The organism is Moraxella sp. FZFQ2102, assembly GCF_024137865.1.
Lineage (GTDB): Bacteria > Pseudomonadota > Gammaproteobacteria > Pseudomonadales > Moraxellaceae > Moraxella.
Genome location: NZ_CP099960.1, coordinates 2,076,171 through 2,133,841 on the forward strand (window position 1 = coordinate 2,076,171; position 57,671 = coordinate 2,133,841).

Below are 57,671 nucleotides of genomic sequence, written 5' to 3' on the forward strand. Positions count from 1 at the left end.
CGTGTATTTACAGGGGCTAAAAGCTCAGCGCGAGCAAGCGACCCGATATCAGCTGGTCGGCGGTGAGCGTCCGCGAGCATCGCGTGATTTTTTGCTTTTGGTGGGTGATCCTAAGCAGGCGATTTATCGCTTTCGTGGTGGTGATGTTGCCAATTACAACTGGCTAAAATCTTATGGCAAAACCCAAAATGAACCACCGATTCTGGATCAATCTTTGGTGCTAGACATCAATCGCCGCTCAAGTGAGCCACTGATCAATGCGCTGAACCGATGGTTTGTTGATACAGGATCTACCGATTGGTCAAACCATGCCAATTTGGGTCAAAGCATTCGCTATCATCAGATCCAAGCATTTAATAAAACTTCAAAATTATCTTGGAAAAAAAATACGGATAATAACGCGCATTTACCGAATAAAAACTTAACAATCATCCATGCAGATGCAAAAGATGAGATTGTCACCAAGATGTGTCAGCATATCAATACGCTATTGGCAGACGGTCATCGACTTGGTGATCGCGTGTTGCAGCCAAGCGATATTGCGATATTGGCAAAAACGCATGATGCTTTAGAAGCGGTAAAACATGAGCTTGGCGCGTTAAATATCCCTGCGATCAGTGCGCGTGCGCAAAATGTGTTCATGACTGATGCAGGTGAAGATCTGTACGCGCTACTTTCTGCCGTGCTCAATAGCCGTTCGGCAGGGTGCGTGGGCAGATTTTTGATCAGTCGTATCGTGGGCATGACATTAGATCAAGCGACGGCTTTGATGGCAGGCGAGCAGGTGGTGCTTGATGGGTTTGGTACGCTTAACAAGGCAGCTTTATTGGCTTATTTGCAACAAGTTCATGAAAAATGGCTAAACGATGGTGTGGCAAGTGCGCTGAATTTTGCGTTATCTGATACGCCATTTACGAGTAGTGGTGGCTTGTGGTTGGTGGCAGCGCGCCTAGGTGAGCGTTATTTAGCAGACCTTTGGCAATTGGCAGAAATCGTCAGTGCACAAGGTCAGCTGCATGAGTTGCAGCTATTGAGTTGGTATGAAGCACAGCTTAACGCACCAGCGGATGAAGATAATACACAGCGCGTCCTACCTAGCGAAACAGGTGTGAATCTGATGACGATACACAAGTCTAAGGGTCTGGAATTCGCGGTTGTTTATGTTTTGGAATTGAACAAAGCAAGATCAAGCCGAGCAAATGATCAGAAATTTTACGCTTATAACCGTGATGATTTGACGCGTGCCATTTCTGTTGTGCCGTACAAGCAAGAATCATCAAGTTATTATAAAGAATTAGATGATGAAGAAGCGATGGCTGAGCTGCGCCGATTGGGTTATGTGGCATTAACGCGCGCATCCGAGCAAGTATTTTTGGTGGCAGCCACCACAGCCAGCAAGCGCAATATCGCTGATGCACCCTTATATCAGTGGCTTGATTGTTTTGATGGTAGCTTAACAATTCCTGAGCGTATGGCAGATCTGATTGATGTGATTGATTTGGATGAGATTGCCTTAAATAGTACGCAATTAGTATCTACAGCGATCGAAGAGACTCAGCCAATTGCCTATAAAGATTGGAGTAAGGTAATGGCGACCAAGCTTTTTTATGGTGCGAAAAAAACCAGTTTTACTGCGATGATCGGTCAGTTGGATGCCAATTCTAAAGCCATTTTGACTGAGATGCCAGACCATGATGAACTGGTTGCGATGACTGATTTGCATGGAGATTTACTTAACAATACACCGAGTAATCAGACGCAGATCATAACACCTATGCAGGATGATATTCGCACGCGATTTATCAAAGGCAGTGCAGCGGGGGATTTTTTACACCAAGTACTAGAGCGAATCGAAATAGGTAGAATTGGCAATCAAGTCGATGAGCTTGCACGCCGATTATCCATGCCGCTTAAGTACCGCAGCGACTTTATAGACAATGATGATAACGAGCATCAAGCCTTGGTTCGATGGCTAAATGATATCGTTCATGCGCCATTTGGTGCGTCAGGTGTCAGCCTTGCGAGCATCGCACCTGCTAATCAAGTGCGAGAATTGGGCTTTACCTTAGGTCTGTCACCCAATTTCAGTATCGAAAAACTTAACAAAGTATTCGAGAAATACAGCGATCAACCACTGGTGCTAAAGGTTGATAAGGCAGATATTTGGTATCGCTATTTGCGTGGCGAGATTGACTTGGTGTATGAATATCAAGGCAAGTTTTATATCGTCGATTATAAGTCCAATTATCTGGGCGCGCAGATGAGTGACTATCAGCCTGCATCACTACAGGCAGCGATGACGCAAGCGGGCTATTGGCTACAGGCAGTAATTTATCAAGTGGCGTTGCATCGCTTATTGAAAGTAAAACTTAATAATTATACAGGTAATGAAGCCCAATATCTGGGCGCGGTGGAATATTTGTTTTTGCGCGGTGTGTATGCAGATGATACGCAGTGTGGGCGCATGGTTTGGCAGCCACCGCTTGAGCTTATTTTGGCGGTTGATGCATTATTTGGTTAAGTTTTTATCATTATCAGGCGATTAATAATTAAAATTTTTTTAAAGAGTAATTCATTGTGAATTTATCAGAAAGTATCAGCCGTTATGTGGTGCGTCGTATCCATCAGCATGATCATTGGTATGACCAAAAATCCATGCTTGCTGTACCACTGAATTTACAAAAATCAGATGAAGCAAATTTTTATCTTTTGCATGGCACACTGCTGCAATTATTATTAGCAGGGCATACGGTGCTTACTCTGCCGACAGATATGCAGGATGTGGGGTTGCCAACATGGCAGCTGTTGTGCTTTGAGCCGATATTTGAGCGGCTGCAGAGATATTTTGATGATGGGTTTGATTTTGTAGCTTTGCTAAATGAATTTGCACAAGCTTTGGCAGATGGTGCCGATGTGCAGCATTGGCTTGGTGAGCAGCGTACTCGGTTTTTGATGCTGCTTGGCGCACAGCAAAGATCATTGTCACGCACGCAGATGATGGCGGTGATTGATGAGATTGTGTGGCTATTGCGTGCTTATTATACCATGCGCGTGCTTTGTGCGGATGATGTATTGGCATGGGCTGCGCGATTATCGAGTGTATTTTTTGCCAATTTACACGATGTCAAATCATTGGACAAAAGCGCACCCTTGCAGCCGATTTGTTATTGGATCGGGCGATCATCGGTGTATTTTTGGCTCAATCGTGCTTATCGTGCAGAAGCAGGGCTGATGTATCATATTGGGCGGATTAGGGCTGCGCAAGTGCCACCTTTCACAGCTGATAATTTAGATAAATTAAATGAAAAGCAAAGAGATGCTGTGAAATTGGTCGCCAATCAAGCTTTTGCCTTGATCACTGGCGGACCAGGTACGGGTAAGACCTATACGGTGGCGCAGATTGTTTTGGCGCTGCTAAAAACCGATCCAGATGTGCTGTCATCATTGGCATTGGCAGCGCCTACAGGTAAGGCGGCGCAGCGTATGAGTGAGTCGCTACAAAAAGCGCTCGGTGCTGATGTGCAGATGCTGCTGCCTGAACCGAAGACCATTCATCGCCTGCTGGGCATTGGTGCGACGGGTGTGCCGCGTTACCACGCTGATCATCCGCTGCCGTATCGGATGCTGATTATTGATGAGGCATCCATGCTTGGCGCGGAGCTTGCGTGCCGGCTGATGGCAGCGGTGGCGACGGGTGCGCGCGTGATTTTATTGGGGGATGCCAATCAGCTTGCGGCGGTGGATGCAGGGGCGGTGCTTGCCGATTTATGCCGTATGTCATCATTGGCTGATCTACATTGTAAGCTTGAGCAATCACAGCGTTTTACCGACACTTCAGGTGTGGGTAAGCTTGCCAAACTGATCAAAGGTGATCAACAGGATAAATTTAGCCAATTACAACAGTTGATTGACACTGAACAAACACTTGAATTTGTATCACTTGATGATAATCATACTCAAGAGCGGTGCTATCAATATTTAAGTGAAGCTTATCAGTCGTATTTTAAAAAAACCCAATCATTGTATGGTAATTTACCAAAAATAGATCAATCAGCACACGAAGAAGTAGCACAATTATTCAAAACACTGAATGAATATCGCATTTTGTGCGCGTCGCACATTGGTGCTTATGGTGATCATGCGATCAATGCATTTTTATCAAAAATGCATCGCAAGTATTTGGGGGGTAAACCATCAAATTCACCGTGGTATCAAGGGCGTGTAGTGATGGTGGTTGAGAACCGTTATGATTTAGAATTATTTAATGGTGATATTGGTATTTGTCTGCATACCGAGCAAGGTTTGATGGTGTTTTTTGAAGGTGAAACAATAAAAATGCTGTCGGCGGAGCTGTTGTCTGAAGCGATGGTTGTCACCGCCTATGCCATCACGGTGCATAAATCACAAGGTTCGGAATGGGAGACGGTGGCGATCGTGTTCGATGAAAGCAGCCAAAGACTACTGTCAAAAGAGCTGATTTATACGGCGGTGACGCGTGCCAAAGCGCGTGTGCAGATTTTTAGCACGCAAAAGGCGATCACGACTGCATTAATCACGCCAACTGTACGACAAACAGGACTTGGTATCATTGAGACCTTACAGAGATAAACTTTACAATGATGGCAAAACCAAGTAGAATCGCAGGTTTTTATTTGTATTATCCACAATATTGGATGCTTTAAATTGATTAAATTAGCTAAACATTTGTGATCAGATTTTTGTTTGCGTTATATAATTTCCACTATAAAAATCGGCAAAAATGGTACAAATACAGTGCAAATTTGGCGAGTAAAATTGTACGAGACGCAAGTAATCACAAACAAACACAAGTAAAAATAGATAAAGATTTGCAATTAAACGCTTGAAAAACAAAGAGAATTTTATAAATGACTGATTTTATTGGTAATAAGAGAATTAGCCTTGCACCGATGATTGATTGGACGACTTCTGATTTTCGTACTTTTGCACGGCTGTTCAATCCGAACATTCATCTATATACCGAGATGATCAGTACCAGTGCGATTTTAAAGGGTAATGCCGATCATGTGCTGAAATTTCACGGCAGCGAGCATCCTGTGGTGCTGCAGCTAGGCGGTTCTGATCCTGATGAGATGGCGCAAGCGGTGCAAATCGCCGATACCAAGGGTTATGATGAGTACAACATCAATGTTGGCTGTCCGTCCGATCGCGTGCAGCACAATAAAATCGGTGCGTGCCTGATGGCAGAGCCGCAGACGGTGGCGGCGATGGTCAAGGCGATGCAGGTGGTGACCGATAAGCCTGTGACTGTCAAGCATCGCATTGGCATTGATCATTTTGACAGTTATGAATTTATGCGCGATTTTGTCGAGACGGTAGCGGCGGCTGGCTGTACGCATTTTATCGCTCATGCGCGTATTGCGTGGCTGCAGGGTCTATCACCTAAGCAAAACCGCGAAATTCCACCACTGCGCTACGAAGACATTTATAGGCTTAAGCAGGATTTTCCCGATCTTAACATCGAGATCAATGGCGGAATTGATAACATGGATGCCATCCGTGAGCATCTGCATCATGTCGATGGTGTGATGATTGGGCGCGCTTTTTATCACAATCCTTATCTGATGGCAGAATGCAATGCACTGTGGGATTTGCCACTGCCAAGCCGTCGCGATATTTTTACAGAATTGCTAAATTATCTTAAAATGCGAGCTGATGAAGGCACAAATCTTGCGACCTTGACACGGCATTATTTGGGCTTGTTCCAAGGCTTAAGCGGTGCGCGTGCGTGGCGACAGGCGTTGAGTGGTAAACCATCATTAACGCTTGAAGAGATTCGCCAAGCAGGCGAGCAAGTGCTTGAGCAAAACAGAATGTAAGTTGGCAGGCTATATTATAAGGCTTGGGCTGGTTAAATGTGATTATTCAAGCCTAATCCAAAATCAGTAGCAGTAGCACCAAGCTGTTATTAATACTGTGCAATAGCATCGGCGCAAATACTGAACCTGTCCGCACGCGTGCATAACATAGACCTAATGCTACGGCGAACATTACGCCTGTATCTATTAGATTATATTGAAAATGCAATAGTGAAAATACACCACTACTGATTAGACTGGTTAAAATAGTGATATGGTTAGTATTATCGGTAAAGTGCGAAAAAATATCTTCACCAAGCCGCCAAAATAAACCGCGACAAATCAGCTCTTCATAAATAGGCGCGCAGACCATCACCATTAAGGCAAATAGCCACATCGGTGTATCATGCCCCATCATCTGCGCTGCGTCTGCTGATGGCGTGGGCGATAGTGCGGTCGTCGCCAAATTGGCAAGCAGGCTTGCGATAAAGACAATCAGCAAAAACACCCACAGACACCGCCAAAACACGCGTCCATCCATTGGCAGTAGCGCAAGATAGCTTTGCCACAGTTTGCGCGCTTGTGCAGTACTTACGCTGTCTTTGCGAATACGAAAATATTGCCAAAAAACAATCAGCCACACCAAGCATACCGCCGTCAGCACTACCGACATCACAAGCAAAGTATTATCGCTGATGGCATGATATGGTGTAAAATCAGCCAGCGTCTGCAAGAGCAGCAGCCAGCCATTTTGTAAGGCGAACATCGTCGCGACCACCATCGCTATCAAGGCAGCGGCGATTGACGGCGGATATTTGGGCGGTGCTTGGCTTGATGGTATCGCTGAATGGCTCATCGCATCATGTTTCACTGATTTGGCGGGCAATGGTGTGCAAAATCACTTGTGCGGTCGCGTGAGGATGCTCCAGTGGAAACATATGCGAGCCTTCGACATATTGCACATTTAAGCCAAATCTCTGTGCCGCATCGCGATACGAGCCGATGGCGGTAAAATGACTGTCTTTGCCTGCGATGATGCTAAGCGGACGGCGTGGCACGATGGATTTATACCAATATAAAGATGGAATGGTGCGAAAAATCGCCACTTCCACCGCCTTTGGAATAGCAAGCGTTACTTTGCCATCGGCGGTTTTTATAAATCCATATTTAATATAATTATCAAAACAAGCTTCATCAAAAGGACGAAATAAGCCTTTATTTCTCAAGGCTTGATGGGCTTGTTCGTGATTGTCAAAAGTATCTTTGCGGTATTTGGACTTGGATGCTGGTGATAATTTATCAATCAGATGATGGCGAAATTTTTCTACACGACCGATTTGTCGATCAGTGAGTTTTGCCAAATGCCATGTTAAGCTATTTTTGCCTGTTAAAAGCGATGGATCAAGCAGTATCGCTTGGCTGATTGGCTTGGGATTGGCAAGCAGCGTCTGCATCGTCGTCATCGCACCCACCGAATGCCCGACGGCAACCACATTTGCCACGCCATGCTTATGACAAGCGTCATCAATGCTGTCGCCAACTTGCCGCGTCAGGCTCTGCCAATGATCATCCACAGGATAACGGCTGTCCGTACCCAATAAATCAATGCTTTCGATGGTGAAAATCGACGCCAATTCATCCAAAATCGGCTGATAAGTCGGTGTCGGCACACCATTGGCATGGACAAAATGCAGCACAGGCTTGCCTGTCAGTGCTGATTTGGGTAAGCGTGATAATGCTGTGATTTGGGAGCAGCTAAGATTTTCCATGAATATACTCTTTATTATACGATCTGCCAACTTTTAAATAATACTTATATCAAACCCATTGGTCGTGCTATTTGTACAGCTTCTTGTACAACTTCGCGCATTTTCCTAATCTGTTTTCAAATTTGTTTGACTATAATAATGATGGCTTATAAAATTTGGCTAAGAACTGCTTAGCATAGCGAATTTTTGCACGATTTACCAGTAAAAATTATACACCGATTGGCCCAATAAAAAGTGCAAAAATGATACCAAAGTTACGCATTGATAACGCAAATTTATCGCCGTCGTGTGCTATAATCTGTGCAGTTTTTTAATCTGCTTAAAATCTGACCAATTGGGGCAAAAGCCAAGGCAATTGGCAGGCATTTCCACCAAAAAATTAAGGATTGACAATGAGTTACTTCGGCACTGACGGCATTCGTGGGCAGTTTGGCACTTTCCCAATTACCCCTGATTTTCTATTGCGCTTAGGCTTTGGCGCGGGGCGTGTGTTGGTTGAGATAAATCCGAACAAGCGTCCAAGCGTATTGATCGGCAAAGATACGCGACTGTCGGGCTATGTGATCGAAGCGGCACTGCAGGCGGGCTTTAACGCGGCAGGTGTGGATGTTTATATGCTTGGCCCATTGCCGACACCTGCGATCGCACACCTTGTCAAGAGCTTCCATGCGGACATGGGCGTGGTGATTTCCGCCAGTCATAATCCGTATCAGGACAATGGCGTGAAATTCTTCTCGCACGAAGGCAAAAAAATCTCAGACGAAATCCAAGACGCGATCAATGTCGAGCTTGATGCATTGGTTGGTGATACCGATGCGCGATTGGCGCGATTGGCAGGCATTAAGGCGGATAGTATCGGCAAGAATCATCGTGTCGCCGATGCCAAAGGTCGCTATATCGAATACTGCAAAGGTAGTTTTCCTTATCATTATAATTTATCACATATTAAAATTGTCGTCGATTGTGCCAATGGCGCAGGTCACAGCGTCGCGCCACGCGTGCTAAAAGAGTTGGGCGCGAAAGTCATCGCCATTCATAACGACCCAAACGGCATCAATATCAACGATAACTGTGGCTCAACCCATCCTGAAGTGCTACAAGCGGCGGTGCGTGAGCATGGTGCGGATGTTGGTATCGCACTAGACGGTGATGGCGATCGCATCATCATGACCGATGAGCATGGCAATATCGTTGATGGCGATAGTATCTTGTATGTCCTTGCTAAGCACTTACAGCCTGAAGGCGTGGTCGGTACGCTGATGAGTAATGTCGCGCTAGAGTTGGCATTGGGCGAGATGGGTATTAAGTTCCACCGTGCTAAAGTCGGCGACCGCTATGTAATGCAAGATCTAGAGATGAATGGCTGGACAATTGGCGGTGAGCCATCAGGTCATATCCTATGTCTAGATAAGAGCCGCACAGGTGATGCGATCGTGGCGGGTCTGCAAGTGCTGTCTTGCATGGCAGAGACGGGCAAAAAGCTCAGTGAGCTGACCCAAGGCTACACGCCATTTCCACAGACGCTGATCAATGTGCGCCTAACGCAAATGAGCGACCCATATGCCAATGCTGAACTAAAAGCAATTTTTGATCAAGCGGAAACCGAGCTTGCTGGTAAAGGTCGCTTGCTGATTCGCAAATCAGGCACTGAACCTGTGATCCGCGTGATGGTCGAGCATCAAGATTCGAGCGTATGTCAGCAGATGGCAGGGCAATTGGCTGAGCAGGTGAAGCGAATTTTGGCTTAACTTGTTAAGATAAGTCTATGAGCGATAAGAAAAATGCCGACTGATGAGTTGGCATTTTTTGTGCTTGATGATGTATAAAATCCATACATAAATTAAGGATTTATTGTATAATAAAATGACAAACAACCAACCAAAATAACCGACCATAAAAGGGGAGTGATGATGGATTTAACCGACCAACGACAATCTTATGAGAAGCACACTTTACCTGATACAGGGCTGCCAGTGACGCCATTTGAGCTGTTTCGCACATGGTTTGATGATGCAGTAGCGGCGCAGCTGCCTGAGCCATATGCCATGAGCCTTGCTACTTGTGGCGCAGATCAGCGTCCGAGCGTGCGCATCGTGCTGATGCGTGAGTTGACCGAACGCGGCGTGGTTTTTTATACCAACTATGACAGCGACAAGGGGCAGGACATCGCGGATAATCCCAATGCTGAAATGCTGTTTTTTTGGCAGGGATTAGAGCGTCAAGTGCGCCTATCAGGTCGTATTGAGAAGGTGAGTGCAGAAAAGTCAGCGGCTTATTTTGCCAAGCGACCACGCGAAAGTCAGCTGGGTGCGTGGGTGAGCGAGCCACAAAGTGGTGTGGTCGATAGCCGCCAAACCATGGAAGATAAATATCAGCTGCTAGACCATATGCATGGCGATGTCGTGCCTTATCCAGCATTTTGGGGTGGGTATGAGCTTGTCATTGACCGCGCGGAATTTTGGCAAGGGCGTGTTGGTCGTATGCACGATCGCATGGTCTATACCACTGATGGTGATACATGGCAAGTGGTCAGATTGTTGCCGTGATTATTCACATCGGATAACTTGACCTATTAGTATGATCGCACAATATGTTCACCGTCAATGGTACGGTGAATTGGATGGTATTTATCGCATAAAATTGATTCAAATCATGGTTGATTAGCGGTTTTTATCGTGGTACTATACTAATAGGATTTATTAAGTGATTTGAAACTTTCGCTGATGGTCATGGCTGTGATGGCATAGACTTTGGCGTACTGATGTTTTTTTATTTTTTTAACTAGGAGAGAGTATGGCTACGAACACCACCACCAAAACTTCAACAGCAAGCACAGATGCTGAAGCAAAAAAATCATCAGTGATCAAGGCTGACACCGTAAGTACGCAGACGACCAAAGCTGAAGCAGTGACTAAGCCAAAAACCACCAAGGCAGCTACCAAAACAACCAGCGCGCGTAGCAAAAAAGCCGCAGCAAAAGCAGTGATGCCAAATACCGTCAGTCAAGTCGAAGAGCTGATCGAGCACGCCACCCCAGAAGAGTTGGTGGAACTGGGTCAAACGCTGAGCGAATATCTGCCAGTGGCACAAGTTGCAAGCCAAGTGCGCACCGATAAATCGCGCGATACGCAGCTGTCGGACAACTGGCGTGAAGGTGGCTATCCGTACAAATATCGCCTAAGCCGCAAAAATTATGAAGCGCAAAAATACAAGCTACAGATCGAACTACTAAAATTACAACACCACATCAAAGCCACTGGTCAAAAATTGGTCATCATCTTTGAAGGTCGTGATGCAGCAGGTAAGGGCGGTACGATCAAGCGCTTTATGGAGCATCTCAATCCGCGTGGTGCGCGTGTCGTTGCACTGGAGAAACCCACCGATCAAGAACGCGGTCAATGGTATTTCCAACGCTATGTGCAGCATTTACCAACAGCAGGCGAGATTGTGCTGTTTGACCGTTCGTGGTACAACCGTGCAGTTGTTGAGCGTGTGATGGGCTTTTGTACCGATGAAGAATATCGCATCTTTATGCACCAAGTGCCTGAGTTTGAGAAGCATTTGGTCGAGTCGGGCATTCATTTGGTGAAATTCTGGTTCTCAGTCACGCGTGAAGAGCAAAAAGCACGCTTTGCCAGCCGTGAGAACGACCCATTAAAACAGTGGAAGCTATCACCAGTGGATAAAGCGTCTCTGAACAAATGGGATGATTATACTTTGGCGAAAGAAGCGATGTTCTTTAACACCGACACCGCTGAAGCGCCTTGGATTGTGATCAAATCAGACTGCAAAAAACGTGCGCGTCTGAACGCCATGCGTTATGTGCTGAACAAGCTGAACTATGAAAACAAGGATTCAGCACAAATCGGCAATATCGATCCATTGATCGTCGGCCGTGCCGGTGCGCTGTATGAGATGGATGAGCACACAAATCTGACCGTCGTCTCAACCAAGCCAAAACCAGCAGCAAAACGCGCTGCGGTAAAAACACCAGTCTTGCCAAAGAAATAAGCGTTTGTAATTGATGTAAACAACAAAAAACCGCAGTGTGATACTGCGGTTTTTTGTTTGGATTGTGAAAGATGGAATTTAACTTAAAAAAGCCATGCCGTCAGTATGATTTACCAATCACAACTTACAAGCCCCACCAGCGCAGCCATCGTCCAAGTCGCCTTGGGCATCATCTGCGCCATCACGGGTGTTGTGGTAATACAAGGTTTTGACACCAAATTTATAAGCGGTCAATAGGTCTTGAATCAAGACTTTCATTGGCACTTTATTGCCTTCAAATTTGGCAGGGTCATAGTTAGTGTTCGCTGAGATAGACTGGTCAATGAACTTTTGCATGATACCCACAAGGCGTAGATAGCCGTTATTGTCAGGGATATTCCACAGTAGCTCATATTGAGATGCCAAGCGTTCAATCTCAGGCACGACTTGTTTTAAGATGCCGTCTTTACTTGCTTTGACTGACACCAAACCGCGAGGTGGCTCAATACCATTGGTTGCATTGGCAATCTGCGAGCTGGTCTCGGATGGCATCAAGGCTGACAGGGTAGAGTTTCTAAGGCCATGGGTCATGATGTCACTACGCAAACCTTCCCAGTCTAGATGTAGTGGTTCGGCACAGATGCTATCAAGATCTTTTTTGTAAGTATCAATTGGCAAGATACCTTTGCTATAAGTTGTCTCATGGAACCATGGGCAAGCACCTTGCTCTTTGGCAAGTTTGTTTGATGCTTTTAATAGGTAATATTGCAACGCTTCAAAGGTGCGATGAGTCAGACCTAATGCCGCTGCATCCGAATAGCGAGTACCATTTTTGGCAAGATAGTAGGCATAGTTGATGACGCCTACGCCAAGAGTGCGACGGTTCATGCTGCCTTTTTTGGCGGCGATGACTGGATAATCTTGATAATCAAGCAGGGCGTCTAATGCACGCACAATCAGCTCGGCAGGTTCTTCGATGTCGGATAGATTCTCAATTTTGCCAAGGTTAATCGCCGACAGTGTGCATAGAGCGATTTCGCCTTTTTCATCATTGATGTTGTCAAGCGGTGCGGTTGGTAGAGCGATTTCCATGCACAGATTTGACTGGCGAATCGGTGCAATGCTTGAGTCAAATGGGCTGTGCGTATTGCAGTGATCAACATTTTGGATATAGATACGACCAGTGCTGGCGCGCTCTTGTAGCATGAGACTAAACAAATCTCTGGCACCGACTTTACGCTTGCGGATGCTGTCATCAGCTTCATACAGTGTATAGAGTCGCTCAAATTCGTCTTGATCAGCGAAGAAAGCTTCATACAGCCCTGGCACATCTGATGGTGAGAATAGGGTGATTTCTGTACCTTTGATTAAGCGAGTGTACATGGTTTTATTCAGTTGTACGCCATAATCCATGTGACGAACACGGTTGTCTTCAACACCACGGTTGTTCTTCAGCACAAGTAAGCTTTCGACTTCTAAGTGCCATAGCGGATAAAACAGGGTGGCTGCTCCGCCACGCACGCCACCTTGCGAGCAGGATTTGACCGCTGCTTGGAACATTTTGAAAAACGGAATACAGCCAGTATGCTGTGCTTCGCCACCACGGATAGGACTGCCGAGCGCACGGATGGCACCGGCATTGATACCGATACCAGCACGCTGTGAGACATAGCGGACGATGGCTGATGTGGTGGCGTTGATGCTGTCAAGATTATCCCCGCATTCAATCAGTACGCATGAGCTGAACTGGCGAGTCGGCGTACGCACACCTGCCATGATGGGTGTTGGTAGCGAGATATAAAAATTAGAAGTCGCATCATAAAAACGCTTGATATAGTCCAGTCGCTCCGCCTTATCATAAGCGGCAAATAGGCACATCCCGACCAAGATGTACAAAAACTGCGGACTTTCAAATACTTGCTTGGTCACGCGGTCTTGTACCAAATACTTGCCCATCATCTGCTCAACGGCAGCATAGGCAAGGTTCATATCACGGCTATGGTCGATATAGTCGTTTAGCTCATTAAACTCATCAATACTATAATCGGCCAAGATGTGCTTGTCATATTTACCATGTTCGGTCAATTTTTGGACATGAGCATATAGATGCGGTGGCTCAAACTCACCATAGGCAATCTTACGCAAATGGAAAATTGCCAAACGAGCCGCCAAATATTGATAATCAGGCGTCTCGGCACTGATTAGGTCTGCTGCTGCTTTGATGATGGTTTCGTGAATATCACGAGTGCGAATGCCATCATAAAATTGGATATGAGATTTTAGCTCAACTTGAGAAACGGATACATTGTCCAAACCTTCTGCTGCCCAGTTGATCACCCGATGAATTTTTTCAAGGTCAATAAGCTCTAAGCGTCCATCTCGCTTGGTCACTTTGATTTTGTCAATATGTGTCATAGCAAATTCCGCCTATCTATTGTCATTCAACTTGGGGTTTGATCTAAAAAATCTTTGATTTTGATGAGATTTTCGCAATGTTTATATCGATCACTACATATAGTATTTATACTATATGTAGTGATCGGATTTAATAATGGCACAATATAGACTAAAAATTTTTAAATTTCAAGACTTGAAAATCGTACTTTTCTATGATTTTTCATTTTATGACTGGTTGAGCTAATAATATCAAGGTGTTAGCAAATGATATTTTTTCAAAGTTTTTTGTAACTGAATCTCTAATGGTTTTGTTGTTTTATGCTACATAAATTTTCTATTAAATGGATTGTATGTTTTGGTCAAAATTCATACAGATTGTTGTATGATAATGAAATATGTGTATCAATAAAAAGGGCAAATTGCCATCACAATTTTCCCTAGTATAGTTTAATAAAACTAATTAAATTTACCAGTTTTTTATACTTTAACAAACTTTGCCGTCTTAAAAGATGGCGTCTTTTGAGATGGACGACGATCTTGGCGTTCTTGACGGCGTTCGTATTCTTCATGCTTTTTGCGACGCACTTCGCGAGATTTGAGCGGCTTTTTATGGATACGCGCTTGTTTTTCTTTGGCGGCGGTATTTAGACCTGTGCCTTGACGCTGGCGCAGACCGACAGATTCGACCAATTTGCCGATTTCTTTGGCATCAAGTTCGATAAAGCGACCAGTGCGCAGCTCTTTTGGTAGAATCATCGTGCCATAACGGGTGCGAATCAAGCGAGAGACCTTCAGGGTTTGGCTTTCGAACATACGACGCACTTCACGTTTGCGACCTTCTTTGATGGTGACATGATACCATTTATTGACACCTGTACCGCCGCCTTCTTTGATGTCGTCAAATTTGGCAAAGCCATCTTCAAGCTCGACACCTGCGGTCAGTGTGCTGGCGATTTGTGGGGTGACTTCGCCTAGGACGCGCACGGCATATTCACGCACGACTTGGCTGGATGGATGCATCAAGCGGTGAGCCAGCTCACCATCATTGGTGAATAACAGCAGTCCTGATGAGTTGATATCTAGGCGACCAACCATCACCCAGCGATCGCCGGTGAGCTTTGGCAGGCGGTCAAACACCGTTGGACGACCTTCAGGATCGCTGACAGAGCAGATTTCCCCTTCAGGCTTATAATAGGCAAGTACACGGCGGCGTTTTTCTCGCTCGGCTTTTAGGCGGACAGGGCGACCATCGACACGGATTTCATCGGTCAAGCTGGCTCGATCACCCAGTGTAGCAACTTTACCATTGATGGAGATGCGGCCGGCTTTGATGATTTCTTCAAGACCGCGGCGAGAGCCAAGACCGATGCGAGCTAGGAGTTTTTGTAGCTTTTCGCCGACAGGTTTGCCGTCGATGCTGTCTGTGATGTCGGGGGTGAATTGTTCAGTCATGATAAATTTCCTGATAAGTGGATAATAACATTTCGCAATGTGAAAAGGATTAATTATATCGGATTTGGGTAGATGGTGCAAAGACTTTTGAGTGTGGATTTGTAATTTAAAGGGATTTTTAATTACAAACCCCATGTGCCAAGACTTTGCCCAAAATCACCCAATAAGCGCCTGCCAAATCATCTCAACACCTGCCTTTGCGCCCATAGGCAAGCTGATGCCACCACGAGTGGGTAGGGCATTATCTCGTGGATTGATGCGAATCAGATTGGGGGCGAAACGCTCACCAAAACGCCGTACGGTCGGTATCGCAGTCCCTGCACCCATTTCGATAACTACAGGATTTTGATACTTGCTAAGAAATGCTTGTAGGCGAGATTCTTGCTCATCGCTACGCGCACCAATCCAGTGCCAATCGCCAAACATCAAGATATTGGGTCGAGCAAGGCTGCCACAATGTGGACAACTTGGCAACTCGCTAAGCCACAGGCATTTGTCATTGTCAATCACAGGCGTGATATCGGCAGTCCAAATCTCATCACAGCAAGGCTGAGTGCATTGCAGATGGTGAATGGAGCCGTGGCATTCATAGATTCGCTCAGGGTCAAATCCTGCCTTGGCAAACTGCCCATCGACATTACTGGTAAAGACAAAGTAAGGCAAATCAAGGTGTTCGGCGATTTTTAGCAGATAGTCAAACCCTGCGTGCGGCACAGTTTTGCGGTACAAAGCCAAGCGATGACCATAAAATCCCCAAGCCAAGCGTGGATTTTCAGCGAAGGCTTGCGGATTGGCAATACTGGTAAAATCTATCTGCTGTCTGCCAAGCTCAGGATAGGTCTGCCACATACCGCTATTGCCCCGAAAATCAGGCAATCCAGAATCGACACCCATGCCTGCCCCTGCGGTGATGAGTAGGCAGTCGGCAGAGTGTAGCAAAGTTTTAATTTGGTGCATGGTTGTCCTTATTGATCACAAATATCCATAGTAATTAAATACAAAGCTTAGCAGTTTTTTTGTGTAATAAGCTGAATTATAAGTAAAAATCAACAGGTAGACAAGCTTTGGGCGGATTGTCATCTTGCACACTTGCACGGCTTATCAATTTGTTTAGGTATGCCGAGCGGTGATTGCTTATTGTGCTGTATGCTTAGCACCTTAGCGATTTACGCCAGTTGAAAAAGATTGGGGCTGTACTAGATAAACCCCTAAACCCCACACCATTTTCTTAACAATCTTAATTGATTGGATGGTGTGCCATAGTTAAATCTAAACTCGCATTCTTTGATAAATAAATGAAAATGCTTTTTGTCAATACCGTTATATTTTCTTAGAATGCGTTTGGATTGCGACCAAAAGTTTTCAATGCCGTTAATATGATTATGATTGTTTGCAAATTCTTTGGAATGATTAATTCTAAAGTGTTTAAAATCACTCACATCTAAAGCATTATAACTTCAATAGCTATCTGTATAAACCACGCTATCAGGTTTGATTTTACTGGCAATAATAGGCATTAATGTCTTAGCTTTGGTATCTTTAACACAGGCAGTATAAACCTTACCATTGCGTTTTAAAAGACCAAATACGGCAACTTTGCCAGCAGCACCCCGTCCACGCTTGCCTTTACGAATGCCACCGAAATAGCTTTCATCCAATTCTACTTCACCGTCAAATAATTCACAAGCTTCAAGGTTTAAGCGATATTCAATCACCAAGCGAATTTTATGATAAAACAAAGCAGCTGAATTATGATGTATCTCTAACAAATCAGCAGCTGATCTTGCGGTGACTTCAAGCACAAAAAATTCAAGCAGTTTAACTTGAACTTTTTTACTTAATTTACAACGGGTTATCTTCATAAAACTAGTATAGCATTATTGCTAATCTAGTACAGCCCCAAAAGATTAATTTGATCGTACGTTTAATCTTTCTAAATCAGGCAATGGCGGCAGCTCATCAAGGCTATTTAGCCCAAATGCATCCAAAAACGCCTGGGTGGTATGCAGAAGTGCAGGGCGACCCAAAGTGTCCTTATGACCATTTTCGACAATCCAGCCCTTATCAAACAGTTGGCGTAAAATATGGCTAGACACCGTTACCCCACGCACCTGCTCAATATCTGAGCGAGTGACAGGCTGTTTATAAGCGATGACGCTTAAGGTCTCAAGCAGTGCTTGACTGAGACTCTCTAGGCGTTCGGGGAAAACCTGCTGAATCAGTCCGCTGTAGTTGTCTTTGATTTGCAGACGATAGCCACTTGCGGTTTTATTTACTGTCAAAACACCCGATGATAGACGCTGCTGAAGCACGGCAAGGGCGGCGGTGAGCTCACTATTACTCATCATCAAGTGTTTTTTTAGGTCATTATCCGTCAATGGCGACTCACTGGCATGGAGCAAGACTTCGATATAACGGCTAAACACTTCAGCTTTTTGATGTGCTTGGATAAAGGCAGAATCATTGGCAGTTTCGGTCATAATTATCCTAAAATATTAATGTAGCCAGTGTAGTGTTTGATGGCGTAAATCTCGCCCTACATTGATCGGAATTTGGCGTTTTTTTGATTGATTTGACTTGGCATCACTGCTATCAAACTCATCATCGCTTTCGATGCCAGGCGTATCAAAGCCAATATAGCCCCGTTTGATGAGCTCTAGCACCGCCACAAAACTCACCACAATACCAAGTTTGCCTTGGGATTGATCAAGCAATTCACCAAAAGTTGCAACACCTTTTTGGCTAAGCACTCGTGTAATCATCGCAATCCGCTCAGGCAACGGCACAGGGTCAACCTTGACTGTATGACCACTAAAATCAGGGCGGATTTGCATATTCACTAGGCTATTGACTAAGATTTGTGGCGAATAGTTTGGCAACTCTCGTTGCATTGCTTCACTGCTTGGGAAGCTTGCGTACGCCAAAAACACATCTCGCTCAAGGCGTAACAGCTGATCAATGCGATGTGCCGCTTCTTTGATTTGGGCGTATTCTTCAAGTCGTTGAATCAAGCGAGCTTTTGGGCTGATTTCATCATCACTGATTTCAGGCTGTGGCAATAAAAGCTCAGATTTGATGGCAATCAGCGTGCTTGCCATCAAGAGATAATCACCAGCAAGCTCAAAATACTCTTCATCCAAGTCATTGATATAGCTAAGATATTGCTCAGTAATGGGTAAAATGGCAGTTTCGGTTAAGTCAAAGTTATTTTTCTTAACCAAATACAACAAAAAATCCAAAGGACCAGCAAATTGTTCAAGCCAAATGGCAAATGCTTGCGGCGGAATGTACAAATCTTCAGGCAGGCTCAGCACAGGCGTGTCATAAATACGCACACCTGTGTCGGTTTGAGCCTGTTCTTCTGATGTCAATGGTTGGCTTTCGCTCATATTATTTAAGCTTGGCTAATGGCTTGATACCGATGGCACGGCGTGTCTTATCAAGCTGTTTTTGGGCTTGGCGGCGTGCTTTGATGGCACCCATTTGTAGAATTTCTTCAAGCTCCTTTGGATTATTCATCAGCTCAAGGTAGCGAGCGCGGTAAGGGGCAATTTCGCTGTTGATTTTATTAAATAAAATCTCTTTGGCATCACCCCAGCCGATACCACGGCGATATTGCTCAGCCAGTGCATTGATTTCATCTGCTGTTGCAAATGCTTTATAAATCTCAAAAATCGTGCAGTTGTCAGGATCTTTTGGCTCTTCGGGCAGCTGCGAGTTGGTGACAATCTGCATGATGGCTTTTTTGAGTGCTTTTTCGGGGTCAATCTGTGGATTGCCATCGCCAAATAGTGGAATGGTGTTGCCATAGCTTTTTGACATCTTGCGACCATCCAGCCCTGTCAATAGTGGCGTATTTTCATCGACGACAGCACTTGGTTCAGTGAATAATGGCTTGTATTTAAAATTAAAAGTACCTGCAATATCACGAGCCATCTCGATGTGCTGAATTTGGTCTTTGCCCACTGGGACATGGGTGGCGTTGAACATCAAAATATCTGCTGACATCAATACAGGATAGCTAAACAATCCCATGCTGATACCAAAATCGGGATCGGTATCTTCTTTTGCCAGATTGGCATCGACGGCCGCCTTATAAGCGTGCGCACGGTTCATCAATCCTTTGGCGCATGAGCAGTTGAGCACCCAAGCAAGCTCGGGAATCTCAGGAATATCTGACTGACGATAAAAGGTAACTTGTTCAGGATCAAGACCACAAGCAATCCAAGTCGCTGCAATAGCTCGGGTTGAGCGGTGGATCTCTTCAGGGTCAAAGCATTTGATGATGCCATGATAATCCGCCAAAAAGAAAAAAGCATCACCATCACCTGCATCAATCGCAGCGTTGGCAGATGCGATGGCAGGGCGGATTGAGCCGACATAGTTACCTAGGTGTGGAATGCCTGTGGTGGTAATACCTGTTAAAATGCGTTTTTTTTGTTCGCTCATGAGATAATCCAATATTATAATCTATAAATAAAATTAAACAGTGGCTGATTTAGATGGTGCTTAGCAGTTTGGCAAGGGCTGCACCTGCATCATCAGTTTTCATAAACTGCTCACCAATCAAGAAATGATGAATGCCATTGGCTTGCATCAAACGAATATCATCAGCGTCGTTCAGACCGCTTTCACTGACGACTAAAGCATCATCACCAAGTGCGGCAAATAACTGCTGGCTTAGGCGAATGCTATGCTCAAGATCCACTTGAAAGGTGTTGAGATCTCGGTTATTGATGCCATAGATATTGTGCGATGATTTTGGTAGGCGTAGTGCTCGCTCTAGCTCATCTTGGGTGTGAATCTCAATCAAGACATCCAGTCCCAAATCAGTCGCCGTCTTGTGCAGATGGTGCACGGTGTCGTCATCTAGGCACGCCATGATGAGCAAAATGCAATCAGCACCGATGGCGGCAGATTCGATGATTTGATACTCATCGACCATAAAATCTTTACGCAGTACAGGCAAACTCACCGCAGAGCGAGCAGCGATCAGATAATCATCATGACCTTGGAAATAATCACGATCGGTGAGTACCGATAGGCAGGTAGCACCAGCTTTTTCATAGCCTGTGGCGGCGATGACAGGATCAAAGTTTTGGCAGATAACCCCCTTTGATGGCGATGCTTTTTTGACTTCGCTGATGATGCCGATTTGACCTTTGGTGGTGTCAATGCGACGCAACGCCTTGGCAAAGCCCCGCGGCGTATGGGATTTTGCACGCTCAAGCAGATCATCTTGGCTGATCTTGGCTTTGGCAGCGGTGATTTCATCAAACTTGGTGGCGACGATTTTTTGTAAGATGCTTGGTGTATTGGTCATGATAGTTCTTAATTTTATTGAATAATGTCATCAAGTTAGCTTTGGGTAAAAGCAGCAAATTCGCTTAATTTTTGCCATGCTTTGCCGCTTTCTAGGGTCTGTAGGGCAAGCTGTACGCCGTCTTGATGCGACTTGGCAAGTCCTGCGACATAGATGGCGGCACCAGCATTGATGGCGATCATTTCGCGGGCTTTTTGGATAGTGGCGTCAGCTTCACCTGTTTGTAGTGCCTGTTTGATGAGCGCAAGGCTTTCGGCAGATGATGCTACTTGTAAGCCATGCAGGGTCTTGGATGCGATACCGAGATCTTCGGGATTGCAGTCATAGACATGCACCTGACCGTCTTTGAGCTCAGCGACACGGGTTGGTGATGCTAGGCTAAATTCATCCAAGCCATCGGCAGAATGCACCACCAGCACATGATGCAGTCCAAGCTTTTCAAAGACATATGCCAACGGCTCACACAGCTCAGGACTAAACACACCAATGACCGCTCGCTTGACATGAGCAGGGTTGGTCAGCGGGCCTAGGATGTTAAAAATCGTGCGTACCTTGAGCAAGCGACGCACACCGATGGCATGACGCATGGCAGGGTGATGGTTGGGTGCAAATAAAAACCCGATGCCGATTTCGTCGATGGCTTGGCGAGTCTTATCGATGGCGATATCAAGCTTGACACCAGCTTGGGTGAGCACATCCGATGAGCCTGAAGCGGTGGAAACGCCACGGTTGCCATGCTTGGCAATGGTCACGCCTGCTGCTGCTGCCACAAAGGCGGACGCCGTTGAGACATTGAATAGACTTGAGCCATCACCCCCTGTGCCGACGATGTCCACGGCATTGGCATCACGGATACTGATGGTATCGGCAAGCTCAAGCATGGTCTTAGCACAGGTGCTGATCTCACTGATGGATTCGCCTTTTTCACGCAGAGCGATGAGTAGTGCACCCATCAGAGCATCAGGGCAACGACCTTGCATGATGATGAGCATCACTTCACGCATATGCTCATCAGTCAGATCGATGTGTTTGAGTAGCTTGGCAAGCGCATCGGTCAAGATGGCATGAATGGCATCGTCAGGCAAATTGGCGATGTCGCTCGGACTTTTTTGTGCGGTAGTCATGATATATCCTTAGGTATTGATGAGTTAGGCAACTTGTGGCAGCTTGTCATCATCCAGCACAGCCAGTCCACAGCGTTTCAAAAAATTATTAAACAGCTGATAGCCATGTTCACTCAGGATGGATTCTGGGTGAAACTGCACACCTTCGACATCCAGCGTCTTATGGCGTACACCCATGATTTCTTGCATACTGCCATCATCATGAGTTGTCCATGCAGTCATCTCTAAACACTCAGGTAAAGTATTTTTATCAATTACCAGTGAATGATAGCGTGTGGCAGTGAATGGATTTGGCAAGTTTTCAAACACCCCTTGGTTGGTATGATGCATCTGTGAGAGTCTGCCATGCATCACTTCGCCAGCACGCACCACTTGACCGCCAAAGGCCTGACCGATGGCCTGATGACCAAGACAGACGCCTAAGATGGGGATTTGTCCAGAGAGTTTTTCAAGAATCTCAAGTGTCACGCCAGCTTCGGTTGGGCTGCAAGGACCAGGGCCGAGCACGATTGCTTTTGGAGCAAGCTTGATAATCTCATCCAAAGTGGTTTCGTCATTACGCCACACGGTGATGTCTTGCTTTAGTTCACCAAAATATTGAACAATATTATAAGTAAAACTGCAATAGTTGTCGATCATGAGAATCATGGAAGTTTCCTTTTATAATAGACATCACACTTATTATCAAATATTATTAAAAAAAATTACTTGAACGACAGTGATACCGTCGATAAATTGGGCTATTGTACCACTTTTTTGCTTTGGGTTAAATATAAGTGAGTAGACTTCGTAATCAAGCTGAATATACTGCACAACTAATCAGCTCAAAGTTGTACCATCAAGCTTGATGCAATTTTGCCCAATATTTCCGTAGTGTATTATTAACTATTTGACTGATTTATCACTGGGATTAATTGGTTGTTTTTGAATAATGTAGGCGTTTCCCATGGGCGATTTAATGCCGTGATCTGTTCAATAAAATCCATATAGCTTAAAAATAACTGTCTTTCAACACTGCGTTTTTCGGCTTTGGTTTTTGCAGATAAATTATCATAGATTATCTGAGGCGGTTGTACAAAATTTTTCATCAGTGTTGTGTAATTGACAGTGCGTTTGCCAGTACAAAAGCCAGTTAGATTTGGGCTGTTTAATAATGCTTGTGTGATGTTTTGATCATTGTATTTACCGTTGATCATCCAAGTATTGGCAAGATGCTGTGCTAGGTTACGGCTAAAAGCATAGCAATTGGTATCAATCAAAGCGGTGCGGTTACTGGTCTGCACAACCGTAGAGGTGTATTTTTTGTCTTTTAATTCAAAATCTACAGTAATGACATGCTCTTTACCAAGCGTCCAAAAACCCAATGATTCCAAGTTGTCAGGTATATAAAAATCATCTTCTGCTGAATGTAGATAGCGTAGCGAATAGGCATAATGGATATCATTAGTTAAGAAAGCATTAACAAATGTTTCAACATGATCAGGTGTTACTGTATTGTCATCATCGACATAGCAGATGATATCTTCGGTCGCGATAAATGGCGCAATGGCATTGATGATGGAGTTGCACATTCCGGTCGCGCCAGTACTGACTGGCAGATAGGTGACGACAATCTCAGGATGGTCTTTGACCATTTTTTTGACCGCTCGATGATGTTTTTCACCATCGACAAAAATATAATGCCGACAAGGGTAGCTTTGTTGTTTGATGCAGTTAATGGTGTCAAGTAGTGATGCACGGCCGATGGATGAAGTGATGACAGCAACGGTTGGCGTGGTAGTCATAAGAAATTCTCATAATAAAAATTTAGAAATATTTTAATAAAATTTATCATCCAAATCAAGCTAAGAATAATTATAATACTGATCAGCTCGCCAAGCATCTGGTAGGGGGCGATCAAGCAGTGCAAGGGTTTCTCGTTCGATCAGTCGCACGATGGTATCCAAGGGCAAATCGTGATCATCATTACCAAATGGCTCTTCTAATTGTTGGCTTAGTTCATCCAATCCAAGGAGTAGATACGATAAAAATCCCACCAACAGCGGCGTCCAAATCCCCATCACCGACTCAAGACCAAACGGTAAAATCCAACAAAAACAATACACCGCGCGATGCAACAGCACTGAATACGGAAACGGCAAAGGCGTGCTCAAAATGCGATCGCAGCCCGCCTGAATGCTGCCCATCTCGATCAGATGCTTATGAATGCTGGTATAAATGATGTCACTGATTTGTCCTTGATTGACGGCATCGATCAGCTGTTTTTGCATGGCTTCAAGCACTTTTTGCGGTGCATTAAAATGCGTATCTAGGGCATCAAGGCGCGTATTATCGATCGCTTGATAGGTAAACTGGGCGCGTGTAATTTTTTGTTGGCGCAAGCGATCACGCAATAGGGAGACGAACAGCAGCATATCCATCAGTAGCTGCTCACGCACCGCAGGGGGTAGAAAATGCGTATCGCGCGTAAAATGGCGCGTGTTGGCGATCAGCGCCCCCCACAGCTTGCGACCTTCCCACCAGCGATCATAGCAGGCGTTGTTGCGAAATCCCAAAAAAATCGAAATCACCACGCCAAGCAGTGTAAAACCCACTGCAGGCACGCTGTGCACATGATACAAGCGAAAATGCGCCAACGCCCACGCAACCATTGACAGTGACATGATCCCGATAATCACTGGCAGCACCTTAGGTAGGACAGTGCCATGCCACACGAACAGCAGTTTGAGACTATTGGATTTATCACGGACGATCATAGGTATTACTCTTTATTGATTGACCAAAAAGCAATGAACCATTGACTTGGATCAATGGTTCATCATAAGAATGGATTATGGCTTAATTAAGCGTGGGTTTGAATTGCCCCAGATGGTGTACAGATCCGCCAATAGGGCATCGTTAATCTCTTCGACTTCTGCTTGGGTAATGCGCTCATCACCTTGGCTGCCGTAGATCACCACTTCATCGTTGATTTTGACAGGGTGCTTGGCGACGATGTCGGTGACATCGACCATGGTGGTGTTCATTGAAGTCTTACCCAGTACAGGCGCGCGCATACCACCGATCAGCACGATGCCTTTATTGGTAAAGGCGCGGCGATAGCCATCAGAGTAGCCGAATGGCAAGTTGGCAAGGTATGAATCGCGCGTCAAAGTATGCGTACCATCATAGCCAACTGTCGTGCCAGCAGGATAAAACTGCACCGAAGCAACTTTGGTCTTAAAGCTCATGATCGGCTTATAAGCAGGCTTGGCATCGATGGTGTCACCATAGATCAGACCACCAGGGCGCACCATGTCAAGATGGCTTTCGGGTACGGCAATGGTTGAGAATGAGTTGGCGGTGTGTAGGGTCAGTTCCTTGCGATCAAGCTTAGCAGCTTTGATCAGCCATGCGCTTTGTTCGTTGAACTTAGCAAGGCGTTCACGGACGAAATCTTCATCTTCAAAGGCATAATGCGTCATGATGCCAGTGATCTTGAAATTTGGTAATTTGGTGATGGCGACGGCGTCTTTTTTGCCAGTTTTGGTATCAGTATCGATGCCGTTACGATCCATGCCGCCTGCGTTCAGTGCCAAGTGGAAGTTTAGCGTTTTGCCATGTTTTTTGGCGATGTCGCTTAGGGTTTTGGCGTGCTCAAGGCTGCCTGTCAATTCGGTCATATTATATTCAAGCGCCGCTTCGACTTCATCACCACTGGCTAGACGCACACGCATGATGTCGCCTGTGTAGCCGTGCGCACGAGCCACGCGAGCTTCTTCATTGCTTGCGATGCCGATGCATGGCACGCCAAGTTTGATGATGCTTGGCATCAACAGATCAATGCCGTTGCCATAGGCATCAGCTTTCATGATGGCGCAGATTTTTGTGCCGTCATTTAGGGTGTTTTGTAGGCGTGTGATGTTGTCTTCAAACGCTTGAACATCAATCTCAAGATACGCATTTGCCTTGCTGTGATTGGCATGGCTATAATCACCATGCGTCTGCAAAATCGGTGCAGCCTGTACCACACTGGTAGATAGTAGTGCCGTTAGGGCGAGCGATAATAAAGTCGGTTTGGTCTTCATGATCCAGATCCTTTGGTTGTGAAAGAATTTGTTATTGTAACCAAATGCATCCGTTGAGTAAAGGGTATGTTGTATTTTTATAAGTATGAAGGTGAAAAAATTACGGATTAAGCAAAAGATTATCAATAATTTACAATCAGCTTTTGGTAACTTTAAATAAAAAATGAACCATTAATCTAGGATCAATGGTTCATAAAAGGGCTTGCCAATCAAGCTTGATTAAAGTTTGGTTATGGCTTAATCAGACGCGGATTTGAATTACCCCAAACAGAATATAAATCGGCGAGCAGTGCACCGTTTAATTCTTCAATCTCAGCTTGCGTGACTTCACTATCGCCTTGCTTACCAAAAAGCACCACTTCATCATTAATTTTCACAGGTTGTTTTGCCATGATATCAGTCACATCGACCATGGTGGTGTTCATTGAAGTTTTACCAACCACAGGCGCGCGATGCCCGTTGATGAGTACATGACCTTTATTGCTAAAGATGCGACGGTAGCCATCAGAGAAGCCAAGGGGTAAGTTGGCAAGATACGAATCGCGTGTCAATTCATAAGTGCCATCATAGCCAATTTTTGTGCCTTTTGGATAAAAATGCACGGCGGCAACTTTTGATTTGAACTGCATGATTCGCTTTGATGGCAGTTCAACGCCGCCGACAGGATCGCCATACATCAAGCGACCAGGGCGCACCATATCCAAGCGGCTCTCAGGAACCAAAGCGGTAGCAAATGAATTGGCGGTATGCAGGGTTAATTTTTTGCGATCCAATTTGGCGGCTTTGATTAGCCAATCGGTTTGTTTATTGAACTGCGCCAAGCTTTCGCGAACAAATGCTTCATCTTCAAAAGCATAGTGCGTCATAATGCCTGTCATGTTCAGATTTGATAGCTTGGTGATGGCGATGGCGTCTTTTTGACCTGTTTTGTTGCTTACATCCAGACCATTTCGACCCATGCCGCCTGCATTCAGTGCCAAGTGGAAGTTGATAACTTTACCATGTTTTTTGGCAATATTATCCAAAGTTTTGGCATGATCTAGGCTGCCCACCAATTCGGTAATATCGTACGCAAGCGCAGATTCAACTTCGTCACCACTTGCGATACGAACGCGATTGATGATGCCTTGATATCCATGCGCACGCGCAACACGCGCTTCTTCGTTACTGGTGACGGCAATGCATGATACGCCCAATTTGATGACGCTTGGCATCAGCAGATCGATGCCATGACCGTATGCATCACCTTTTAGAACGGCGCAGATTTTCGTCTCTTCACCTAGGGTCTGTCTAAGATTGGTGATATTATCTTCAAAAGCCTGAACATCAATCTCAAGATAGGCATTGGTGATGGCGTGATTGGCGGCGTAGCTGTAATCGCCAAGTGTATGCAGCATCGGTGCAGCATGAGTAGTGCCAACTGAAAGCGCACCGAATAGTGCAAGGGCTAGAAAAGTAGGTTTGGTCTTCATCTTCAAGTTCCTTTTGGTTGTGAATGATTGCAACATTGTAACCAACCGAAACCAGAATGTAAATATGATATGCTATAAATTATAAAATTTTTGACATAAAAACAAAAAATCCCAAGCCAAAGACTTGAGATTCAAAGTATCGCAATGCGATGAATAGTGGCGCAGCGGACGGGGCTCGAACCCGCGACCCCCGGCGTGACAGGCCGGTATTCTAACCAACTGAACTACCGCTGCATAGTGGTGGGTGGTAACGGGATCGAACCGCTGACCCTCTGCTTGTAAGGCAGATGCTCTACCAACTGAGCTAACCACCCTAAAATGTCTTTTCCAATTTGGAAAATTGATACTGTGTCAAGGTATCACATTTTAAGTCTTGAACCAAACACGCTACAATGTGTTGCTGTGTTCGTTCGTTCGTTGTGGTGCGTATTATATAGAAATTTTGGCAGGTGTCAAATGCTTTTTCGATAAATTTTCTTAAATTTCTGCATAAAGTTTATAACTTATTGATTTATATTATAATTTTATAATGATAAATTTGTATATTTTGGATAAGATTTTGACAAACTGAGTTTGGTTTTTGATTTTCAAATGATTAAAGTTAAGAAAAAGACACAGCTTAGCGATGATGATTTTTTTTGATAATCGGTTTAAAAAAACCAATCAATATCAAAACTTTGATCTAAATTTTATTGCAAAAAATCCAAACCCAAGCAAAAATAACACAGCAATATTAAAAACGCTGAATTTATGCTAAAATAGTCGCCATTTTCCTTATTGGCATAAATTCGCACAAATATTACAACAGATCATCTGCAGGCATACCATGAGCTATACCACAACCTACACCTTCCCAAAAAAATATGATGTCATCGTCGTCGGTGGCGGTCATGCAGGCACAGAAGCGGCATTGGCTGCGGCTCGCATGGGGGCTGCCACCATGCTGATCACGCACAATATCGAAACACTGGGTCAGATGAGTTGCAACCCTGCTATCGGCGGTATCGGTAAGTCGCATTTGGTGCGTGAAGTGGATGCGATGGGTGGGGCGATGGCGTTGGCGACGGATAAGGCAGGCATTCAGTTTCGCGTGCTGAACAGTCGCAAAGGGGCGGCGGTGCGTGCCACGCGTGCGCAGGCTGACCGCATATTATACAAGGCCGCCATTCGCCATGTGCTTGAAAATCAAGAAAGTCTTGATCTGTTTCAGCAGCCTGTCGATGACATCATCGTCGAAAATGGTCGTGCGGTGGCGGTGGTGACAGCCACGGGTGTGCGCTTTGATACGCGAGCGGTGGTGCTGACTTCGGGGACTTTTTTGGGCGGGGTGATCCATGTCGGGCTTGAGAGCCAAAGCGGTGGACGAGCAGGGGATATGCCAGCGATTCGCTTGGCGGATCGTTTGCGCGAGCTTCAGCTGCCTGTGGGCCGTCTCAAGACAGGGACGCCTGCGCGTATCGATGCGCGCACGGTGGATTTTAGCGTGATGACTGAACAACCTGGTGATACACCGCTGCCTGTGATGAGTTATATGGGTGATGTGTCGATGCATCCGCGCCAAATCCCGTGCTATATCACGCATACCAACGAGCGCACACATGATATTATCCGCGATAATCTTGATCGCAGTCCGATGTTCAGCGGTAAAATCGAAGGCGTCGGCCCGCGTTATTGCCCATCGATCGAAGATAAAATTCACCGCTTTGCTGATAAAGACAGCCATCAGATTTTTATTGAGCCTGAAGGCTTGACCACGCATGAGCTGTACCCAAATGGCATCTCAACGAGCCTGCCTTTTGATGTGCAAGTGGCGTTCATTCGCTCGATGAAAGGGCTTGAAAATGCACACATCACGCGCCCTGGTTATGCCATCGAGTATGATTATTTTGATCCACAGAATCTAAAGCCGACGCTTGAGACTAAGTCAATTGACCGTCTGTATTTTGCAGGGCAAATCAATGGCACGACAGGCTATGAAGAAGCAGCAGCGCAGGGCTTGCTTGCAGGTATTAACGCCGCTCGTGCCGCGCAAGATCAAGAGTTTTGGACGCCGCGTCGCGATGAAGCTTACCTTGGCGTATTGGTCGATGATCTGATCACGCACGGGACTAAAGAGCCGTATCGTATGTTCACTAGTCGTGCCGAGCATCGTCTGCTGCTGCGCGAAGATAATGCCGATCAGCGATTGACTGAGACTGCGCGTAAGCTTGGCTTGATCGATGATGCGCGCTGGGCGGCGTATTGTGAGAAGATGAATGCCATCAGTGCTGAGACTGCGCGCCTACAAGAGATTTGGGCGACGCCGAATAACACCATTGGCAAAGCCTTTATGAAAAATACCCAAGAAGTATTGAGCAAAGAAAATACTTTGCTTGATTTGTTAAAACGCCCAAATATCAGTTTTGATGATATTGCAAAAGTCGCTGACAGTGCGGTGAGTAGCGAAGTCGGTGAGCAGATTGAGATCGCGGTAAAATACGCAGGCTATATTGATCGCCAAAATGATGAAATCGAGCAGATGAAGCGCCTTGAAAATACGCCATTGCCGCTTAATTTTGACTATACTGCGGTGTCGGGTCTGTCAAATGAAATCGTACAAAAATTAAGCCAAGTGCGACCAGCGACCCTAGCCCAAGCGTCGCGTATCAGTGGTGTGACGCCAGCGGCGGTAAGTCTGCTTGCCATGACGCTTAAAAAGCATAAGAAACTGCAACAATTATCCCAATAATATGGTCTATAAAATTCAAAATAATACTGCGTTGGCTTGTCTTGCTGTACTACCTGTACTATCTGCGACTCGCCGCCTAGTCTTATTTTATTTTTATACGACCATACAAACTTAGGCTGAAGAATCATTTTCAGCCTAAGTTATTTATAATGACTGTAAAACTTGATTTGTGTAAAAATATTAAAATATAGGAAATCATCATGCTTGCCGCTATCATCTTTGCCATCTCCATCACTTTGCCAAACTTGCTGTTAATGCTGCTTGGTTTTATGATGAATAAGCAAGGCAAAGTCAACGAAGGCTTTATCCAAGTGGCGACAAATATGGTGTTTAATTATTGCTTGCCTTGCTTGTTATTTTTTAGCGTATTAAAAAGTAATGTCGATATTGCTAAGCAAGTCAATCTCTTAACCGCTGGGCTTGCTTGTACTTTAACACTATTTATCTTGGCTGAAATTTATGCTAAGTTTTTTGTAGAGAAAATTGAAGATAAGGGCGTATTTGTCCAAGGAGTGTTTCGCTCAAATATGGCGATTATGTCGCTTGCGGTGGTGGCGAATGCTTATGGCGCAGATGGATTGAGTGTCGGCGCAGTGTATATGGGCATTTTGACCATTGTTTATAATATCTTGGCAGTCATCACGCTATCACGCACCGCCAAAACCGAAGGCGGCATCATGGCACAAGCCACAGGTATCATCGGACATATTATTAAAAACCCGTTGGTCATCGCACTGGTTGCAGCCTTTGCTTATAAGGCGGTCGGGTTGCCTGCTTTGCCAAGCTTCATCACCAAAACTGGTGAGCTGCTTGGCGCGGTGGCATTACCATTGGCGCTCATCTGCGCAGGCGCAACGCTCAATCTTAAATCCATGCTGTCGCTCTCAGGCGTGTCGATGCAGGCGAGCATTGGGCGCATCATCATCGCGCCTGTTATGGCAGTGTTGTTTGGTCTAGGCTTTGGGCTGCAAGGCGTGGAGATGGGTGTGCTGTTTTTGATGATCGCAAGTCCAGCGGCAGCGGCAAGCTATGTGATGGCAAAGGCAATGGGTGGTAATGATGTCTTGGCGGCGAATATCTTGGGCTTTACCACGGTTTTTGCAATGATTGGCATGGCAGCAGGTATGGCAGCGCTCAGGGTGCTTGGCTTGGCGTGAGGTGGGTGATTTGAAGTATAAATCATCACATTGAACGCTTTGCCAAGCTTGACTTAAGATAAAAATAAAAACTGTCCCGATGGTGTGAAATGTGCCATGCGGGACAGTTTTTTCATAGATGCTAAAGTGGTTTTGTTGTCAATCAATCAAACCAAAAGTAAATCTCTCAAGACTTAGCCGTAACCGCCACCAAATTATCATGGCGATCTTTGGTGACCAGCTGACAAAATGGACAAAGCGCCTGATACACAGACAGCGTGCCTGCGACCATTTGTTCGATATTATATTCGTGCGTCATTGCAGGGCGAATCTGATTGGCAAGCTGAAATTTCACCGATTGGCATAAGGCGCGCGCGGTCTGTTCTTTGACCAAGCCTTGCGGATATAAGTCGTTTAAAATATCAGCAAATGCCCCTTTTGCCCAACCCACGACAGGCGTGCCAAGATGGATGGCTTGTAGCGCAGTCATGCCGATGCTTTCAGGACGATTGGCAAGCGCAAGCACGACATTGGCAGATGCTAGCCACTCTTTCATATCAGGCGGTGATTTACCGACGAATGTCACGCGATCAAACAGTCCTAAGGCATGAAGTCGCTGGACGAATTCTTCGTAAAATACGCATTGGTTTTGGCGTGTATTAGGATCATCATCCATGATCACTGCATGGATATTTGGGAATTTTTCTTTTAAATTACCTAAAATATCTACAAGCCACTCTTGCCCGTATTGTGATCCGACAATAGTGGGGAAAATCAGCCATTTTTTATGCTCAAGCTCAGGAAACTGCGCAAAGGTCTGATGCAGCCAATACACCGATGCATGATGGCGATAAGGATATTTGCGCAGATCGACACCGCGCGGCACACAGATTAGCGAATCTGTGATGTCAGGCAGTTTATCATTATCTTTCTTATCTTTTTTTGGTGCAAGTTTCTTACGAAAATAGGTATCAATACTTTTGGAAGAACTGATCAATTTATCTGCCTGAAATAGAGCTTTTGAGTATGAGTTTAGCGGATAAAATCCGTACAGGCTTGAGACGATTTTTGGCTGTAAGTCTTCTGGATAAGGGCGTAGCGCCCAGTGCAGTACCCATGCAGGCGTGCGCGAATGCACATGGATGATGTCGGGCTGATACTTGAGAATCAGTCGTCTGAGCGCGAAGATGTGCCGAAGTGCCCACCAGCTTTTTTTGGGCATTGGCATCTGATGATAAATCGCACCATCGCGCACCAGTCGTGTGATCAGCTCATTATCCCGATCAGCACTACCGACGATGATTGATGTGTGACCCGCCTTGATCAGCGCGCGCGAAATCGGATAAATGCCGCGCTCGGCTTCATCGTGCTTGAGTGATGATGACAGCTGCAGAACTTTCATGAATTTGTGGCTTAATTACTTAGAAATTCCAATAATTGATCAACATGTTCTTTGGCTTTGACATTGCGAAAGCTGCCAATCATCTGAGCATTTTTATCATAGACGAAAGTAGAGCGCACCACACCAAGATGTGTTTTGCCATACAGCATTTTTTCTTTGATGACATCAAAATGCTTGCACAAAACTTCATCAGGATCACTGATCAGATCGATATTTAGGGACTGTTTGGCGATAAAATTGCCATGCGATTTGACGCTGTCGCGTGACACGCCGATTACACGGTAGCCAAGTGCAGCCAATTTATCAAAATTAGCAGTAAAATCAACAGCTTGTACAGTGCAACCGGGGGTATTGTCCTTAGGATAAAAATAAATGATCAAACCCTTGTCGCTGCCTGCCATTAGGTTTGGCAGGGTGGTTTGTTGCTCGCCTTGTGTATTAACCACTGTGACGGTGAACTCTGGCAGGGTGATGGTCTCATTACTATTTTTTAGCATAAAAATCCTTGGGTGTAATCTATGGTTATTGCTGCTATTTTAGCAAATTTTTCTCCCAAATTCAGTTACAAAACAGCACAAAGTTTTGTAAATTTGCAAGAAATTTCTGTAAATCAAGCGACAAATACGGTAAAATAAAGGGTTTTATCCAAGGTGCATCATGATTTTTGCACCGTTTAACAGTTGTTGTCATCTGACATCATGGCTCTTTTGAGCATTTTTCATGGGTTTAATATGTCTTTGTCTTCCTATTTACAAATCAGCGAGCGTGGCTCAAGCGTGCGTCAAGAAGTGATTGCGGGTTTGACCACTTTTTTGGCGATGGTTTATTCAGTCATCGTTGTGCCAAATATGCTTTCACAAGCAGGTTTTCCTGCTGAATCGGTATTCATCGCCACTTGTTTGGTCGCAGGTCTGGGCTCGATCTTGATCGGTCTGTGGGCGAATGTGCCGATGGCAATTGGTTGTGCCATTTCTTTGACGGCATTTACCGCGTTTAGCCTTGTGCTTGGGCAGGGCGTGAGCATTCCTGTGGCGCTGGGTGCGATTTTCTTGATGGGCGTGGTGTTCACCTTGATTTCGGTGACGGGGATTCGTGCGTGGATTCTTCGCAATTTGCCATCAAGCATCGCGCACGGTGCCGGCATTGGCATTGGTCTGTTTTTGCTACTGATCGCTGCAAATGGCGTGGGTTTGGTGGTGAAAAATGACGCAGGTCTGCCCGTGACGATGGGAGAATTTGTCTCATTGCCTGTGATTATGTCATTGCTTGGCTTGGCGGCGATCATTGGTTTAGAAAAACTAAAAGTCAAAGGCAGTATCCTATGGGTCATCATCGCCATCACGGTGATCGGTCTGATTTTTGATCCTGCGGTAAAATTTGATGGTGCAATCTTGAAAGTGCCAAGCTTTGGTGAAGAGTCGCTGTTCCTGCAGATGGATGTCATGGGCGCGCTGAATGCGGCGATTTTGCCTGTGGTATTTGCTCTTGTGATGACGGCGATTTTTGATGCGACAGGTACGATTCGTGCGGTGGCAGGTCAGGCGAATTTGCTGGATAAAGATGGTCAGATCATCAATGGCGGCAAGGCTTTGACTTCAGATTCGGTCAGCAGCTTGTTCTCGGGTATCTTTGGTACTGCGCCTGCTGCGGTGTATATCGAGTCGGCGGCAGGTACGGCGGTCGGCGGCAAGACGGGCTTGACGGCGATTGTCGTTGGCGTGCTGTTTTTGCTGATGTTATTTTTCCAGCCATTGGCGTTTTTGGTACCAGGTTATGCGACTGCGCCTGCTTTGATGTATGTGGGTCTATTGATGCTGAGCAATGTCTCAAAGCTTGATTTTGATGATTTTGTCGGTGCGATGAGCGGTCTTGTATGTGCGGTATTTATCGTGCTGACGGCAAACATTGTAACGGGTATCATGCTTGGTTTTGGTGCATTGGTATTGGGCCGTGTGATCTCAGGTGAGTTTAACAAACTTAATATTGGCACGGTGCTGATCGCTGTGGTACTTGTGGCGTTTTATGCCTTGGGTTATGCGATTTAAGTTTTGATTGTTAAATTTATCATAACAAAAACCCTGCCTGATATGATTGAGCAGGGTTTTATTTTATCTAAAAAAATCTCAATCAGCCATCGCCATGATCGCTTGATAAACTTGCATAAATTTATCACCATCTTCTGCCAGTGTCGGATCAAACCACGCGCCATCAACGGCATAGCGCATCAGCAGGTGGCGCGCTTCACTGTCAGTTGCAGCAAATTGTCGCTGCTTTTGGGTAAGCCAATCCGACCACTGTGCTTGCATCAATGCATCACCTGTGATCGAGCGGATCAATCCTGCCCATTCACTGTTTAGCCCAATCTCATGATTTTCAAACATCACTTTGGCGTAGGCCTTGCTAAAACAGCCCGATACCTGCCCAGATTGTTCAATTTCTAGTAAAATCGCTGTGTTTAGCAGTGCGATAAATAGCCCAATCACCGCCGAGAGCAACTCTTCTTTATTTTTAAAATGATGAAACAATCCGCCTTTACTTGTCCCTGCAGCATCAGCGACTTTTTGGATGGATAAATTGGCAATGCCATCATGAATCATCAAATCTTTGGCAGCGAGAATCAGCTGATGACGCAGCTTTTCGGGGTTATTTTTGCGCTTTTTGGGCGTGTCATTTTTGGCAGCATCGTCCAATTCTACCAATGTAGTTTCTGCCGCTTCTGCGTTTGCAAATAAATCTGTCATTGTTAAATTTTCCTAATAAATAATCATCAATGTGTGACATTAGAAAATACATTCATCACAATCACCCCTGCGACGATTAAGATGATGCCAATGATGGCGGGCAAATCCAAAGACTGCTTTAATACAAAAAAGCCAATCAGTGCGGTCAGCACAATGCCTACACCAGACCAAATCGCATAGGTGATGCCAAGTGGAATGGTTTTTACCACTTGGGCGAGCAAATAAAACGCGATGATAAAGCAAATCAGCGTGATGGTGGTGGGGATAAGCTTGGTAAAACCGTCGGATTTTGCCAAAAATGTCGAGCCTGTGACTTCGGTGATGATGGCAAGTCCGAGTAGTACATAAGCGGTCGTGGTGGGTGTCATAATGCGTACAACTAAATTAAAAACCAACTGGTCGGTATTTTATAGGATTTATTCCATAAAGGCAAGAAAAAGCGGATGAATATCACCCGCTGATTTGGCAAAATTACAATTATGCATAATGCGTTGGGTCAGCCACACCTGCATCAATAAAACCTTGACGGCGCAAATGACAGCTGTCGCAGACGCCGCACGCTTCACCATGTTCGTTCGCCTGATAGCATGACACGGTTTGGCTATAATCGACGCCAAGCTGTAGCCCAAGTTGTAGCGTTTCGGCTTTTGAAAGGGTTTGTAGTGGTGCGATGATTTCAAGCTTATGCCCTTGGCGCGCGGCAACGGTGGCAAGATTTGCCAAAGTCTCAAATGCAGCGATAAAATCAGGGCGGCAATCAGGATAACCTGAATAATCGACCGAGCTGACACCGATGACAATCGCCGATGCGCCGCTGACTTCAGCTGCGGCAAGTGCATAGGATAAAAAGATGGTATTGCGAGCTGGCACATAGGTGATGGGCGCAACAGCGGTGCTGTCATCATAGACGATGCTGTCGTCGTGGTCAGGCACGGCGATATTATGATCGGTCAGGGCTGAGCCACCAAGCTGCGCGATGTCGATGTCAATGATACGATGATCGACACCCAGAGATTTTGCGATGCGCATGGCGGCGTTCAGTTCACTGGAGTGGCGCTGTCCATAGCGAAAACTGATGGCGACGACACGGTTGAATTGTGATTCTGCCCAGTATAGGCAAGTGGTAGAGTCAAGTCCGCCCGAGAAAAGCACGACGGCTGTTTGGTCTTGGTAAGTCATAATGGCTGATATATAGTTATAAAAAGTGCGGTTATTGTACCATAATGTTCCGCTTTTTGATAATTGACAAGCAGTGCGTGAAGTGTGTTACAATGACAAACCCCTTAAGACTTTCATCATAGCGCACATGGACATCGAAGCAGAAATTTTCAAAATTATCTTGGCATTTGTGGTGCTGATCAATCCATCGGCAGCCATTCCTTTGTTTGTCAATTTCACCGATGGTTACGCGACAAGTGATAAGAAGAAAGTTGCGCGTATCGCCAGTGCTACCGTGTTTTTGGTGATTGCATTTTTTGCACTGTTTGGTGAAGTATTGCTGCGTGGTTTGGGGATTTCTTTGGGATCGTTTCGTGTGGCAGGCGGGATTTTGCTGTTTTTGATTGCGCTTGGTATGATGAATGATGGTAATAACCCTGCCAAGCCCAATCATGATGACTTACACCACGCGCCCAAAGATCCCAGCGCGCTGACTGGTATGGCGGTTGTGCCGCTTGCCATTCCGATGATGATCGGTCCGGGTGGTATCTCGACGGTGATCATTTATTCTTCACAAGTGCAAAGTACGCTATCGATGGTACTGATCGTTGTCGCAGGATTTCTAATCAGTCTGTTCTGTTATGTGTCATTGATGGCAGCAGGGCGTATCAGTCAAGTGCTTGGCAAAACAGGTCTGAATGTCACCAATCGTATCATGGGTATCATCTTGGCGGCATTGGCGGTGGAAATCGTCGTCAATGGTGTGCGTGATATTTTCCCACAATTGGCGCTGTAACTTAGTGTATTGTAACTTAATGAGAAGCCAAACAAAAAGCGTCTGTATATAAAATATAGACGCTTTTGTTTGGCTGATACTGCTAATTTATGCCAAGTCTGTCAAAGGGGTTTGCAGTCTTTCGCGTTTCGGGTTTAGCTTGTCTAATAAAATCTGATCAATTGGTAAAATCGTCCCATTCATCAGATCTGCCAAAATCTCAGCGCATAATGGCGCAAAGCTAAAACCTTTTGAACCCATGCCATACAGCGTAAACAGCTGCGTATCAATCTGCCCAACCAAAGGATGATAATCAGGTGTCTGCGCACGAATGCCGACTTTACCGTGAAATTCACTAACATCAGGCAAAGCGGCTGCGATATCAGGCAGGGCGGCGGTTAGTTTAGATAAATTAAACTGATGCTCATCGAGTGATATCGTGGTATCGGTGGAATTTCGCACAAAGCTTGCACCAAATAAGAACTTGTGTTCGCCATCACCATCATCAAAGGCTGCACAGTAGCCATCGTATTTAATCGGTGTCTTGGGCAGCCCTTTTTGTGCCAGTAATTGTGGGAAAGTGACCCATGATAACTGCCCACGGATTTTACGGCATTTAAAAAGTGTATCGTCCAAAAGCTCACTTTCAAAACCTGCGCAAATCACCACAGAATCATAGCACTGCACACCGCCATTTGATAAGTATAGATTAATAGAATTATCGGATTTTTCAAGCTTATCTACTGTATCTTGGATGACGGTGATGTTCGGTAGATGAGCGATAAGTTTGGCGATGCTTTGGGTATTGATAAGCCCTGCCAATGGCACAAAAGTGGCAATATCCGCTGTCTGATATCCGCTGTCATCCATCTGATAAATCAGTGCGTCAGGATAAGGAGCGATCTGTGCGCTGCGTTTTTCGGCGGATTTTTGACTAGGTAATAAAAAATCCACCGCACCCGTCGGTTCAAAAATCGGTGCGCTATGGGTATCGCTTTCTTGTAAAGATTTTGACAAGTTTTTATAAATACGCTGTGCGTACAAAAAACTCACCGTCGGCAAGTGATTATGCGCGTGTTCGATCAAGGTAAGCTTCGGTGCAAGTAACGCCCTGGGATTACCTGACGCAGCGCGCATCGGTGTGGATTTATCAATCAAGCTGATACGATGACCACGGCGGCTTAGGGCGATCGCTGTCATCACGCCACTAATGCCAGCGCCGATGATGGCAATGTGCTTGCGCGCGCGTGGGGTAGGATTAATAACATCACTGACAAACTGCGCGGTGATCATCTCGCGCTTATGCCCAAAGCCTTTGATTTTATTGACTTGAAAACCTGCTTCCTGCAGATTGCGCCGTACAAAGCCTGCTGCGGTAAAAGTCGCCAAAGTCGTGGCAGAATGCGACAGTCGTGCAAATTGTTTGAATAATTCTACTGACCACAGATCACTGTTTTTGCTTGGGGCAAAGCCGTCTAAGAACCACGCATCGACCTTTTGGCAAGTATCCGTCAAGTTGTCGGCAAGCGTGCCAAAACTGTCATAAGCATCGCCAAACCATAAATCCAGTGTAATCTGATCGCTGATATGCAAGCGATGACAACCTGCCATCAGTAGCGGATATTGCGACAACAACGCATCAATCCATGGTGTGGTATGCTCATCTCGCCAAGCGGTGAGTGCAAGTTGCAAATCATCCAACGACAAGGGGAATTTTTCGGTGCTGATAAAGTGCAGGCGAGCATTTTTTGGTGCATTTTGCGACCACAAAAGGCAAGTCGCCAAAAAATTCAGCCCAGTGCCAAAGCCTGTCTCGGCAATGACAAAGCTTTGATGGGCTTGCAAATTGGCAAAACGCGTAGGCAGCTGATTGCCTTGCAAAAACACATAATGCGTCTCAGCAAGCCCACCTGCTCGAGAAAAATACACATCATCAAAGGCTTCTGATACAGGGATGGTATGCCCCTGAGCATCGGTTTGCCAATGGATGCTGGCGCGCTGAAGTTGGGTCATCGGTATTTGTCAGTCAAGCTTTGGCAAGGCTTGGATAAACGGCTTGACATCGACATGGCTATATACGCCACCGCTGATATACGGATCATCAGTCGCCCAAGCTTGTGCTTGCTCAAGATCATCAAAATGTGCGATGATGATGCTGCCACTCATCGCAGGTTCGCCATGCTTGATGGGATTTGGGCCTGCGACGACCAGTCGATTTTGGGCATCGAGTGCACTTAGGCGTTCGATATGAGCAGGGCGGGCGTGTAGGCGTTTTTCGGTGCTGTCAGCGACATCATGACCGATGATGGCAAATAGTGGCATAATCATTCCTAAGTGGTGAATTTTTATAAAATTATACAACTGTCTAACCAAAAAATCTATGTAAAAAATAACCACTTATCCTGTAGATATGGAGTGGTATTGCAAACGGTATTCAGTGCCTACCAAAAATATCTACAAAGTGATACACTGGATTATTGTCAAAGAAATTAAAATAGTACAGTAGGTGCGTAATAATGCACTACTCAAACAGTTTGGGTTAATGGTGCACCGTGCGTACCCTGCTGTACTGCTAAAAAAATAGAGTGGCATTAATAAAAAAATAATTTCCATGATGAATTAAGGTTGAAATGATAATGAATAAACAGAAATTTGATATAAAAAATTTAGAAGACCACCCCAAAATTATTATAATAGAGCCATGGGGAGAAGAGATTATCCTAGAGAGTGGGAAATTGGTTTCTCTACAAGTCTTGAGTGATAAAGAAGGAAATTTAGAAATTTTTCTTGAACAAAGTTGCATCATTATTTATGCATGGGATGGATGTGTGATAGATTATAATTTATTTGATATTTGAATTGAGGCTGATGTAGATTAGTACATATGATATACTGCAAATATAAAGCTAAATCATTGTAAATTAAGTAAAAAATTACAGTTCAGCAGGCTGCATACAACGCACCATTGCTTAAATGGGTTTTTGATGGTGCGTTCCACATTTTCTACGCCTAAATTTGCCTAAACTTCCAAAAATCTTTGCCGTCTATTTTCCAATAACAGAACTCATCAGGAATTAAATAGCCAAAATCCATTGCTTTTGCAAACCAATTTTCATAGGCATAATCTTCATGACATCTATCCCAGTCCATATGCAGATAGACATTGGTATCAAAGTTAATATAAAATATAGGCAACCTTGAAGAAATCTGATTTATTTTTTTAAAATCACTTAATTCACCATTATTTGATATTTCCCCATTGATGGCTAGTTTATTTTCAACAATACCGTAGAGCCTTTGTAGTTCTTGATGATTGAAATCAAAAAACAATAAAGATTGTAACTCTGACTTGGATAGGACAATCACTTCTTCTATTTTTAGAAAATCTTCAAAATTGCTTTTTTGAAGTTGCCATATGCCATTTCTATAATAATATGAATTTAGCTCATGATTGTATTCTGCAATAGATATTTTCCCTTTCTTTAATTCTATATCTAAATCTAATTTCATGTTTAATATAAAATACTCTTTTTTACTTATTACAAAATAGTGTTTTTTATTAAAAACAAATAATGAAATACAATCAATATATTGAAAAATTCTTGTCAAAAAATCATTTTTCTGCATATTTATCAAACTTCTTAGTCAATTGTTATTCGTACAGCAGGATGCCTACCTTTATAAAAAAAGCCCTATGATTGGCGTATCACAGGGCATATGATTATTGAATATCTTTGCGGATATGACGCCGCAAGCTAAAAAACATCACTGCAATAAAGCCGAACATCACAATCATATCACCAAAGGCGGTAAATTCGCCCCAGTATTTGCCATCTGCAAAGACAAAGGCAAAAAATGCGTGCAAACCTGCCATCGTGCCAAACATACCTGCCCAAGCTAGATTAAGCTTGTGCCAGCCTGATTGAGTGAGTTCAAAGACTTGCCCGAACAGTTTTTTGACAATCGGTGTCTTATCTTTGGCAAATAGCGGTGAGATCAGCAGACCCCCAGCAAAGGCAAGGTTGATAATAATAGCCTTTAGGCGGATATAATAATCATCAGAGAGTGCCAAAGTAATCCCGCCAAACACGATGGTCATCAATAGCACGAACCATTGCTGCTTTTCTAGGCGGAATTTTTGGCTGATGAATAAAAAGCCATAGACAATCACCGTCGATGCGATTAGACCTGCGGTCGCCACAAGCACATGATTATTATCCACGCCTGCTGAGCCGATCAACTGCAAGATGGGATGTTCGGCGTTGGTCGGCTCGGTGGTTTTATACAGATAAAAAAAGACAATCAGCGGAATAAAATCAATCAAGGCTTTCATAGTAGATATCTTAATAGTAATTCATCATAAAAACTTGCCAAGTGCCAATCTGCCAAATAATGGATAATTATCAAGCAAATCAACACTTAGCAAGCGATTAACCATGCGGTTTAGCTGACGACTTTATCCGATGGTGCGTCATGCGTGATGACCTTTGGCGGGATAGGGCGAAGTTTTTCGACCAAAGCCGCTGCCAGCACTTCATCGATGCTCTCAACAGGGGTGATGGTCAGACCTTCTTTGACATTGTCAGGAATCTCTGCCAAATCACGCTCGTTTGACTTAGGAATCAGTACTTGCTTGATGCCACCACGGTGAGCAGCCAGCAGTTTTTCTTTTAGGCCGCCGATACGCAGTACCTTACCACGCAAAGTCACTTCACCAGTCATGGCGATATCTGCACGGATGGCGATACCTGTCATGGCTGACACGATGGCGGTGGTCAGGGCGATACCTGCTGATGGACCATCTTTTGGTGTCGCGCCTTCTGGCATATGGATGTGCAAATCCGTGTTTTTGAATTTTTCATAATCAATACCAAAGCGTTCGCCACCTGCACGCACGACACTCATCGCAGCACGGATAGACTCTTTCATCACATCACCCAGCGATCCTGTGAATACCAGCTCACCTTTGCCCTGCATGGTTGCAGATTCGATGGTCAATAGCTCACCGCCCACTGATGTCCAAGCCAAACCTGTGATACGGCCAACTTCAGGTTCTTGTTCGGCCAGACCATAATCAAACGGCTTGACACCCAAGAAATCGCTGATATTATCATCTGTCACGGCAACGGTATCAAACTTCACGCCTTTTTTGGGCTTGATGCCGTGCGTTTCGACTTGAGAGCGGACAGCTTTACGGCTGATTTTATTGATTTCACGCTCAAGATTACGCACGCCAGCTTCACGGGTATAATGGCGGATAATGCTCGTCACTGCATCGTCGGTGATGTCAAGCTCATCTTTGCCCAGGCCGTTTTGTTCTAGTGCTTTTGGGATTAGATAATTATTGGCAATCGCCAGTTTCTCATCTTCGGTATAGCCTGGCAGACGAATCACTTCCATACGATCCAGTAGCGCTGGTGGAATATTCATGCTATTGGCAGTACAGATGAACATCACCTGAGACAGATCCAGATCCAGATCTAGATAATGGTCATTGAACGCTTTATTCTGTGATGGATCAAGCACTTCTAGTAGGGCAGAGGCTGGATCGCCACGGAAGTCTTGTGCCATTTTGTCAATTTCATCGAGCAAAAATAGCGGATTTTTGACTTCAACTTTTGATAATGACTGCACAATCTTACCTGGCATCGCCCCGATATAGGTACGGCGATGACCACGGATTTCTGCTTCATCACGCACACCGCCCAATGCCATACGCACAAACTTACGGCCTGTGGCACGAGCGATACTCTCACCCAGTGAAGTTTTGCCCACACCCGGTGGACCTACCAAGCACAGAATCGGGCCGCGAATTTGCTTCACGCGCGACTGCACCGCTAGGTATTCTAAGATGCGATCTTTGACATCGTCCAGTCCATAATGGTCTTTATCCAGTGTTTGTTTGGCTTTTTCAAGATTGATCGAAACCTTGCTTGCCTTATTCCACGGTGTGTCAAGAATCCATTCGACATAGCCGCGCACCACCGATGCTTCTGATGAAGTGGCAGGCATCATTTTTAGTTTACGAAACTCAGCTTCGGCTTTTTTGCGCACATCATCAGGCAGATCAGCATCTTTTAGACGATTTTCAAGCTCAAGATCATCATCGTCCGCGCCATTATTCAGATCAGACAGCTCATTTTTGATGGCTTTCATTTTTTCGTTCAAAAAATACTCGCGCTGATTGTTTTCCATCTGCTTGCGCACGGTATTTTCAAGCTCATTTTCGATGTTGCGCTCGGTTTTGCTGCTGGTGAAATAGTCGGTCAAAATCTTGAAATACTCTTCGGCATTGTCCGACTCTAGCAAGGTTTGTTTTTTGTCCAAAGCCAGCTGCGTGCGTGTGGCGATAAAATACATCAGCTCAAGCAAATCATCGAATTTGCTCGCTACTTTGATCAGCTCGCGCGAGTTTCTTAAGCTGCCATCGGCATAGTCACTGAATAGATCGAGCAGCAGTTTTTTGTGCGCGTCGATCTCATCGCGGCTGTAGCTTAGGGTGATCGGTGCAGGCACAAAGTGTGCAAGCAAGCTTTCTTCAGGCTTGTCATCGACTGTGCTGATGGCATCGACTTGTACGCGCTCGATACCTTCGATCAGCACCTTGATGCATTTATCATCCGAATCGTGCGGCATGGTGCTGACGATTTGGCAGCGTGTACCGAATTGATACAGATTATCGGTGTTAATCTCTTCGCTCAGCGAGTCTTTTTGGGAGACGACGACGATCATGCCATTGTGCAGATCTTGGGCAAGTTCGATGGCTTTGATCGATTGTTCGCGGCCAACGAACAGCGCGATTTGCATATGCGGATAGACGACGACATCACGCACCGCTAATAATGGCAGGGATTCTAAGTTTGGCATGTTTTGTTTGCTCATTGTTGTGATTCCTTTTTGCAAGATGATGGGTTTATGGTGGCGATTGGGAGAAATTGCAAGTTTTTTATGACAAGTGAATGAACATTTCTCATCAAATCTTGCACCAGTGTTACTACTTTGAAATTGTCTATAATAATAATTTTGTTAAGTGATTGATTTTAATATATTTTTTATCAAATTTTTATTCTTAATTTTGCGGTATAATAGACGGCTTATTTTGTGTGATTTTTTTGAACGATTTGTTCGATATTTTTTGCTTTTTGGAATAACGATGATGATAAATGCAGTTTTAATCGCTGTCATTGTGATGGTAGGGCTGTCGCTGCTGCGCGTCCATGTGGTGTTAAGTTTGGTGATCGGTGCGCTGATCGGCGGCTTGGTTGCAGGTATGTCGGTGGCTGATACTTTGACAGCGTTTCAAGGTGGTATCAAAAATGGTGCGGAGATCGCGCTGTCGTATGCGATGCTCGGTGCGTTCGCGATGGCGATTGCGCATTCTGGCTTGCCGCAGATGGTCGCAGATAAATTGATCGCGCAGGTGAATCATACCGATGGTGCTGCCAAGCTGAAGTGGCTGGTGTGCATTATCCTTGTGGTGATGGCGATGATGTCGCAAAACATCGTGCCGATTCACATTGCCTTTATTCCACTGATCGTACCGCCGCTACTGCTTGTGATGAATAAACTGAATCTGGATCGCCGCGCGGTGGCGTGTATTTTGACCTTTGGTCTGGTCAATACTTATATGTTCATTCCGTATGGATTTGGTGATATTTTCTTAAATCAGATTATCCTAAAAAATATCAATGACGCAGGCATGGTCACAGGCGACATCTCGATGATGAGTACCATGGCAATCCCTGCGGCAGGGATGCTGCTTGGTCTATTAATGGCGGTGTTCGTCACTTATCGTAAGCCGCGTGTGTATCAGAATATCGAGATCGCCAAAGATGCGCCAAATCGTGAAGTCAATGGCTATGATGTTGCGGTGGCGATCGGTGCGATCTTGGTGGCATTAGGCGCGCAGTTGATGACAGATTCGCTGCTGATCGGTTCGCTTGTGGGCTTTGCGGTATTTATGGCAACTGGCGTGGTTAAGTGGCGTGAAGCTAATGATGTCTTTAATGACGGTATCAAGATGATGGCGATGATTGGCTTTATCATGATCTGTGCACAAGGCTTTGCTGAAGCGATGAAAGCCACAGGGCAGATTGATACCTTGGTGGATGGGGCGATGCAGCTATTTGGCGGTAACAAAGCAATGGCGGCCTTGGCGATGTTGATCGTTGGTTTGATTGTGACCTTGGGCATTGGCTCGTCATTTTCAACGGTGCCAATCATCGCCACCATCTATGTGCCACTATGCATGGCGATGGGCTTTAGCGTACCTGCGACGGTGGCTTTGGTTGCAACCGCTGGCGTGTTGGGTGATGCTGGCTCACCTGCGTCAGATTCGACACTAGGCCCGACAATGGGTCTTAATGCCGATGGTCAGCATGATCACATCAAAGATTCGGTGATTCCGACCTTCATCCACTATAACATTCCACTGATTATTTTTGGTTGGATTGCGGCGATGGTATTATAAGGTATTATCATAACCGCTAAACAAAAAGCCAAGTGTAATACTTGGCTTTTTATTGGCTTAAAATTTATAAACCTAGTCAAATTGTCATTTGATAAGGCTTGGCATACGACACCAATTATGATGCCGACTGTGGCGGCTGATTAAATACAGACACAATCTGCGCCTTGTACTCACCAAGTATCGGCAAAATCTGCTCGACGATCAGCGCCTTACGATAGCCGTGCAATTCGCGCGGTAATTCACTGATATCACCATCGAAGGCGGTGATCTGTAGCAGCTGATTGATCCAGCGATTTTTTAATAATAAAATCGCAGGCACGCCTGTGGCTTGGCTGAAGTTTTCGACCGCGTCATTGACCGCATTTTTGAACGGTTTATCCTTGCTGTGATAAGACGGCGGCGGCATCGGCGGTAGGTTATTTTCACTCATGGCATTGACCTGACGGACGATGCGCACGATCTCATCTCCATAGCGGCGCAGGGCAGCACGGTTGATGGTGGTGCGCGCCAACAACTTAATGCTATCAGGCATCTGCTGCACGATTTCGCGTAGGGCCTGCTTACCGATGATGAAGCTGCGCGGTTCGTTGGTTGCGCGTGCTAAGGCTTCACGCCATATGGTCAGCTGCTGTAGCAGTGCCAATTGACGACGCGTATAAATCGGCGCAATCAGATCTAAATACAGCTGATCATCAGGCAGATTCTGCGTGTCGTGCAGTTCATGGGCATAGCTGTGGCTGTCTTCACAGGCGTAGTCGTACAGCTGTCGTGCTTTAAGCTCACTTTGTACCGCTTGATATAGCGCAAGCAGATAGCGCACATCATTGGCAGCATAGTTTTCTTGTTCTTGGGTTAAGGGGCGTGCCAGCCAGTTTGACTGACTTTCCCCTTTATCGATATGCACGCCCAAGATCTCATCAGCGGCTTGACTGTAGCCGATTTGTAGTTTGCCTGACAGATACGCCACACCAAGCTGTACATCAAAGACATTGTTCAGTGGTGGGCATTTGGCAAGTAAATAAAAAATCCCCAAATCTTCACCGCAGGCATACCACACCATCGTCGGCACTTCGATTAAGGCTTGCCACAGATCGGTCAGATCAAGCTTGGGTGCATCGACCAGATAGATCGCTTTGCCGGTATTGATCTGAATTAGCGCAAGGATGGGATAATAAGTGGTGCGCTTGATGAACTCGGTATCGAGCGCGACGACATCGACGCTGTCAATCTCATCAATCAGCGCATACAGCGCATCCGTGGTCTGCACCCAGTGGGTCGGCAGCTCATCTAATGCATGAAGATCGGTGGCGTATCTTGGCAAGGCTAAAGTAGTCATGGAAATATCGGTCAAATGGTATCGCGGTTTTGTAAGGCTTGGTGTAGGGTGATGCTGTCAATATACTCAAGCTCACCGCCGATCGGAATGCCTTGGGCAAGCCGCGTGATTTTCTCCACATAGGGCTTGGCGGCATCATAAATAAAAAACGCTGTCGTCTGACCTTCGACGGTCGCGCCTGTGGCTAGGATCAGCTCGCGTACGCCGCCTGATTTTAGGCGAAAAATCAGCTCATCAATGTGTAGATCATCAGCATTGATGCCATCGATGGGCGATAAATGACCACCAAGCACAAAATATTTGCCACGATAGCCGCCACTTTGTTCGATGGCGAAAACATCCGATGCGTTCTCGACCACGCACAGCACGCCATCATCACGGCGTACATCGCGACAAATCGGACAAATCTCATCATCGCTGAACGAATGGCAGTGCGCACATTCGATGATCTCACGCATGGCGATCTCAAGCGCGGCGGCTAGGTTTAGCCCTTGCGCGCGTTTTTTGGTCAAAAGCGCGAGCGCCATCCGCTGCGCCGATTTTTGACCGACACTTGGTAGGATTTGCAGCTCTTTGATGAGTTTGTCAAGTTTTGGGGTCAGCACGATGATTGCTCGATATTTTCGCCAGACAGATGAATCAGCCGAACAAGCCTTTCATGCTCGGTGGCAAGCCCATACCAGTAGTCGCGCCCGCCATCACTTCTTCGTACAGCTCATCGGCTTGGCGCACAGCATCATTGATCGCAGCGGCGACCAGATCTTCGATCATATCAGGTTCGTCGTCCATTAGACTTGGGTCGATGGTCAGACGCTTGACGACATGGCGACCTGTCATGGTGACTTTGACCAAGCCATTGCCTGCTTCGCTGTGCACTTCTTTGGTAGCAAGGCTTGCTTTGGCAGCTTCGACATTTTTCTCAACTTGCTTTTGCATGGCTTGCGCTTGTTGCATTAGGGCTTGAATGTTCATAATCGTATCCTAATTGTCTGAATGTATAGAGTAAATATGGGGTTAAAAAAGTGATTTAGTATAGCACAAATTGATAAAAATTTTGTCAAAAAATCACAAGTTTGGGTTTGTATGACTGCTAAGAAATTTGGCAAAAAACAGCATCGGAAGGCGGTTGATGCTTTTTTAAAGATGATATCATGGGTGTAAAAATGGGGCAATTTGTCAAAGTATCGCCGCGTTGCTTGGAATAAACTTGGAATAAAGCTGTATAAAAATCAGTCATAAATAACAAAACATAAAAATATAATCATCGACTTTTTGCGCAAATCTTGCTAAAGTGTTTGCCCAAAACCGCTCAACTGATAACGGATGAATTTTATGACCCAAAAGCAATTTGCCCAAAGCGCCTTGGTAACTGGTATCGTGCTATTTTTGGCATCGTGTGCCAGTCAGCCAGCACAGCGCGCCCCGATCAAAGTCATCACCCCTGAGACCAAGCCTGTGGTGATCGAGCAGCCACGCCCGGTGGTGGTCAAGCCTGCTCCAGTGCAGACGGCAGGCGTGTACTCAAGCTTCGATGCATGGCGCAGTGATTTTATTAATCGTGCGATCGCAAAAGGCGCGAACGCCAGTACGATCAACAGCATGATGGCGGGCGCAAGTCTTAATGAGCGCGTGATCGACCTTGATCGCAGCCAAGCAGAATTTACCAAAATGCCATGGGAATATGTCGAAGGCGCAGTGTCATCATCGCGCGTCAGCCAAGGCAAATCGAAGCTGAATGATAACTTTAGCGTATTATCACGCGCCGAAAATCTGTACGGCACGCCTAAAGAAATCACCACTGCCATCTGGGGTATGGAGTCATCATTCGGTGCTGCCAGTGGTTCGATGGATCTGATCAACGCACTATCAAGCCTTGCGTACGATGGCCGCCGCCGTGATTTCGCTGAAAATCAACTGCTGGCGATGGCGCAGATGATCGAGCGTGGCGATGTCTATCAATCGCAGCTGAAAGGCTCGTGGGCAGGCGGCATGGGTCACACGCAGTTCATCCCTGGTACTTGGATCACCGAAGGCGTCGATGGCAATGATGATGGTCATAAAGACCCTTGGAATGCTGCGGATGCACTAAGCTCAACGGCAAGCTATCTGGGCAATGCAGGTTGGGTGCGTGGTCTTGCGCCATTTTATGAAGTGCGTTTGCCATCAGGTTTTGATTATAATCTGCTAAACGGCGGTAAGCTGAGCCTAGATGCGTGGAAGCGCGCAGGCTTAAGCGCGGTCGGTGGTGAAAGCTTCGGCGGTGATCAGCTTGCCGAGCTGTGGTTACCTGCAGGCAAAAACGGCCCAGCACTGCTATTGACCAAGAATTTCGAAGTCATCCGCGTGTACAACAACTCATCAAGCTATGCGCTAGGCGTTGCGCTATTGGCTAAGCGCATCGGTGGCGGCAGTGGACTGGTGCAATCTTGGCCGCGCGATGAGCAGCCGCTATCACGCACACAGGTGCAAAGCCTACAGCGCAAGCTGACTGACATGGGCTATGACACAGGCGGTGTCGATGGCGTAGCAGGCAGTAACACGCGCAAGGCATTTGCCAAGTGGCAAGCAGCGAACGGTCAGATTCCTGATGGCTTTATTAGTATGAACTCAGCGAGCAATCTGTTGTGGTGATTTGACCTAGGTGCAAAAGTATCATGGCTGAAGCGGTCTATTTGCCAAACCATCTATACCATACAGCACCATCTATCAAAAAAAGAGCGTTCAGTTTGGGCGTTCTTTTTTTATGTCCATAACTTGCAAAATCATAAAAAATCTGTATTATACGAATTGTGCAAAATTTAAGCATAACTATTAAAATTATTAATACAAACTATTATTATAAATAATTTGACTCTCTCTCCATTTCTATATACTATAGATAAATTAAATTTATGATTAAATTGCATAATATTCATGCAATTAATAACAAGATAAAGATTGGATAAAAATTAAGCAGTCAAATAATTAGGATCGATTGACAAACAACAGGGAATTTTTCATTTTTATCGATTTTATCTTTGCAATTTGAACAACATAGTATTGCAGTTTTGGCGTTGTTTAATCAAAAAAACAAGCGTATCATAAACGCCATTGAGAACAACAAGTAAAAGAACTGCCAAAAGGATGCACAAGATGAATAATAATAATCCTACAGCGGATGGCAAAATCATCGCCGTCCAGCAAGTTTTAGATGACAATCCTTTATCATTTTTTCAATATTTGACCATCATTTTGGGTTTTATCATCGTTTTATATGTCGGCTATGCGGCAGCGGTGATGGGTTTTATTGGCCCTGCATTGGCAGAAAGCTTGAATGTCACGCCAGCGGATCTGAATCCGACGATGGTCGCGAGTATGGTCGGTCTTGCCATTGGTTCATTTGCTGCAGGTCCATTTGCTGATAAATTGGGTCGCAAGATGGTGCTGCTGATTTCGGTGGCGATTTTCGGTGCGTTCAGCGTCTTGGCAAGTATGATGAGCAGTATCTCAGGGCTTACGGTGATGCGCTTGATCGTGGGCTTGGGACTGGGCGCAGCGATGCCGATCTCGATCACGCTTGTGTCTGAATACACACCGATCAAGGTGCGCTCTTTGATCGTCGCGGTGATGTTCTGTGGTTATACAGCAGGTTCGGCGTTGGTGGGCTTTGTGGCGGCAGCATTATTACCGCACTATGGCTGGCAGGGTGTGCTTGCTTTCGGTGGCTGGGTGTCGCTTGTGACGATCATTGTCTTGGCACTGTTTTTACCAGAGTCTGCGAAGTATCTTGCCGAAAAGCATAAGCACCCAGAGAAAATCCGCGCTTATCTGAATAAAATCGGTCATGTGGACGAAGGTGTACAGTTCGTCGGTGAAAAATCATCGTTAAATGTGGCTACCGCGCCTGCATCAGCGCAACAATCAGCCATCGCCAAGCTATTTAATAAAGAGTTGGGCGTGGGTACAGCGATGCTGTGGGTGATCTTCTTTATGACCATGGCGTACATCGCGGTTTATATCAGTTGGTTACCTACTTTGTTCGGTTTACTTGGCTATGAACAATCACAAGCAGCGACATTGGCGACCCTATTCCAAATCGGTGGTACAGTGGGCGCGCTGATCATCGGCGGCTTGATGGATCGTGTCAATCCTTATAAGGCACTGGGTATTGCGTTGGGCATCGGTTCGCTGATTACTTTGGCAGTAGCAATGTTTAACACCAATTTCGCTTGGCTGATCGCAAGTTTTCTAATCATCGGCGTGACCATCAGTGGTGGTATGGTAGGTTTCAATGCGTTGGCAGCTGCCTTTTATCCGACATCAGCACGCGCCACAGGAGTGAGCTGGGCATTGGGTATTGGTCGATTCGGTTCTATTTCAGGCTCATTACTTGGCGGTTATCTACTGGGATACAACATGGGATTTGGCGGTATCATGACTTGGATGACAGTACCTGTCGCGATCGCAACCATATTTATCCTATACATGGGCGTACGATACCATCGCGCCAAATAATCGGAATAAAATTAACATAGGTAACATAAATTAATAAGTAAACAACAATAATTTGAAATACACAAGGAGTAAGTTATGACAACTCAAAACAATCAACCAACCGTGCGTCAAGTCGTGCACAAGCTACTTCGTGATTTGAACATGACCACTGTTTTTGGCAACCCTGGTTCGACCGAGCTTGATTTCTTGACCGACTGGCCAGAAGACTTTCGCTATGTGCTAGCGCTCCAAGAAGCCAGCGCCATCGGTATGGCGGACGGCTACACCCGCGCTACAGGCAACGCAAGCTACATCAATCTGCACTCAGCGGCAGGTCTAGGCAATGCACTTGGCAATATCTTTACAGCTTATAAAAACCAGACACCGATGGTCGTCACCGCAGGTCAGCAAGCGCGCAGCTTACTGCTTGATGAAGCGTACCTAGCTGCCGATCAAGCCGATGCCTTCCCACGCCCTTATGTCAAATACAGCGTACAGCCTGCGCGTGCTGCTGATGTGCCAAAAGCCATCTTGCAAGCTTATCTAATCGCGATGGCAGAACCAAAAGGCCCAACTTTCGTATCCATCCCAAGTGATGACTGGAATCAGCCAGCGGAATACATCCAAGTGCCACAGGTTCAACCACAAGGCGCAGCCGATGAATCAGCACTGGCAGACATCGCTGATAAACTTGCCAAAAGCACCAACACGGCTATCGTCGCAGGCTCAGAGCTTGGTGTATATAATGGTTTCGATGAAGTGGTGGCACTTGCTGAGACGCTCAAGGCACCAGTCTATGCCGCGCCTGTCAGCCATGAGTGTGTCTTCCCAGAAAGTCATCCGCAGTTTGCAGGTTTCTTGTCAGCGATCCCAAGCGATGCCGCCAAAAAACTACAAGACTATGATCTGGTACTGATCGTCGGTGCGCCCGCCTTTACTTTCCATGTCCCTGGGGAATTTAGCCTAAAACAAGGCACGCAAGTGATTCAGCTATCAGTTGCCAACCACGCGCTTGCCATCTCATCGGTGGCTGCCGTACAGCCGACCATCAGCCTATCGGGTGATTTGGCAAAATCAGTGGCGAAGATTAACCAACATCTGGCAGCCCAAAGCGTTGCTACCAATGCCAAAGCTGTACCAACACTTGTGCGCAACCCAGTTGAAAAAGGTGAAACACTGTCAGCAGCTTATGCAGTACAGCTACTTCGTAGTATGGTGCCAGATACCGTGACTTTGGTCGAAGAAGCGCCATCGCACCGCCCAGCGATCCAAAGTCATTTCCCAGTCAATCGCAATCGCGGCTTTATGACCATGGCGAGTGGCGGCTTGGGATACGGTCTGCCAGCAGCAGTGGGCGTGGCATTGGCAGCCAAAGATGCGGGCAAGGATAAAGCTACTGAGCGCGTGATCGCGGTGATCGGTGATGGCTCGATGATGTACTCTATCCAAGCGCTGTGGACGGCAGCTGACCTTGATGTGCCTTTGACCGTGATTGTGCTGAACAACAGCGGCTATGGTGCGATGCGCTCATTCAGTAAATTGCTTGGTTATAACAATGTCCCTGGTATCAGCTTCACTGGACTTGACTATGTCAAAATCGCGGCAGGTCACGGCATGAGTGAAGGCTATCAAGTGGATAATGCTGATGATTTGCAAAAAGCCTTTGAACAAGCATTGCAATCAGAGCATTCAAACCTGATCGAGATCATCGTCGATCCAAATCAAGGTGACATTTACTAATTTTATAAATAATCATATCAACATCATTGAATTTTAATTTAACAATCTCAAGGAGAATGACAATGGCAACTCTACCACACGCAACCCATTGGATCGATGGCAAATGGATCAATACAGGCATCCAGCGCGAAACGCTAAACCCTGCCACCAGTGAAGTGATCGGCACTTATGTCGAAGGCGGTAAAGCCGAAGCACTGCAAGCGATCAGTGCTGCCAAGCGCGCGTTTAAAGAGACCAATTGGCGCTATGACCGCGAACTGCGCTATAAAGTGCTGAACGATTTGGCGAATGCTTTTGAAGCGCGTCAAGAAGAACTGGTGCAAGCGCTGGCTGTCGAGAATGGTAAAATCGTCCCAGAAGCGGCGTTTGAAGTGCAGCTTGTGATGTCAGGCTTACGCTATGGTGCAGCGATGATCTATGCCCAAGCAGGCCGCGCCGCTGAATGGTCAGCAGGTAAGATGTCAATGCTACTAAAAGAACCTGTGGGCGTTGTCGGTATCAGCACGCCTTGGAACTCACCTGCGGCGCTGCTGATCCGCTCGCTTGCTCCAGCACTGGCAGCAGGCTGTACCACAGTGCTAAAAATGCCTGGTCAAACCGCGCTACTGAACCATCTGATCGCCCAAATCCTAGCATCAGTGCCATCACTACCAAAAGGTGTGATCAATATGGTGACAGGTGAGCGTGAGCTACTAGAAACCATCGTCGAATCACCAGATGTGCCTAGCATCAGCTTCACAGGTTCGACTGTCGTTGGCCGTGCGCTGATGGAAGAAGGTGCAAAACAGCTCAAACGCTTCGGTCTTGAGCTTGGTGGTAAGACACCGCACATCGTCTTTGATGATGCTGATATCGACAAGCTTATCCCAACGGTGCGCGCAGGTTTGACGACTTTTGCAGGTCAGTTTTGTATGACAGGCAGTCGTATTTTGGTACAAAAAGGCGTGGCAGAAGAAGTCACCAAACGCCTAGCTGAAGCACTAGAATCTGTCAAGGTCGGTCCAGCATCAGACCCAAGCAGCGAGATGGGCGCGATGATTGACATCAAGAGCGTCAAGCGTGTCGATCAGATGGTCGAAGATGGCATCGCAGCAGGCGCAAAAGTCATCGTCCGCGGCGGCCCATACACCGATGGTCCATTATCAAAAGGCGCATTCTATCGCCCAACCTTGGTCGAAGTGAATGACAACAAAGCCGCTTTGGTGCAGCAAGAAGTCTTCGGCCCTGTTTTGACCTTGCAAGTATTCGAAACTGAACGCGAAGCCATCGAGCTTGCCAATGACAGTGAATATGGTTTGGCAGCGAGCATCTGGAGTAATGATGTCGATCGCCCACTGCGGATTGCACGCGAAATCGAAGCAGGCACGATCTGGGTCAATGACTGGGTGGTGATGCGCGAAGAGTTCGAAGAAGGTGGCTACAAGCAATCAGGCGTCGGTCGTCTGCGTGGTCTGGCGGCGATGGAAGATTTCTTAGAATCAAAACACATCGTGCTACAACCGGGTGCTACCGCTTAATTGTTAAGCAGTTAAACCCAAAATCTCAAAACAAGTCCAGCACTTCCCTGGGCTTGTTTTTTATGCTTTTAAAAATCAAAATCACGCAAAACCGCCAAGCGATTTATGCTAAAATAACCACAATTTTGCCCAATATTCCCATAATTATTCCCATCAATAACACCATGACTGCCACACATCATTCTAGCCCAATCCTTGAACTGCCCACCAAAGCCAATTATAAAACCACCGTGCCGCTACACGCAGGCTCAGATCTTGGCTATTGGCTGTCGTTGGTCGCCCAAAGCCAAGAGCGGCTTGTGGTGATGGTGACTAATAGCCAAAATGAACTCAATCAACTTGAGACGGAGCTTGCCTTTTTTGGGGTGACGGCGCACATCTTTGCCGATTGGGAAATCTTGGCATATGATCAGCTATCGGTTCACCAAGACATCATCTCAGAGCGAATCGCACTATTGACCAAAATGCCAAAAACAGGCGTGCTACTGGTCGGTGTTCAGACCTTGATGCAGCGGATTGCACCACCAAATTGGCTCATTGGACAGCATTTTGATTTGGCGGTCGGTGATCGTTTTGATCTGAATCATGAAAAAGATCGCTTGGCGCGCGCAGGATATTTGCATGTTGATAATGTCTTTGAGCCAGGTGAATTTGCGGTGCGTGGCAGCATTGTTGATATTTTTGCCATCGGTCAAAGCTTGCCGTTTCGCATCGATTTGTTTGATGATGAAATCGAGAGTATTAAGTTTTTTGATCCAGAAACACAGCGCACACTCAGTGATGATAGATTAGAAAAACTTAAAAAAGACAGTATCGCAGGGCTGAATAATTTATTGGCTGATAAACTGCCAAAAGTCGCCAAAGTCTCAGAATTCCGCCTGTTGCCTGCACGTGAATTTGCGCTAGAAGCAGGGCGCGAGCATTTCCGTCATAATTTCGCAAGCTTATTTCCCCACGCAAGCCATCGCAAGATCGAGCTGTATCATGATGTGATATCAGGCATTGCCCCACAAGGGATTGAGTATTATGCGCCGCTGTTTTTTGATCTCGATGAATGGCTGGGTGCGGGCAGTTTTTTTGCGTATTTGCCCAATGATGCGGTGATTGTCAGCCATGCTGATTTATCCAGTCATCACGATGCGTTTTATCAGCAGGTGGTTGGTCGTTATAATGCCCGCGCACATGATAAAGATTTGCCGATTGTGCCGCCTGATTATTTATTTTTACCAAATAATGAATTTCATCAAGCGCTCAAAGCATTCCCACGCGTGCTGATTGATAAAGCAGAAAATACACCCGTTAAGCTTGCGGGTTTGACCATCACACCACCGCCAAATTTACCGATCAATCACCAAAATGCTGAACCGCTGTCAGCATTGCTTGAGTATGTGGCGGATTTATCAGTGCCTGTTTTGTTGGTTGCAGAGAGTGCAGGTCGCCGTGAGATTATTTTAGAATTACTAAAAGGTAAAATCGCCACTCAAGTCTTGCAGGGCTTTGATGAGTTTATCAATAATAAAGATAAATTTTACCAAGACTGCATTGCCATCAGTGTTGCGCCAATTGAACGGGGGCTGTGGCTGGATGGTAATGATGGCTTTTGTGTGATCAGTGAGACGCAGATTTTTGGGCGGCAGGTATTGCAGACGCGTCGCCGTCGTCAGTCGAGTGTGTCGCAGGCGTTTTTGGTCAAGTCGGTGACGGAATTATCCGAAGGGTCGCTTGTGGTGCATCTTGAGCATGGTATTGGTCGCTATCATGGCTTGATCGTACTGGATGTCGGCGAAGGTGAGCAGGAGTTTATTCATCTAAAATATGCCGATGATGCGAGCATTTATGTGCCGATTACCAATCTTGCCTTGATCGGGCGATATAGCGGCACAGATTCTGAAGCGGTGGCATTGTCCAAAATTGGTTCGGGCAAATGGGAGAAGGCTAAGCTTAAAGCCCTTGAGCGGATTCATGATGTCGCAGCCGAGCTTTTGAATGTACAAGCACGGCGCAATGCCAAGGCGGGCATCAGCTTTGGGGTGGATATGGCGCAGTATGAGCTGTTCGCCAGTCAGTTTGCCTTTGAAGAGACCATTGACCAAGCCGCCGCCATTGATGCCATCATCCATGATATGAAGCAGTCTAAACCGATGGATCGCCTGATTTGTGGCGATGTCGGCTTTGGCAAGACTGAAGTGGCGATGCGTGCGGCATTCATCGCGGTGCAGGCAGGCTATCAAGTAGCGGTACTGGTGCCGACGACGCTTTTGGCAGGGCAGCATGAAGACAGCTTTATCAATCGCTTCGCGGATTGGCCAGTGCGCATCGAGAGTTTGTCGCGTTTTGGCAATAAAAAACATCATGATAAGGTGCTAGAAGATGTCGCAAGCGGCAAGGTGGATATCGTCATCGGCACGCATAAGATCTTGCAAGATGGCGTGAAGTTTCATAAGCTTGGCTTAATGATCATCGATGAAGAACATCGCTTTGGGGTGCGGCATAAAGAGCGGATTAAGGCAATGCAAACCGAGATTGACAGCCTATCCATGACCGCCACGCCGATTCCGCGTACGCTGAATATGGCACTGTCTGGGATGCAGGACATTTCAATCATTGCCACGCCGCCAGCACGCCGTTTGGCGATTAAGACCTTTATGATGGCAAAGTCTGATGAAGTGATCAAAGAAGCGATTTTGCGCGAGATTTTACGCGGTGGACAAGTGTATTATCTGCATAATGATGTGGCAAGTATCGAAGCGGCGGCAGAAAGCTT

Annotated in this window: 45 protein-coding genes, 2 tRNA genes and 1 pseudogene (2 of these 48 cut by a window edge); 17 read left to right on the forward strand and 31 right to left on the reverse strand. The window is 45.8% G+C overall.

Going from position 1 to position 57,671, the window contains the following annotated elements; translation table 11 throughout:
- From NGM44_RS09670 to dusA, 3 genes are all read left to right on the forward strand, one after another.
- Positions 1 to 2,521 carry the 3' portion of a UvrD-helicase domain-containing protein gene (locus NGM44_RS09670; RefSeq protein WP_253223452.1) on the forward strand. Its footprint begins 1,367 nt before the window's first position, so only the last 2,521 of its 3,888 coding nucleotides appear in the window; its start codon lies beyond the left edge, outside the window; the stop codon is at positions 2,519 to 2,521.
- A gap of 56 nt (positions 2,522 to 2,577) precedes the next feature.
- Positions 2,578 to 4,608 carry an exodeoxyribonuclease V subunit alpha gene (recD, locus tag NGM44_RS09675; RefSeq protein WP_253223453.1) on the forward strand — a complete coding sequence of 677 codons (2,031 nt, stop codon included), beginning with the start codon at positions 2,578 to 2,580 and terminating at the stop codon, positions 4,606 to 4,608.
- 278 nt (positions 4,609 to 4,886) lie between these two features.
- Positions 4,887 to 5,858: a tRNA dihydrouridine(20/20a) synthase DusA gene (gene dusA, locus NGM44_RS09680; RefSeq protein ID WP_253223454.1), complete on the forward strand. Its 972-nt coding sequence runs from the start codon at positions 4,887 to 4,889 to the stop codon at positions 5,856 to 5,858.
- A gap of 52 nt (positions 5,859 to 5,910) precedes the next feature.
- Here dusA and NGM44_RS09685 read toward each other — a convergent pair whose 3' ends face one another.
- On the reverse strand, positions 5,911 to 6,693 hold the full coding sequence (locus NGM44_RS09685; protein ID WP_253223455.1) for a CPBP family intramembrane glutamic endopeptidase: 783 nt from the start codon (positions 6,691 to 6,693) through the stop codon (positions 5,911 to 5,913).
- Between the two features lie 4 nt (positions 6,694 to 6,697).
- The gene (locus tag NGM44_RS09690; protein WP_253223456.1) at positions 6,698 to 7,606 is read right to left on the reverse strand and encodes an alpha/beta fold hydrolase; all 909 of its coding nucleotides are present in this window, start codon (positions 7,604 to 7,606) and stop codon (positions 6,698 to 6,700) included.
- A gap of 392 nt (positions 7,607 to 7,998) precedes the next feature.
- Between NGM44_RS09690 and glmM the strand changes: the two genes are divergently transcribed.
- The 3 genes from glmM to ppk2 all read left to right on the forward strand — a co-directional run bounded on the left by glmM (position 7,999) and on the right by ppk2 (position 11,617).
- On the forward strand, positions 7,999 to 9,354 hold the full coding sequence (glmM, locus tag NGM44_RS09695) for a phosphoglucosamine mutase (RefSeq protein ID WP_253223457.1): 1,356 nt from the start codon (positions 7,999 to 8,001) through the stop codon (positions 9,352 to 9,354).
- A 162-nt stretch (positions 9,355 to 9,516) separates the two neighbouring features.
- Positions 9,517 to 10,152 (forward strand): pyridoxamine 5'-phosphate oxidase, encoded by a 636-nt coding sequence (gene pdxH, locus NGM44_RS09700; protein WP_253224677.1) that lies wholly within the window; start codon positions 9,517 to 9,519, stop codon positions 10,150 to 10,152.
- Positions 10,153 to 10,399: 247 nt separating this feature from the next.
- Positions 10,400 to 11,617 (forward strand): polyphosphate kinase 2, encoded by a 1,218-nt coding sequence (gene ppk2 / locus NGM44_RS09705; RefSeq protein ID WP_253223458.1) that lies wholly within the window; start codon positions 10,400 to 10,402, stop codon positions 11,615 to 11,617.
- A 117-nt stretch (positions 11,618 to 11,734) separates the two neighbouring features.
- On the opposite strand, the gene nrdA is transcribed toward ppk2, so the two are convergent.
- From nrdA to NGM44_RS09785, 16 genes and pseudogenes are all read right to left on the reverse strand, one after another.
- Positions 11,735 to 14,011, reverse strand: coding sequence for a class 1a ribonucleoside-diphosphate reductase subunit alpha (gene nrdA / locus NGM44_RS09710; RefSeq protein WP_253223459.1), 2,277 nt, complete (start codon positions 14,009 to 14,011; stop codon positions 11,735 to 11,737).
- A gap of 459 nt (positions 14,012 to 14,470) precedes the next feature.
- A complete protein-coding gene (gene rluB, locus NGM44_RS09715) occupies positions 14,471 to 15,445 on the reverse strand; it encodes a 23S rRNA pseudouridine(2605) synthase RluB (protein WP_253223460.1) in 975 nt (324 codons plus the stop codon).
- Positions 15,446 to 15,601: 156 nt separating this feature from the next.
- A complete protein-coding gene (locus NGM44_RS09720) occupies positions 15,602 to 16,402 on the reverse strand; it encodes a Sir2 family NAD-dependent protein deacetylase (protein ID WP_253223461.1) in 801 nt (266 codons plus the stop codon).
- Positions 16,403 to 16,653: 251 nt separating this feature from the next.
- Positions 16,654 to 17,307: pseudogene (locus NGM44_RS09725) on the reverse strand (IS1595 family transposase).
- Between the two features lie 45 nt (positions 17,308 to 17,352).
- The gene (gene scpB, locus NGM44_RS09730) at positions 17,353 to 17,925 is read right to left on the reverse strand and encodes an SMC-Scp complex subunit ScpB (protein ID WP_253223462.1); all 573 of its coding nucleotides are present in this window, start codon (positions 17,923 to 17,925) and stop codon (positions 17,353 to 17,355) included.
- 15 nt (positions 17,926 to 17,940) lie between these two features.
- Positions 17,941 to 18,834, reverse strand: a complete 894-nt coding sequence (locus tag NGM44_RS09735; protein WP_253223463.1) for a ScpA family protein — start codon at positions 18,832 to 18,834, stop codon at positions 17,941 to 17,943.
- A gap of 1 nt (position 18,835) precedes the next feature.
- On the reverse strand, positions 18,836 to 19,894 hold the full coding sequence (gene trpS / locus NGM44_RS09740) for a tryptophan--tRNA ligase (protein WP_253223464.1): 1,059 nt from the start codon (positions 19,892 to 19,894) through the stop codon (positions 18,836 to 18,838).
- A gap of 49 nt (positions 19,895 to 19,943) precedes the next feature.
- The gene (trpC, locus tag NGM44_RS09745) at positions 19,944 to 20,771 is read right to left on the reverse strand and encodes an indole-3-glycerol phosphate synthase TrpC (protein WP_253224678.1); all 828 of its coding nucleotides are present in this window, start codon (positions 20,769 to 20,771) and stop codon (positions 19,944 to 19,946) included.
- Positions 20,772 to 20,803: 32 nt separating this feature from the next.
- Positions 20,804 to 21,892: an anthranilate phosphoribosyltransferase gene (gene trpD, locus NGM44_RS09750; RefSeq protein WP_253223465.1), complete on the reverse strand. Its 1,089-nt coding sequence runs from the start codon at positions 21,890 to 21,892 to the stop codon at positions 20,804 to 20,806.
- Between the two features lie 24 nt (positions 21,893 to 21,916).
- On the reverse strand, positions 21,917 to 22,540 hold the full coding sequence (locus tag NGM44_RS09755) for an aminodeoxychorismate/anthranilate synthase component II (protein ID WP_253223466.1): 624 nt from the start codon (positions 22,538 to 22,540) through the stop codon (positions 21,917 to 21,919).
- Between the two features lie 233 nt (positions 22,541 to 22,773).
- Complete coding sequence (locus NGM44_RS09760; protein WP_253223467.1) at positions 22,774 to 23,676, reverse strand: glycosyltransferase family A protein; 903 nt, start codon at positions 23,674 to 23,676, stop codon at positions 22,774 to 22,776.
- A gap of 60 nt (positions 23,677 to 23,736) precedes the next feature.
- The gene (locus NGM44_RS09765) at positions 23,737 to 24,648 is read right to left on the reverse strand and encodes a bestrophin family protein (RefSeq protein ID WP_253223468.1); all 912 of its coding nucleotides are present in this window, start codon (positions 24,646 to 24,648) and stop codon (positions 23,737 to 23,739) included.
- Positions 24,649 to 24,723: 75 nt separating this feature from the next.
- Positions 24,724 to 25,959, reverse strand: coding sequence for an alanine racemase (gene alr, locus NGM44_RS09770; RefSeq protein ID WP_253223469.1), 1,236 nt, complete (start codon positions 25,957 to 25,959; stop codon positions 24,724 to 24,726).
- A 230-nt stretch (positions 25,960 to 26,189) separates the two neighbouring features.
- Positions 26,190 to 27,437: an alanine racemase gene (gene alr / locus NGM44_RS09775; RefSeq protein ID WP_253223470.1), complete on the reverse strand. Its 1,248-nt coding sequence runs from the start codon at positions 27,435 to 27,437 to the stop codon at positions 26,190 to 26,192.
- A 151-nt stretch (positions 27,438 to 27,588) separates the two neighbouring features.
- A tRNA-Asp gene (locus tag NGM44_RS09780) sits at positions 27,589 to 27,665 on the reverse strand.
- A 4-nt stretch (positions 27,666 to 27,669) separates the two neighbouring features.
- Positions 27,670 to 27,745: transfer RNA gene (locus tag NGM44_RS09785), tRNA-Val, on the reverse strand.
- A 512-nt stretch (positions 27,746 to 28,257) separates the two neighbouring features.
- Here NGM44_RS09785 and mnmG point away from each other — a divergent pair.
- Both mnmG and NGM44_RS09795 read left to right on the forward strand, forming a co-directional pair.
- Entirely contained in the window at positions 28,258 to 30,159 is a 1,902-nt protein-coding gene (gene mnmG, locus NGM44_RS09790) for a tRNA uridine-5-carboxymethylaminomethyl(34) synthesis enzyme MnmG (protein ID WP_253223471.1), read from the forward strand.
- 200 nt (positions 30,160 to 30,359) lie between these two features.
- The gene (locus tag NGM44_RS09795; protein WP_253223472.1) at positions 30,360 to 31,316 is read left to right on the forward strand and encodes an AEC family transporter; all 957 of its coding nucleotides are present in this window, start codon (positions 30,360 to 30,362) and stop codon (positions 31,314 to 31,316) included.
- A gap of 166 nt (positions 31,317 to 31,482) precedes the next feature.
- Here NGM44_RS09795 and NGM44_RS09800 read toward each other — a convergent pair whose 3' ends face one another.
- Both NGM44_RS09800 and NGM44_RS09805 read right to left on the reverse strand, forming a co-directional pair.
- Positions 31,483 to 32,697 carry a glycosyltransferase gene (locus tag NGM44_RS09800; protein WP_253223473.1) on the reverse strand — a complete coding sequence of 405 codons (1,215 nt, stop codon included), beginning with the start codon at positions 32,695 to 32,697 and terminating at the stop codon, positions 31,483 to 31,485.
- Positions 32,698 to 32,708: 11 nt separating this feature from the next.
- Entirely contained in the window at positions 32,709 to 33,194 is a 486-nt protein-coding gene (locus NGM44_RS09805; RefSeq protein ID WP_253223474.1) for a peroxiredoxin, read from the reverse strand.
- A gap of 234 nt (positions 33,195 to 33,428) precedes the next feature.
- Between NGM44_RS09805 and NGM44_RS09810 the strand changes: the two genes are divergently transcribed.
- Positions 33,429 to 34,742: an NCS2 family permease gene (locus NGM44_RS09810; protein WP_253223475.1), complete on the forward strand. Its 1,314-nt coding sequence runs from the start codon at positions 33,429 to 33,431 to the stop codon at positions 34,740 to 34,742.
- A gap of 78 nt (positions 34,743 to 34,820) precedes the next feature.
- Here NGM44_RS09810 and NGM44_RS09815 read toward each other — a convergent pair whose 3' ends face one another.
- The 3 genes from NGM44_RS09815 to queC all read right to left on the reverse strand — a co-directional run bounded on the left by NGM44_RS09815 (position 34,821) and on the right by queC (position 36,617).
- Positions 34,821 to 35,438, reverse strand: coding sequence for a TetR/AcrR family transcriptional regulator (locus NGM44_RS09815; protein WP_253223476.1), 618 nt, complete (start codon positions 35,436 to 35,438; stop codon positions 34,821 to 34,823).
- A 26-nt stretch (positions 35,439 to 35,464) separates the two neighbouring features.
- Complete coding sequence (locus tag NGM44_RS09820; RefSeq protein ID WP_253223477.1) at positions 35,465 to 35,806, reverse strand: SMR family transporter; 342 nt, start codon at positions 35,804 to 35,806, stop codon at positions 35,465 to 35,467.
- Positions 35,807 to 35,915: 109 nt separating this feature from the next.
- Entirely contained in the window at positions 35,916 to 36,617 is a 702-nt protein-coding gene (gene queC, locus NGM44_RS09825; RefSeq protein ID WP_253223478.1) for a 7-cyano-7-deazaguanine synthase QueC, read from the reverse strand.
- A gap of 133 nt (positions 36,618 to 36,750) precedes the next feature.
- On the opposite strand from queC, the gene NGM44_RS09830 reads away from it, so the two are divergent.
- A complete protein-coding gene (locus NGM44_RS09830; protein WP_253224679.1) occupies positions 36,751 to 37,392 on the forward strand; it encodes a MarC family protein in 642 nt (213 codons plus the stop codon).
- Positions 37,393 to 37,479: 87 nt separating this feature from the next.
- On the opposite strand, the gene mnmD is transcribed toward NGM44_RS09830, so the two are convergent.
- Positions 37,480 to 39,384 (reverse strand): tRNA (5-methylaminomethyl-2-thiouridine)(34)-methyltransferase MnmD, encoded by a 1,905-nt coding sequence (gene mnmD / locus NGM44_RS09835; protein WP_253223479.1) that lies wholly within the window; start codon positions 39,382 to 39,384, stop codon positions 37,480 to 37,482.
- A 9-nt stretch (positions 39,385 to 39,393) separates the two neighbouring features.
- The gene (locus NGM44_RS09840; protein ID WP_253223480.1) at positions 39,394 to 39,693 is read right to left on the reverse strand and encodes a YciI family protein; all 300 of its coding nucleotides are present in this window, start codon (positions 39,691 to 39,693) and stop codon (positions 39,394 to 39,396) included.
- A gap of 314 nt (positions 39,694 to 40,007) precedes the next feature.
- Between NGM44_RS09840 and NGM44_RS09845 the strand changes: the two genes are divergently transcribed.
- Positions 40,008 to 40,229 (forward strand): hypothetical protein, encoded by a 222-nt coding sequence (locus tag NGM44_RS09845; protein WP_253223481.1) that lies wholly within the window; start codon positions 40,008 to 40,010, stop codon positions 40,227 to 40,229.
- A gap of 151 nt (positions 40,230 to 40,380) precedes the next feature.
- Here the strand turns inward: NGM44_RS09845 and NGM44_RS09850 are convergent, their stop codons facing one another.
- From NGM44_RS09850 to lon, 3 genes are all read right to left on the reverse strand, one after another.
- Positions 40,381 to 40,998 carry a hypothetical protein gene (locus NGM44_RS09850; RefSeq protein WP_253223482.1) on the reverse strand — a complete coding sequence of 206 codons (618 nt, stop codon included), beginning with the start codon at positions 40,996 to 40,998 and terminating at the stop codon, positions 40,381 to 40,383.
- A 94-nt stretch (positions 40,999 to 41,092) separates the two neighbouring features.
- The gene (locus NGM44_RS09855; RefSeq protein ID WP_253223483.1) at positions 41,093 to 41,704 is read right to left on the reverse strand and encodes an inner membrane-spanning protein YciB; all 612 of its coding nucleotides are present in this window, start codon (positions 41,702 to 41,704) and stop codon (positions 41,093 to 41,095) included.
- Between the two features lie 110 nt (positions 41,705 to 41,814).
- Positions 41,815 to 44,253, reverse strand: a complete 2,439-nt coding sequence (gene lon / locus NGM44_RS09860) for an endopeptidase La (RefSeq protein ID WP_253223484.1) — start codon at positions 44,251 to 44,253, stop codon at positions 41,815 to 41,817.
- A gap of 271 nt (positions 44,254 to 44,524) precedes the next feature.
- Here lon and NGM44_RS09865 point away from each other — a divergent pair, with 271 nt between their 5' ends.
- On the forward strand, positions 44,525 to 45,841 hold the full coding sequence (locus NGM44_RS09865; RefSeq protein WP_253223485.1) for a Na+/H+ antiporter family protein: 1,317 nt from the start codon (positions 44,525 to 44,527) through the stop codon (positions 45,839 to 45,841).
- A gap of 115 nt (positions 45,842 to 45,956) precedes the next feature.
- On the opposite strand, the gene NGM44_RS09870 is transcribed toward NGM44_RS09865, so the two are convergent.
- The 3 genes from NGM44_RS09870 to NGM44_RS09880 are packed head-to-tail and all read right to left on the reverse strand — an operon-like array spanning position 45,957 to position 48,149.
- Complete coding sequence (locus NGM44_RS09870) at positions 45,957 to 47,177, reverse strand: HRDC domain-containing protein (protein ID WP_253223486.1); 1,221 nt, start codon at positions 47,175 to 47,177, stop codon at positions 45,957 to 45,959.
- An 11-nt stretch (positions 47,178 to 47,188) separates the two neighbouring features.
- On the reverse strand, positions 47,189 to 47,782 hold the full coding sequence (gene recR, locus NGM44_RS09875) for a recombination mediator RecR (protein WP_253223487.1): 594 nt from the start codon (positions 47,780 to 47,782) through the stop codon (positions 47,189 to 47,191).
- Between the two features lie 34 nt (positions 47,783 to 47,816).
- Positions 47,817 to 48,149: a YbaB/EbfC family nucleoid-associated protein gene (locus NGM44_RS09880; protein ID WP_253223488.1), complete on the reverse strand. Its 333-nt coding sequence runs from the start codon at positions 48,147 to 48,149 to the stop codon at positions 47,817 to 47,819.
- 360 nt (positions 48,150 to 48,509) lie between these two features.
- Between NGM44_RS09880 and NGM44_RS09885 the strand changes: the two genes are divergently transcribed.
- The 5 genes from NGM44_RS09885 to mfd form a co-directional block, all read left to right on the forward strand.
- Positions 48,510 to 49,808 (forward strand): lytic murein transglycosylase, encoded by a 1,299-nt coding sequence (locus NGM44_RS09885; RefSeq protein WP_253223489.1) that lies wholly within the window; start codon positions 48,510 to 48,512, stop codon positions 49,806 to 49,808.
- Positions 49,809 to 50,309: 501 nt separating this feature from the next.
- Positions 50,310 to 51,671 (forward strand): MFS transporter, encoded by a 1,362-nt coding sequence (locus NGM44_RS09890; RefSeq protein ID WP_253223490.1) that lies wholly within the window; start codon positions 50,310 to 50,312, stop codon positions 51,669 to 51,671.
- 75 nt (positions 51,672 to 51,746) lie between these two features.
- Positions 51,747 to 53,390 (forward strand): benzoylformate decarboxylase, encoded by a 1,644-nt coding sequence (mdlC, locus tag NGM44_RS09895; protein ID WP_253223491.1) that lies wholly within the window; start codon positions 51,747 to 51,749, stop codon positions 53,388 to 53,390.
- Positions 53,391 to 53,452: 62 nt separating this feature from the next.
- Positions 53,453 to 54,907, forward strand: coding sequence for an aldehyde dehydrogenase family protein (locus tag NGM44_RS09900; RefSeq protein WP_253223492.1), 1,455 nt, complete (start codon positions 53,453 to 53,455; stop codon positions 54,905 to 54,907).
- A gap of 164 nt (positions 54,908 to 55,071) precedes the next feature.
- On the forward strand, positions 55,072 to 57,671 hold the 5' portion of the coding sequence (gene mfd, locus NGM44_RS09905; RefSeq protein WP_253223493.1) for a transcription-repair coupling factor. Its footprint extends 967 nt past the window's final position; the window shows 2,600 of its 3,567 coding nt (coding positions 1-2,600); it begins with the start codon at positions 55,072 to 55,074; its stop codon lies beyond the right edge, outside the window.

Coding starts and splice junctions, on each gene's coding strand:
- NGM44_RS09690 (WP_253223456.1), bottom strand. CDS start 7,606: ATGGAAAATCTTAGCTGCTCCCAAATCACAGCATTATCACGCTTACCC.
- scpB (WP_253223462.1), bottom strand. CDS start 17,925: ATGACCGAAACTGCCAATGATTCTGCCTTTATCCAAGCACATCAAAAA.
- NGM44_RS09800 (WP_253223473.1), bottom strand. CDS start 32,697: ATGAAAGTTCTGCAGCTGTCATCATCACTCAAGCACGATGAAGCCGAG.
- NGM44_RS09765 (WP_253223468.1), bottom strand. CDS start 24,648: ATGATCGTCCGTGATAAATCCAATAGTCTCAAACTGCTGTTCGTGTGG.
- trpD (WP_253223465.1), bottom strand. CDS start 21,892: ATGACTACCGCACAAAAAAGTCCGAGCGACATCGCCAATTTGCCTGAC.
- NGM44_RS09890 (WP_253223490.1), top strand. CDS start 50,310: ATGAATAATAATAATCCTACAGCGGATGGCAAAATCATCGCCGTCCAG.
- NGM44_RS09855 (WP_253223483.1), bottom strand. CDS start 41,704: ATGAAAGCCTTGATTGATTTTATTCCGCTGATTGTCTTTTTTTATCTG.
- NGM44_RS09755 (WP_253223466.1), bottom strand. CDS start 22,540: ATGATTCTCATGATCGACAACTATTGCAGTTTTACTTATAATATTGTT.
- NGM44_RS09735 (WP_253223463.1), bottom strand. CDS start 18,834: ATGAGCGAAAGCCAACCATTGACATCAGAAGAACAGGCTCAAACCGAC.
- ppk2 (WP_253223458.1), top strand. CDS start 10,400: ATGGCTACGAACACCACCACCAAAACTTCAACAGCAAGCACAGATGCT.
- NGM44_RS09685 (WP_253223455.1), bottom strand. CDS start 6,693: ATGAGCCATTCAGCGATACCATCAAGCCAAGCACCGCCCAAATATCCG.
- trpS (WP_253223464.1), bottom strand. CDS start 19,894: ATGAGCGAACAAAAAAAACGCATTTTAACAGGTATTACCACCACAGGC.
- NGM44_RS09810 (WP_253223475.1), top strand. CDS start 33,429: ATGTCTTTGTCTTCCTATTTACAAATCAGCGAGCGTGGCTCAAGCGTG.
- queC (WP_253223478.1), bottom strand. CDS start 36,617: ATGACTTACCAAGACCAAACAGCCGTCGTGCTTTTCTCGGGCGGACTT.
- rluB (WP_253223460.1), bottom strand. CDS start 15,445: ATGACTGAACAATTCACCCCCGACATCACAGACAGCATCGACGGCAAA.
- NGM44_RS09840 (WP_253223480.1), bottom strand. CDS start 39,693: ATGCCACTATTTGCCATCATCGGTCATGATGTCGCTGACAGCACCGAA.
- NGM44_RS09900 (WP_253223492.1), top strand. CDS start 53,453: ATGGCAACTCTACCACACGCAACCCATTGGATCGATGGCAAATGGATC.
- NGM44_RS09880 (WP_253223488.1), bottom strand. CDS start 48,149: ATGAACATTCAAGCCCTAATGCAACAAGCGCAAGCCATGCAAAAGCAA.
- NGM44_RS09815 (WP_253223476.1), bottom strand. CDS start 35,438: ATGACAGATTTATTTGCAAACGCAGAAGCGGCAGAAACTACATTGGTA.
- NGM44_RS09720 (WP_253223461.1), bottom strand. CDS start 16,402: ATGCACCAAATTAAAACTTTGCTACACTCTGCCGACTGCCTACTCATC.
- NGM44_RS09795 (WP_253223472.1), top strand. CDS start 30,360: ATGCTTGCCGCTATCATCTTTGCCATCTCCATCACTTTGCCAAACTTG.
- NGM44_RS09865 (WP_253223485.1), top strand. CDS start 44,525: ATGATGATAAATGCAGTTTTAATCGCTGTCATTGTGATGGTAGGGCTG.
- NGM44_RS09870 (WP_253223486.1), bottom strand. CDS start 47,177: ATGACTACTTTAGCCTTGCCAAGATACGCCACCGATCTTCATGCATTA.
- NGM44_RS09850 (WP_253223482.1), bottom strand. CDS start 40,998: ATGCAGAAAAATGATTTTTTGACAAGAATTTTTCAATATATTGATTGT.
- NGM44_RS09760 (WP_253223467.1), bottom strand. CDS start 23,676: ATGACTACCACGCCAACCGTTGCTGTCATCACTTCATCCATCGGCCGT.
- glmM (WP_253223457.1), top strand. CDS start 7,999: ATGAGTTACTTCGGCACTGACGGCATTCGTGGGCAGTTTGGCACTTTC.
- mnmD (WP_253223479.1), bottom strand. CDS start 39,384: ATGACCCAACTTCAGCGCGCCAGCATCCATTGGCAAACCGATGCTCAG.
- mdlC (WP_253223491.1), top strand. CDS start 51,747: ATGACAACTCAAAACAATCAACCAACCGTGCGTCAAGTCGTGCACAAG.
- pdxH (WP_253224677.1), top strand. CDS start 9,517: ATGGATTTAACCGACCAACGACAATCTTATGAGAAGCACACTTTACCT.
- mnmG (WP_253223471.1), top strand. CDS start 28,258: ATGAGCTATACCACAACCTACACCTTCCCAAAAAAATATGATGTCATC.
- NGM44_RS09805 (WP_253223474.1), bottom strand. CDS start 33,194: ATGCTAAAAAATAGTAATGAGACCATCACCCTGCCAGAGTTCACCGTC.
- dusA (WP_253223454.1), top strand. CDS start 4,887: ATGACTGATTTTATTGGTAATAAGAGAATTAGCCTTGCACCGATGATT.
- NGM44_RS09820 (WP_253223477.1), bottom strand. CDS start 35,806: ATGACACCCACCACGACCGCTTATGTACTACTCGGACTTGCCATCATC.
- nrdA (WP_253223459.1), bottom strand. CDS start 14,011: ATGACACATATTGACAAAATCAAAGTGACCAAGCGAGATGGACGCTTA.
- NGM44_RS09885 (WP_253223489.1), top strand. CDS start 48,510: ATGACCCAAAAGCAATTTGCCCAAAGCGCCTTGGTAACTGGTATCGTG.
- lon (WP_253223484.1), bottom strand. CDS start 44,253: ATGAGCAAACAAAACATGCCAAACTTAGAATCCCTGCCATTATTAGCG.
- NGM44_RS09845 (WP_253223481.1), top strand. CDS start 40,008: ATGAATAAACAGAAATTTGATATAAAAAATTTAGAAGACCACCCCAAA.
- alr (WP_253223469.1), bottom strand. CDS start 25,959: ATGAAGACCAAACCGACTTTATTATCGCTCGCCCTAACGGCACTACTA.